This window comes from Arthrobacter sp. UYCu723 (assembly GCF_054059215.1).
The window spans coordinates 2,718,331-2,772,973 of sequence record NZ_JBSSBW010000001.1 but is presented as its reverse complement, the minus strand read 5'-3'; the positions used below and the strand labels follow the sequence as shown (position 1 = coordinate 2,772,973).

Sequence of the window (54,643 nt, the reverse complement as noted above, 5' to 3'; positions counted from 1 at the left end):
GGATCCCTTCCGGGCTTTCGGTCCCTTCGCGGCCGGCTTCTTGGCCGAGGTGCCTTTCGATGCGGAGTCCTTCGGGGCTGTCGATTTCTTAGCCGGGGCGCCCTCCAACGCGGATTCCGCTGCGGGTTCCTTCGCGGAACCTTCCTTCGCTGGCGGGGCCTCGACGGGACCTCCGCTTGCGGGAACAGTCTCTGCGGGAACCTCGTCCTCCGAAGCCTCGGCCCTGGCGGCCAGGGACGCGGCTGCGGAGTAGTCCACCTCCACCTCGGGGCCCGAGTGGGCGCGAAGAACCACCAGGGACTTGGCCGCCAGCTTCAGCACGGATCCGGCCTTGAGCGGTTCATCGGTGTCGGCCTGGTCCGAGGTGTCCACCAGGACGTCCCAGAACCGCGAGTACTCGTCGGCCGGGAGCAGGAAGTCCACGTTGTCGTCGTGGGCGTTGAAGGTCAACAGGAAGCTGTCGTCCGTGATCCGGCGGCCGCGGGAGTCCTGTTCCTGGATGCCGTGGCCGTTGTAGAAGACTCCGATGGTCCGGCCAAAGCCGCCGTCCCAGTCCTCGGGGAGCATTTCCTTGCCGTCGGTGTTCAGCCAGACGATGTCCGGAAGTTTCTCGCCCTCGCCACGGCGGACCGGCCGGCCGTCAAAGAAGCGGCTGCGACGGAACGTGGGGTGGTCGTGGCGGATCTTATTGACCACAGCAGTGAACTCCACCAGGGGCTGGTCCACGGCGTCCCAGTGCACCCAGCTCAGTTCTGAGTCCTGGCAGTAGGTGTTGTTGTTGCCCTGCTGGGTGCGGCCCAGCTCGTCGCCGTGCAGGAGCATCGGGACGCCCTGCGAGAGCAGCAGCGTGGCGATGAAGTTGCGCTGCTGCCGGGCACGGAGGGTTAGCACCTTGTCGTCTTCGGTGTCGCCTTCAGCGCCGCAGTTCCAGGACCGGTTGTGTGACTCGCCGTCGTTGTTGCCTTCGCCATTGGCGTCGTTGTGCTTCTCGTTATAGGACACGAGGTCGCGCATGGTGAAGCCGTCGTGGGCGGTCACGAAGTTGATGGAGGCCACCGGGCGGCGGGCGGAGCTCTCGTACAGGTCCGCGGAGCCGGTGAGGCGGGAGGCGAACTCGCCCAGGGTCGAGGGTTCGCCGCGCCAGAAGTCGCGGACCGTGTCGCGGTATTTGCCGTTCCACTCGGTCCACTGCGGCGGGAAGTTGCCCACCTGGTAGCCGCCGGGGCCGACGTCCCAGGGCTCGGCGATGAGTTTGACCTGGGACACGATCGGGTCCTGCTGAATGAGTTCGAAGAAGGTGGACAGCTTGTCCACGTCGTAGAACTCGCGGGCCAGCGTGGACGCGAGGTCGAAGCGGAAACCATCGACGTGCATTTCCGTCACCCAGTAGCGCAGGGAGTCCATGAGCAGCTGCAGGGAGTGCGGGTGCCGGACGTTGAGCGAGTTTCCCGTCCCGGTGTAGTCCATGTAGTGCTTCAGGTCGTCGTCGACCAGCCGGTAATAGGCCGCGTTGTCGATGCCTTTGAAGGACAAGGTGGGGCCCAGGTGGTTTCCCTCGGCGGTGTGGTTGTAGACCACGTCCAGGATCACCTCGATGCCGGCCTTGTGCAGATCGCGGACCATGGCCTTGAATTCCTGGACCTGGTGCCCGACGTCGCCGGTGGAGCTGTAGGTGTTCTGCGGCGCGAAGAAGCCGATGGTGTTGTAGCCCCAGTAGTTGTTGAGGCCCTTCTCCACCAGGGTGCCGTCGTTGATGAACTGGTGGACGGGCATGAGCTCGATCGCGGTGATCCCGAGCTTCTTGAGGTGCTCGATCACGGCGGGGTGCGACACGCCGGCGTACGTGCCGCGCTGGTCTTCCGGGATCTCCGGGTGCAGCTCGGTGAGGCCCTTGACGTGGGCCTCATAAATGACCGACTCGTGGTACGGGATGCGCAACTGGCGGTCACCGTCCCAGTCGAAGAACGGGTTGATGACCACACCGTGCATGGCGTGCGGGGCAGAGTCGCTGTCATTGCGCGACGCGGGATCTCCGAAGTTGTAGGAGTAGAGCGCCGGGTCCCAGTCGATCTGTCCCTGGATTGCCTTGGCGTAGGGGTCCAGCAGCAGCTTGGTGGGGTTGAAGCGGTTGCCGTTCTCCGGCTCGTACGGGCCGTGGACGCGGTAGCCGTACTTCTGGCCGGGCTGGATCTGCGGCAGGTAGCAGTGCCAGACGTAGCCGTCGACCTCGGTCAGCTCGATCCGGGTCTCGCTCAGGTCGTCAGCCAGGAGACAGAGCTCCACCTTTTCAGCGCGTTCGCTGAACAGGGCAAAGTTCGTGCCTGTGCCGTCAAAAGTGGCTCCCAGCGGATAAGCCGTTCCGGGCCATACTTCCATGTGTTCTCCTCGTGCGGTGCGGACAATCTCTAGACAACACTACTGGTAAGTAGGGTTACCATCCCCGTCGGGGCGCTTGTCGGGGCGCTTCATGTGCCCCTGATTACCACTCCCGCAGCACCCCCGGGAGGGCCTGGGCGATGGCACTGGCGGTCACGGGTCCCCCGCAGGAGGCCCGGACTCCGGCGCGGCCGTGGAGGCTGGCGGCCATTGCGGCGATCGCCGCCCATCTTGCGTCGGGATCGATGCCACGTTCTCCGAAGTGCCCGACGTCGGCACCCAGTTGGGCAAGCAGCGCACCGATAACTCCTGCCATTACGTCGCCGCTGCCTGCCGTGGCGATCCAGGGCGTGCCCTCGGCCTGGCTGTAGAAGTCCTGGAAGGGGGAAGCAACGAGGGTGGTGGCTCCCTTGAGCAGCACCGTGGCTTCGGTCAGACCCGCAGCCCGCCGCACCGCGCTTAGCGTGGATGCTTCTACCGCCGAGCGGTCCAGGGCAACCCCGAGGCGCTGGAGCAGGGACGCCAGTTCGCCAGCGTGCGGTGTCAGGATCACTTGCGGGGCCAGCACATCAGGCAGGGCCGGCAATGCTCCGGCGTCGGCAATCGTCGGCAGGCCCGAGTCTGCGGCGTCGCGGGCGCGCTGAAACTGCTGCTCATCGGAGTCATCCAGCCCGGAGCCCACAAGCCAGGCCTGGACGTGCGTATCGGCCACGGTTCCGGCGCTGCACACAACCTCAGGGCACGCCTGGCGGACGAGATCTGCGACGTCCGGCGGCCCAAGGTAACGCACCATGCCGACGCCGGCTGCCAGGGCGCCCTTGCAGGCCAGCACAGCGGCGCCGGGATAAGCACCGGAGCCTGCGACCACCCCAAGCACTCCCCTGGAGTACTTGTGCGCCCGCCGTTCCGGGCGTGGCAGCAGGGCGGAAAGATCCTCGGCCTCAAGCCGTCGCAGGGCCGGCCACGGTAGCCCTGCTTCGATGCCGATGGGAATGACCTGTACGCGGCCGGCGAAGTCCGCTCCGGGGTCTGCCAGCAGACCGGCCTTGGCGGCGCCAAAGGTCACCGTGACATCGGCGGTGAGGACCGGGGCGTGCGCCTCTCCGGTGTCGGCGTCGACGCCGCTGGGAATGTCGCAGGCCACCACCAGCCCGGGACGGAACCGCTCCAGCTCTTCGATGAGGGCAGCCGCGGGTCCCGTGAGCCCGCCTTGGGCGCCCGTTCCGAGGACCGCGTCAATCACGACGCCGGTACGCGCGGCCGCCGCTGCAACTTCCGCGACGTTCGCGGGTGCCAGGCGAAGCACCCGCCCGCCGGCTCTTTCGAAGGCCGCGAGGCCTTCCGCGTGGGCGTCGCCCGCGGTGAGCACCGCCGTCGTCCGCATTCCACGGCCGGCCAGCAGCGCGGCGGCGAACAGTCCGTCGCCTCCGTTGTTGCCCTTGCCCGCGAGCACCGTCACGCCGGCGCCGTAAAGGCGCTCCCCGCGATGCCGCAGCTCACGGACCACGGCGTTGGCCAGCCCGTAGGCCGCCCGCTGCATCAGAACAGCGCCCGCACCTTTATCCAGGAAAGGCTGTTCAGCCTCGCGTATCTGGGTTCCGGTGTAGGCGCTGATCATGATTTCAATCCATTCACTGTCGCTGGGAAGTGCCTGGTTCTTCAGCCGGTTCTATGTCAACCTTCGGCGAGAACCGTCGCGGTGGCGATCCCGCCGTCGTGGCTCATCGAGAGGTGCCAGCGCTTGACGCCCTTCGACTCGGCCACGGCCAGCACGGTGCCCTTGACCTGGACCGTGGGGCCGTTCTGGTCCAGCCCGATCCAGCAGTCCTGCCAGTTCATGCCGGCAGGAGCCCCCAGGACCTTGGCCACGGCTTCCTTGGCGGCGAACCGGGCGGCCAGGGACCGCGTGTTCAGTTCGCGCTCGGCCGGCACGAACAGCCTGTCGCGCAGCCCGGGGGTGCGCTCCAGCTGCCGGCCGAACCGTTCAATGTCTACGACGTCTACGCCAATGCCAACAATCATGCGGCTATTCTACGGTCACGCTCTTGGCCAGGTTGCGCGGCTGGTCCACGTCGTAGCCCTTGGCGGAGGCGAGAGCGAGCGCGAAGATCTGCAGCGGGACGGTGCTGAGCAGCGGCGCCAGCAGCGTCGGCGTCTCCGGAATGTAGAAGACGTGCTCGGCGTAGGCCTTGACCGCCTCGTCGCCCTCTTCCGCGATCACGATGGTCTTGGCGCCGCGTGCCCGGACCTCCTGGATGTTGGAGACCACCTTCGCGTGCAGAGAATCCCGGCCACGCGGTGACGGGACCACCACAAAGACCGGCTGGCCCTCTTCGATCAGAGCGATGGGACCGTGCTTGAGTTCGCCGGCGGCGAAGCCTTCGGCGTGGATGTAGGCGAGCTCCTTGAGCTTGAGTGCACCTTCCATCGCGACGGGGAAGCCGACGTGGCGGCCCAGGAACAGTACGGACTTGGCGTCGGCCATGGAGCGGCCGAGTTCCTTGATCTGGCCCTCGTTGTCCAGGATCTGCTGGATCTTGGCCGGGATCTTCCGGAGGTCGGCCAGGATGTCCTTGATCTCGCCCTGGAACTTGTTGCCGCGCAACTGTGCCAGATACAGGCCCAGCAGGTAGGCGGCGGTGATCTGTGCAAGGAACGACTTGGTGGAGGCGACGGCGATTTCCGGTCCGGCGTGCGTGTAGAGGACGGCATCCGATTCACGCGGGATGGTGGACCCGTTGGTGTTGCAGATGGAGACCGTCTTGGCGCCTTGTTCCTTGGCGTAGCGGACGGCCATGAGCGTGTCCATGGTCTCGCCGGACTGGGAGATGGAGACGATCAGGGTGTTCTCGTCGACGATCGGATCCCGGTAACGGAATTCGTGCGAGAGCTCCACCTCGGTGGGGATCCGGCACCAGTGCTCGATCGCGTACTTCGCGACCTGCCCGGCGTAGGCGGAAGTGCCGCAGGCCAGGACGATGATCTTGTCTACGCTCTTGAGCAGCTGCGGGTCGATCCGGACTTCGTCCAGCGTCAGCTTGCCGTGGAGGTCGGAGCGGCCCAGCAGGGTCTGCAGCACGGCGTCCGGCTGGTCGTGGATTTCCTTTTCCATAAAGGACGGGAAGCCGCCCTTTTCCGCCGAGGCCGGGTCCCAGTCGACCTTGTATTCCTTGCCTTCGGCCGGTGCACCGTAGAAGTCGGTGATCTCCACGGAGTCGGCGGTGATGGTGACGATCTGGTCCTGGCCCAGCTCGACGGCGCGGCGCGTGTAGTCAATGAAACCGGAGACGTCGGAGCCCAGGAAGTTCTCCCCCTCGCCGAGGCCCACCACGAGCGGTGAGTTGCGGCGTGCCGCCACGACGACGTCGGGCTGGTCGGCGTGAACGGCGAGCAGGGTGAAGGCGCCGTCGAGGCGCTGGCAGGCAAGCTGCATGGCCTTGGTCAGGCCGCCCTTGGAGAGGTCGCCGTTCAGCTGGTTCCGGTAGATGTCGGCCAGCAGGGCGGCGGCAACCTCGGTGTCCGTCTCGGAGAGGAACTTCGCTCCCTTGCCCACGAGCTCCAGCTTGAGTTCGGCGAAGTTTTCGATGATGCCGTTGTGGATCAGCGCCAGCTTCCCGCCGTCGGCCAGGTGCGGGTGCGCGTTCTGGTCCGTCGGTCCGCCGTGGGTGGCCCAGCGGGTGTGACCGATGCCGGTCAAGGATTCAGGCAGCGGGTTGGCCTCGAGCTCTGCGATCAGGTTGCTCAGTTTGCCCGACTTCTTGCGCGAGGAAATGGTCCCGTCCGCCACGACGGCGATGCCCGCCGAGTCGTAGCCCCGGTACTCAAGGCGCCGCAAGCCCTCGAGGACAACGTCCAGGGCATTGTGTCCAGTATTTGTCCGGCCAGCGGAGTGGCCCACATATCCAACGATTCCACACATGGACTCAAGCCTAGCCGGTTTCCCGGACCGCCGACGTAGGATGAACCGGTTTGACAGCCATCCCGCTTCGGTCCGGCCGGGTGGTACGGACCCGTCCATTTCGCTCTCAGGCCGGTGAAGGGCAGAATCTCTAGGGTGACTTTGCAACGCAATGAAGCGAACGGCGACGGCGTCTCCCCGTTCGTGGAGCTGGACCGGCAGACCTGGTCCCGGCTCGCCGCCCAGATGGAGCAGCCCCTCAATGAAGAGGATGTGCTGCGCCTGCGGGGCCTCGGCGATCCGCTCGACATGAAGGAAGTCCGCGAGGTCTACCTCCCCCTGTCCCGGCTCCTGCACCTGTATGTGGAGGCGGCCGGCCAGCTGCACTCGGCAACCACCACCTTCCTTGGCGAGCAGACCCAGCGCACGCCGTTCGTGATCGGCGTCGCCGGCTCGGTTGCTGTGGGCAAGTCCACCATCGCCCGGGTGCTCCGGGAAATGCTCCGGCGCTGGCCCGGCACGCCCAACGTGGAACTCATCACCACGGACGGTTTCCTCTACCCGCTGGCCGAACTGAAGCGCCGCCAGCTGCTGGAACGCAAGGGCTTTCCTGAGTCCTATGACCGCCGGGCGCTGCTCCGCTTTGTGAGCGAAATCAAAGGCGGCGCCGAGGAAGTCCGGGCGCCGTGGTACTCCCACGTGACGTATGACATTGTGCCGGGCAGGGAAGTCGTGGTCCGGCGCCCCGACGTGCTGATCGTGGAGGGACTCAATGTCCTGGCACCGGCCCGGCCCAGGCACGATGGCCGGCAGGGCCTGGCGCTGAGTGACTTCTTCGACTTTTCCATCTATGTTGATGCCAAAACGAGCTACATCGAGGAGTGGTACGTGGACCGTTTCCGCAAGTTGCGCACCACGGCCTTCGCGCAGCCGGAATCCTACTTCCACCGCTACGCCACGCTCTCGGACGCCGAGGCCGAGCAGACTGCCCGGGATATCTGGAAGCGCATCAATGAGCCGAACCTGGAGGAGAACGTCCTCCCCACCCGGGGTCGGGCACAGCTGGTCCTCACCAAGGACGCCGACCATTCCATCCGCCGCATGCTTCTGAGGAAGGTGTAGCACAGGTGTGCCACGACGGCGCCGTCGTCCCGGCAGCCGTGCCGGACTCCGGCCAGGCAATCCCCAGCCGGCGAGCCTTCAGCCGCTTGTTCCTGGCCGGTTCCGGCCTGACGGCCCTCGCCGCGTGCGCCCCCGGAGCGCCCCAGCCGCCGTCGTCCGCCCCGGCCTCCGGCCTGGTGTCCAGCACGGCAGGCACGACGGCGACGCCGGCCCCCGGTGCCAGCGTGCCCCCGCCCGCCTCGGCCTCCGCAGCGGCCACCGCCGGCGAGCCGGTCCCGGGCAGTACGCCGACCACGGAGACGGCCCCGGCGGTCCGGGTGCCCACCGCACCGGTGGCCGCGGCAGCGCCGCAGCACTCGCTCAGTGATCCGGCGAGTCCGTGGGTGGTCGTCAACAAGCACCGCCCGCTGTCACCCTCCACCTACAAGCCGGCAGACCTCGTCCGGCCCGCCGTTCGCCTCGCGGTCTCCGGCGAAGCCGCACAGCTGAACAGCACGACGGCGGCAGCTGCGGAGAAGATGTTTGCGGCTGCGGCCGGGGCCGGCGTCACCATGACGCTCGCCAGCGGATACCGTTCCTATGCCACGCAAGCGGCCACCTACAACGGCTATGTGAAATCGCAGGGACAGGCCGCGGCGGACACCGCCTCCGCCCGTCCGGGCCATTCCGAGCATCAGACAGGCTGGTCTTTCGATATCGGCGACGGCAGCGGGGCGTGCAGTTTCCAGCCGTGCTTCGCCGATCAGCCGGCAGCAGCCTGGGCCAAGGCCAATGCCCACCTGTTCGGATTCGTGGTGCGCTACCCCTGGATGCTCCAAGGCATCACCGGCTACTACTACGAGCCCTGGCATCTGCGTTATATCGGATCCGCGGAAGCCACCGAGATGAAGAACCGGGGCATCGAAACGCTGGAGGAGTACTTCGGCCTCGAGGCTGCGCCAGCCTACCTGTAGCGCCCCGCTCAGTCTGAAACGAGCGTCAGGGCCAGTTCGGTGCGGACCACCTGCGCCAGACGTTCAGCCACGGCCTGGGCGGTCTCCTGGTTCGCGGCCTCCACCATCACGCGCACCACCGGTTCGGTTCCGGAGGGACGCAACAGGACCCGCCCGGTGTCACCGAGTTCGGCTTCTGCGAGGGCCACAGCCTCAGCGACGGCTGCGTCGCCTTTCACCCGGGTGCGGTCGACGCCGTTGACGTTGATGAGGACCTGCGGGAGCTTGGTCATCACCGTGGCCAGCTCCTTCAGGGGACGTCCGGTGAGGGCCACCTGGGCGGCAAGCTGCAGACCTGTGAGGACACCGTCGCCCGTCGTCGCGTAGTCGGCAAAGATGACATGACCGGACTGTTCGCCGCCGAGGTTGAACCCGCCTGCGCGCATTTCCTCGAGTACGTAGCGGTCACCCACGCCGGTTTCGCGCAGGCTGATGCCGGCCTCGCGGAGCGCGATCTTGAGTCCGAGGTTGCTCATGACGGTGGCCACCAGGACATCGTCCGTGAGCTTCCCGGAAGCCTTCAGAGCGACGGCAAGGATGGCCATGATCTCGTCGCCATCAACCTCGTTGCCTTCGTGGTCCACGGCGAGGCAGCGGTCCGCGTCGCCGTCGTGCGCGATGCCCAGGTCTGCCCCGTATTCCAGGACGGCGCGCTTCAGCGGTCCCAAATGGGTTGAGCCGACGCCCTCATTGATATTGAGGCCGTCCGGTTCGGCGCCGATCACAATCACATCAGCGCCTGCGTACTTGAAGACGTGCGGGGAACAGCCGCTGGCTGCTCCGTGGGCGCAATCCAGGACGACCTTGAGCCCATCCAGGCGGTGCGGCAGGGTGCCCAACAGGTGCACGATATACCGGTCCTCGGCGTCCGAGAAGCGCTGGATGCGGCCCACTTCGCCGCCGACGGGCCGGATGGGCTCCCTGCCCAACTGCTCCTCGATGGCGTTCTCGACGTCGTCGGGAAGCTTCTGGCCACCGCGGGCGAAGAACTTAATGCCGTTGTCGGGGGCGGGGTTGTGGGAGGCGGAGATCATCACGCCGAAGTCTGCGTCCAGGTCGGCCACCAGGTAGGCCGCTGCCGGAGTGGGAAGCACGCCCGCGTCATAAACGTCGATCCCGGAGCTGGAAAGCCCCGCTTCCACGGCAGCCGCGAGGAACTCACCGCTCGCGCGGGGGTCACGGGCCACCACGGCGCGGGGGCGTGTTCCGGTGGTATTGCGGTCATGGCCCAGCACGACGGCGGCCGCCTGAGCCAGCTGCAACGCCAGCTCGGCGGTCAGCAGGCCGTTCGCCAAGCCTCGGACACCATCTGTTCCAAATAATCTAGACATCGGGTCAAGTTTAGACGATGGGACGGAAATTCCGGCCCCGGGGTCCGTCCGGGGGACCAAGTGGGCGGCTTAAAAGGCGAAAGCCCGCCCCGCCACAAGGGGCGGAACGGGCTTCCGTGCAAGCGGTCGCGTCAGCGGCCACCTGCTGGGCAGGCGTTTTTTAGCGCTTGGAGTACTGCTGGGCCTTGCGGGCCTTCTTGAGACCAGCCTTCTTACGCTCGATGACGCGTGCGTCGCGGCGGAGGTAGCCGGCCTTCTTCAGGGTGGCGCGGTTGTTCTCGGTGTCGATCTCGTTCAGTGAACGGGCGATGCCGAGGCGCAGGGCACCGGCCTGGCCGGAAATGCCGCCACCGTGGATGCGGGCCATGACGTCGTAGGCGCCATCAAGATCGAGGATCTTGAAGGGTTCGTTGACATCCTGCTGGTGCAGCTTGTTCGGGAAGTAGTTGGCCAGTTCGCGGCCGTTGATGATCCACTTGCCGGTGCCGGGCACGATGCGGACGCGTGCGACGGCTTCCTTGCGACGGCCAACTGCCGCGCCGGCGACGGTCAGTGCCGGGCGTTCCTTCTTGGGCGCTTCTGCTTCCGCAGGACCGCTTTCCGAGGTGTAGCTGGTCAGGTTTTCCTCAGCCACGACGGCCTCGGTGGTCTCTTCGTTCTGAGCCACGATTCTCCTTGATTAAAAGTTGGTTGGTGGCCAGGACTACTGGGCGACCTGGGTGATTTCGAAAGTCTTGGGCTGCTGAGCGGCGTGCGGGTGCTCTGCACCGCGGTAGACCTTCAGCTTGCCCAGCTGCTGTGCAGCGAGGGAGTTCTTGGGGAGCATGCCCTTGATGGCCTTCTCCACAGCGCGGACCGGATTGGATTCCAGCAGCTCTGCGTAGTTGACTGAGGTCAGGCCGCCCGGGTAGCCGGAGTGGCGGTATGCGCGCTTCTGCTCCAGCTTGGCGCCGGTGAGGGCAACCTTTTCAGCGTTGATGATGATGACGAAGTCGCCCATGTCCATGTGGGACGCAAAGGTGGCCTTGTGCTTGCCGCGCAGCAGGATTGCGGTCTGGCTCGCGAGACGACCAAGGACAACGTCTGTGGCGTCAATGACGTGCCACTGGCGGTTGATATCGCCGGGCTTCGGGGTGTACGTACGCACGGTGTTTGCCTCGTTCTTGTTCTGGCGTTCTTGTTTTAGGCGTCACGCGGAGGTGAACCTACTATCTATGCGCTACCGGAACAGAGGTGAGGGCTCTATGTAACCAGTCATCCTGAGGTCTCGAATGTGTACGTTGAGTAGCTATCCTGCAACCGGATTCTCAAGCGGACACGCATCATCGAGAAAGGACACGCACAACGACTACCAAGAATAGCGGAAGTCGGGCGGCTGGGTCAAAATGGGGTGTCCGGATGCATCCCGCCCGCCGCCGGCCCGCCGCATCCCTGGAGGTACTGTGTCCGATCCCGTAGTAACAGGTTCCGCGACCACGCTGCTCCTGATAGCAGTCGGAGCCGCCGGACTGTGCTTGGGGCTGCTGGCCGAACTCCTCATCCGCCGCATCCTGCCCCAGCTGGCGGGCACACCGTCCACCCCGCTGAGAATCACGACGGCGGCCGTCACCTTTGTACTGTCCGCATTGCTCGCGTGGCGTTTTGGCGCCTCTCCGGAGCTGGCGGCTTATCTGGTCCTGGTAGTCACCGGCGTGCAGTTGTCCCGGATCGATGTTGTCCACCATCTGCTGCCCGACCGGCTCGTCCTGCCGCTGCTGGGGGCGGGATTGGTCCTGCTGACGGTCTCCGCCGGTGCACACGGAGCTTCGGAAAACCTGCTGCGGGGCGTGGCCGGCGCCGTAATATTGTTCGCTTTGTACCTCTTCATGGCCCTGACCAGCCGAAACGGTCTCGGAATGGGCGATGTGAAGCTCGCAGCACCCCTCGGGCTGTACTTAGGCTACCTAGGCTGGTCACAGCTGTTCTACGGAGCGGCCCTGGGCTTCGTGGCGGGCGGCATCGCCGCGCTGGTGCTCGTGCTGAAAAACCGCGGAAACAAGCCACAGGAAGTCGCCTACGGCCCGTCCATGCTGGCGGCCGGCCTCGCCGCGATTCTGCTGCTTCCATAGCTCGGGCTGCGCCCTGCGCGGCGGCACCAATTGCAAGCTGGCCGGCCCTGGAGGCACTCCGGCCGTAGTTGATTCGGCGTGCGACGACGGATCATCCGCCGGCCGTTCCCGTGGGCCTGAAGGCGTCGAGTGCCGGGAGGCCATGGCCCCGCCAGTCGAACAGGGTGAGGTTGCTGTGGGCGTTGCCGGTCCGGGCATCCGCGCCTACACCGGGCAGCCAGCCCGGCTCCCAGATGAAGTACCCCGCGCCGTGCCCGTTCGGCACTCCGCGAAGGACGCTGTTGAGCGCCGCGAAGAACTTCGCTTGTCCCTGCGGGGTCGGCGGGTAGGCCGTGGCGTCAGGCAGCGCCTCGTTTGTCGAGACAACGCTTGGGACGTTCCCGCTGCTGGAGAGCGTCCATGGGTATGCCGTCTCCGCCAGGATGATGTCTTTGCCGTATCGATAGGCGAGAGCGCGGAGGTTGCGGTCCAGGTCAGCGAGGGAACCGTTCCAGAACGGATAGTACGTCAGGCCGATCAGATCGAAGCTGACGCCGTGCTGCTGGAGCTGGTCGTAGAAGTGGACGGAGGCGTCTTGGTCGCCCCCGGTGTCGCTGTGGATCATGATCAGGGGCGTCTGGGCAGGATTTCCGTCCCTGGCACCCTTGGCCCCGGCGTTTATCAACTGGCTGGCCCCCGCCCAGTTTTCACCGGCCGGCGAGTAGATCTGACCGTATGGCCAGAGCAACCCGCGGGTGATCTCGTTGCCGATCTGGACGATGTCGGCAGGGGTGCCTTGCCGGGCGAAGTCACCCACCGCCCCGCGCGTGTAGCGCTCCACGGTGGAGGCCAGCTCTTCCTGGCTGAGTCCCTGCCATGCTGCGGGGGGTTGTTGGGTGGTCCGGTCCGCCCAGGAATCCGAATAGTGAAAATCCAGGAGTAACTTGAGCCCGGCGGCATGCGCCCGGCGGGCGAGTGCCAGGGCGGATTTCAAGTCGCTCGTACCGGGCGCAGGGTTCACCCACAGCCTGAGCCGGACGAAGTTCGATCCGTGGCTCGCCAGGATCTGCTCCATGGGAGCTTCCCGGCCGTTGTCGCTGACAAACTGCCGGATAGCTTCTTCCTGCAGCGTGAAGGAGATGTCTGCGCCGCGGATCCTGAGCGTTGGCGAAGGGATGGGGTGGTTTATGGCCGCCCCGACCAGCGCCACCGCAAGCACTCCGGAGAGGGCCAGGAGCAGCTTTACTCGCCAGCGCGAAGAGCGGAACGAGGATGCGCGCCCGCGGATAGTCAACTCTGTACCTGTCATGAGCCCCCGGCTAGGTTCCGTTCATGCGCTGGTCACAGCCTGCCAGATAGGGCCGGCTGCCGCGATAGCCGTGACGAGGAACAGCAGAATGAGCGAGCCGGATGCGGCCAGGGGCGCGACCCGTGCCCGGACCGTGCGGCTCCAGGCGACGCCCGCGTTGCTCAGGGTGCGGAGGTCCTGGGCCACGACGACGACGATGAGGAGGCAGAACAGCAGGGCACCCTGTAGGGCGAAGAACATCATGCCTTGGTTCGGGCTGTGCCCCACCCGGGCGATGAAGAACCAGCAGGCTGCAAGCGAGGCAAGGACCAGGAGGAAGTACGGTGCCAGCTGGGCAAACCGGAAACGGGGAATCCCGGCCTCGGTCATGCCCTTGACCGTGATCATGTAAGGCTTCTTGACGCGCAGGATGACCTGAATGAACGCGTTGAGGACTGTAACCCACCGCGATACGTGTAGCACCACCCCCCGCCAGCTGAGCCAGAGACCTCTGGGGTGTTGCCAGCGGAGGCTCCACAGCCAGATGCCTGTTGCGGTGCTGGCAACCGGCACGCTGTGGAGGAAGAAATCGATGAATCCCACCCGTGAGATGGGGGCGTCCACGGCCAGCGAGATCAGCGGAGCGAAGAACAGCAGGAGCGTCGTCAGCGACCATGCGGCGTACCAGGTCTGGACGAACAGGAACTGCAGCGCCTGGCGTGGCGAATACTTCCGGATGAGCCGCGGAGTGAAGGTGAAGAGGACCTGGATCATTGAATAGGCCCAGGCGAACTGCTGGGCGCAGTACGAGCTGAAGTTCTCCGGCCCGTCCCCGACGGCGATGACCTCCGGCAGGAAGACCCCTTCGTAGCCTTTGGAAGCGAGGACGACCGTGTCGAGGTGGTCTTCGGCCCTCGTCGGCTGGAATCCGCCGATGCCCCGGATGGCCTGCATGTCGTACGTGCAGTGGCTGCCGATGATGAAGGGGGTCCGGCAGAACCCGAAGAATCCCATCTGGAGCGGTCCCTGGAGCACCAGTTCCTGTTCCGCGGAGCCCCTCGCCGTCCAGTGCTCGTGGTTCCCGTAGACGCTGGGGGCCTGGACCCAGGCCACACGCCTGTTTCGGAAGTAGCCAAGGACCCGGTCCAGATAGTTGGGGGCGGGAACGTGGTCGATGTCCAGCTGCGTGAAGTGCGTGTAGCCGGCGCCGTATCTGTCGAGCCACGCGTTCACGTTGCCGGCCTTGGTTTTGGTCTGGAAGGGCGGCGCGGCCTGGTTCCAGGCTTCAACGCCGTCCGCACCCCAGGCCCGCTCGTCATGCCGGGAAAAGTAGGAGACACCGAGCTCGCGGGCCATCTTTTCGATGGCCGGCGAGGGTTCCTTGTCCACCAGGATCCAGCTGTCGTGCGGATAGGTGATGCCGCGCATCGCCAGCATCTGCCTGCGGACGATGCTGAGGGATTCAGATCCTGGCACCGTCAGGGTCACCACCGCCACCTTGCCAATCTGACCGGCGGGAACCTCATCGACGCCGACCGGGACGGGCTTGCGCATGTACCCCAGATAGAAGAGGTAGATCGAGGGGAGCAGTGTCAGCCCGTAGAAGAGCGCCCCGGAGACGAGCGTGAAGAGCAGCGGGTTTCCAAAGTGCCCCGGGTGCAGCCACCAGAGCCAGAAGTAGCCACTCAGGAGGACCCAGGCAACCACCAGTCCCGCGTACTGGAGCTGCTGTCCGGGCGTGAATACCTTCGCCGTTTCTGTGGAGGTCAGGAACCGTTGCGTGGTCCGGTCACGGCTGCCAATCAGATTGCTGGTCATCGCGAGCTCCCCATGGTGGTTATCAGGCCCTCGTAGCCGAGGGGATGCATTTGCTGGAACCGCCAGGCGTCCTGGCACACATCGGTGAGATTCCGGCGAGCGGTCCAACCGAGTTCGGCGTGGGCGAGGTCCGGCGAGGCGATCAGCGCGGGGACGTCGCCCGGCCTCCGATCGGCCAGCCGGTAGGGAATCGGACGCCCGATGACAGCGGCGAATTCCCGGACAAGTTCCAGCACGGACGTGCCCACGCCCGTGCCCAGGTTGTAGCGGCGGAACCCGGGGACCGTGCCGGTTTCGAGCGCCAGTCGGTGCCCTTCGACGACGTCCATCACGTGGATGTAGTCCCGGACAGCTGTTCCGTCCGGCGTGGGGTAGTCGGAACCAAAAATCTTGAGTTCTTCATGCCGTCCGGCTGCGAGCTGGGTGAGGTAGGGGACGACGTTGCCCGGCATCCCGCTGGGATCCTCGCCGATCTCCCCGCTCTCATGGGCGCCCGCAGGGTTGAAGTAGCGCAGCGCTGTCACGGACCAGTCCGGGTAGCGGGCGCAGATATCGGCCAAGATTTGCTCCGACATCCATTTGCTCTGGGCATAGGGATTGGTCGGACGCGGGGGCGAACCTTCCGTGATGGGACGTTCGGTGGCGTCCCCATAGATGGAACAGGAGGAGGAGAAGATCAGGTGCTTTACCTCCGCATTCCGCATGGCGTTCAGCAGGCTCAGCAAGCCCGTGAGGTTGTTGCCGTAGTACTCCAGTGGCCGGTTCATGGAATCGCCGACCGCTTTGTACGCGGCGAAATGGACCACCACGTCGACGTCGTGATTCTCGAAGACAGTGCCTAGGGCGGCTTGGTCGGCAATGTCGATTTCGTAGAAGGCCACGTCGCTGCCGCTTATCCGCTCAACACGGTCGACGGCGGCTGCAGAGCTGTTGACGAGGTTGTCGACCACAACGACGTCGTAGCCGTTGAGGAGAAGGTCCAGGCAGCAGTGACTTCCGATGAATCCGGCACCGCCGGTCACCAAAGCAATGGGTTTTGTCATGATGGTTCGCCTCCTCCGTGGGCGTCATTCACCGCGTGGGCCGGCCCATGGCGCGGACGGTCCAGCCGGCAGCACGCCAGTGGTCGATGTCCAGTGTGTTCCGGGCATCGAGGATGCAGGGACTCGTTACCAGGGCGGACAGGTGCGCGAGGTCAAGCTGACGGTACTCCTGCCATTCCGTGAGATGCACGGTGAGTTGGGCCCCTTCGAAGGCCTTGTCCACTTCGGTGGTGTAGTTCAGGCCCGGATAGCTGGCACGTGCGTTCTCTACGGCCTCGGGGTCGTGGACCCGGACGTTTGCCCCCTGGCTCTGCAGCGCATTTGCCACGCACAGCGCCGGTGAGTCCCGCACGTCGTCGCTGTTTGGTTTGAAGGCTGCGCCCAGCACGGCAATTCTCTTGTTCTCCAAAGAGCCGCCGAGCATGTCCCGGGCAAGGTTGACGGCGCTTTGGCGGCGGTTGACGTTGATGGAGTCTACATTCCTGAGGAAGGTGAGCGACTCCTCGATGCCGAGTTCTTCCGCCCGGGCAAGGAAGGCCCGGATGTCCTTGGGCAGGCATCCGCCGCCGAAGCCCAGGCCGGGTGACAGAAAGCGGTTTCCGATCCGGGCATCATGGCCGAGCGCGGCGGCCAGCGGCATGATGTCAGCCCCGACGGCCTCGCAGATTTCGGAGATGGCGTTGATGAACGAGATCTTCGTGGCGAGGAAGGCGTTGGCAGAGACCTTGACAAGCTCGGCGGTGGCCACATCCGTGGATATGTAGGGCGTCCCGGCCTCGAGAATGGTCCTGTACACCTCACGAAGCGTGTCATCGGCCTCGGCAGAAGTGACTCCGACCACCAGCCGGTCCGGATGCAGGGTGTCATTAACGGCGAAGCCTTCGCGGAGGAATTCGGGGTTCCAGGCGACCTCGACCTTGGCACCAACCGGCGCAAGTCCGGCAACCATGGTGGAAAGCCGTGCCGCCGTCCCCACCGGAACGGTTGATTTGCCGACGATCAGGGACGCGCGGTTGAGGTTGGGCACCAAACCCTCGATGACGGCGTCGACGTATTTCATGTCTGCTGCGGTCGATCCGGGACGTTGCGGCGTGCCGACGCAGATGAAGTGGACGTCGCCGAATTCAGCGGCCTCCTTCAAAGAGGTGGAGAACTTCAACCGGCCGGCCGCAATGTTGTTGCGGAGAAGCTCGGGGAATCCTGGTTCGAAAAACGGGGCGTGGCCGCGGGACAGACTTTCGATCTTGTCGGCGTCGACGTCCACTCCGAGGACGTCGTGTCCCAGCTCAGCCATGCCTGCGGCGTGGACTGCCCCGAGATACCCTGTTCCAATAACGGTGATGCGCATGCTGGCCTCCTTCAGATGGCGACTGCTGGCCTGATGGTCCAGGCAGCCTGGAGAACTGTGGGTGTGGTCAGGCCAACCGGGCCATGGCCGGGGTGTTCTGCCGCGATACGTTCGAGCGGTTGCCCTCGAACTGGGCGCCGGCGATGCTGCCGGCGGCTGCCGAGACTTCCCCCTGATGGGACCGGAAGTAGTCGACGGTGCGATGCAGTCCCTCTTCGGTTGAGACCCGGGGGCGCCATCCCAGCAGGTCCTGGGCAAGGCTGATATCCGGCCGCCGCCGGGCCGGATCATCCGCGGGCAACTGATGGAACTCGATCTTGGACCGCGAGCCGGTGAACTCCAGGACGAGCTCCGCCAGTTCGAGCATGGTGCGTTCCACCGGATTGCCCAGATTGATCGGTCCGGTTTCGCGGCTGTCGATCATCGCCACGATTCCGCGCACGAGGTCGTCGACGAAGCAGAAGCTTCGTGTCTGCAGGCCGTCGCCGTAGATCGTCAGCGGATCATCGTTCAGCGCCTGGGCTACGAAGCTCGAGACCACCCGGCCGTCCTCGGCGCGCATCCGGGGGCCGAAGGTATTGAAAATCCGGACAATCCCGACATTTACGCCAAGGCTGCGGGCATAGGCCATGGAAATGGCCTCGGCAAAACGTTTGGCTTCGTCATAGACGCTGCGCGGGCCCACTGAACTGACGTTGCCCCAGTAGCTCTCCGTCTGGGGATGGACAATCGGATCGCCGTACACCTCGCTGGTGGAAGCAAGGACAAAGCGTGCGCCCTTTAATGCGGCAAGTTTCAGGGCATTCTCGGTGCCCCTGCTGCCCACGGCGAGGGTCTCAAGCGGCAGGCGATGGTAGTCAGGCGGCGAAGCGGGGCTGGCCAGGTGGGCAACCACATCCACCGGTCCCCGCACCCGCAGCGACGTACTGACGTCGGTGCGCATAAACGTGAACCGCGGATGATTCGAAAAGGCGGCGATATTGTTGCGGCGACCGGTCGACAGGTTGTCGGCGCAAACTACCGAATCCCCGCGTTCCAATAACGCTTCGCATAAATGGGAGCCAAGAAACCCGGCTCCGCCCGTTACTAAAGCACGCATGGTACCCCTTACAACAGTCTGGAATAAGTCATTTAGACGTGTTGCAGCATCCGGCGTAGACAATACGCAGGACGTCCCGGAAATGAATCGAGACCGAATTGTAGGAGGGAAGCTGCAGGTCTTTGTACTGCCCCAACGACTTTGGCCGGCTGCCTACCGTCAAGCTACGTTGCAGTGGCAGAGGGGCACACGGGTGGTGAATACCTGCTTTTTGGCACCGCGCGCGGGAAACTACTCGGACGTTTCTCGTCCGGTGGACGCTTCCCGAACCTTGCGAGGCCGAAATGAGAGCAGCAAAAAAGGCCATTCCGGCCGAATCGTACGGCGGTAATTTGGGGTACGGGATAACTCCCTGAGGGTCGTCATGCCGCCCAAGTGACTCGCAATTGTTGCCGGTTTGGGTGCCCGAACCGCCCGCGCCAAACGTCAACTATTGTCAGCTGGTTGGGGGCTTAGTGGGCGCTTCGGATGCGCTGCGGTCAGTGCGCTTCCAAGCGGGTGGCTCGCAGCACGGCATCAGCGTCGAGTGCAGGAACTGGGCGGTGACCAGCTCGTACAGCCGTTCCGGCACCCACGTGGCAAGATCCTGCTACACCCACTCGATCTTTCCGGCCTGACCCGTCCCCCGGGCATGGGCCGCGGCCCGGCGGCAGCTCGGACGCCTCGACCAGCAGTTGCGGATCCGGCCGTCCGCTCCACACCTTCGCGCGGCTGCTGTACCTCTCATCCCACAGCTGCGCCGCTGTGCTTTCGTCCCTGCCTCCGTCGTAATGGTGCTCCGTCATGGTTCTCCTCCAGGTCGCTTGACACATCATGGCAGTCCGGCCCGGGCTGGCGACACAAGGAAATCACCGCGCGGAAATGCCGCCGAAATGTTCCGGATGCAGGCTGGAGGCGGATAACGGAACAGCTGGAACGCGGGGAAGGAGCAGCCATGGCTGCAGAGGAGGCCCGGCAGGTCCATTCGAGCTCGGAGCTGTCAGTCGGGGACGAGATCGAGGCATGGCACAACGGCAAGCTCTTCCACCGGGGACGAGTCTCCCAGACGGTGGCGTCCATCGATTTGTTCTGGATCGTGGACTCGAGGACCGGCGCCCGAAGGCTGATCGACGTCGAGGCGCTGGTCATCCTGCGCGCGGCGGCGCCGGCAGACACGTGTTCGCGCGGAACCCCTACGGCGGAACCGCTTCGGCGAAGGCCGGCTCCAGGGCTCCTGACAAGGTGAGGTAATCCGTGTGGGGTGTCACGTGAGGTATTTGATTTCGTAGCGCAGGATGAGTCCGATGCCGGGGTAGCGGGTTTCATTCATCCCGGCCACGGACGGTATCGTCACGATCGAGGAATGCAGTCGAACTACAGCTCCCCCAGGACCATGTCGTGCGGCTCGAGACCCGCCGCAGAACATCGAGGGCAAGGGCGAGGTCTCCATCAGGGACCTCGTGCGGAACTCGCTGCGAATGCGATCGGACAGGATCGTGGTGGGCGAAGTCCGCGGCGGCGAGTGCCTGGACATGCTGCAGGCCATGATTACCCGCCACGACCGCTCCATCTCTACGGTGCACGCCAACTCGCGCCGGGACGCCATCGCCCGGCCCGATACCCTCGGAGTCGACGCGAGCGGGCGGTTCCTCGGGAAACCGGTGCCTAGTGGCGTCCGGCCGCGCTTCACGGATCGCTTTGCCGAACTCGGTATCCCGATTTCGGCAACTGTATTCGGCGCACAACCCGCCAGGGGGCGGTCGCCGTGCTTCCGGAGTCTTCGCTAATAAATGGCCTTGGCAGTCGCCGTGCAAAAGGGTGATGCGCAGGATCCACGCAGGGAACGCACAGGAAATGTGCAGTTTGGAAAGCCTTAGCACAAGATGCGTCAAAGTCGAATCGTCGGCGTGTCGGTGATTGCTAAGTTCCATTCAGTGCTGGTGCAGGGCCAGCCGCCGAACTCGCTCAGGAGTCCCAATGCGTTCGTTTTTCTCCAGTCTCGCAGCCCGTCTTCGCCGTGACCAGCGCGGTGCCACCGCCGTCGAATACGGCATCATGGTTTCGCTCATCGCCGTCGTAATCATCATCGCAGTCACCGCACTTGGCGGGGGTTTGAACGAGACCTTCGTCAAAGCACAGTGCTCGGTCACGGGCAAAACCTTTGCTGCAGGCACGGCCGCGGGAGTCACTCCCGTCCTCCAGCCGAGGTGCACGTAGCAGGCCAGCCCACGTTCATCTCACCGTTGTCGTAGAGCAGCTGCCCACCACACTCAGGAGTCCCCATGCGTTCCTTTTTCAGCCGCCTTTCAGTCCGTCTTCGCCGCGACCAGCGCGGCGCCACCGCCGTCGAATACGGAATCATGGTCTCCCTCATCGCCGTCGTGATCATCATCGCCGTGACGGCACTCGGTGGAGGACTGAACGAGACATTCAAGAACGTGTCCTGCAGCGTAAAGGGCGGCGTGTACACGGCAGGCGCGAGCCCTGCAGACGGCAGCTGCTCGCAGTAACACCATCCGAGATCTATAGGACTGGGTTGGGGAAGGCTTCGACCTTTCCCAACCCAGACTTTTCAGGCGCCGTCGAAGAGCTAACCAGGAAGGCGGTACCCTATGTCCTCGACCTCTGAACGGGGCGCCGTCGCGGTGGAGTTCGCTCTCCTCGCGCCCGTCCTGGTGATGCTGCTGCTGGGCATCACGGAATTCGGCCGGGCATACAACGTGCAGATCTCCCTTTCCAGCGCCGCCCGCGAAGGCGTCCGTGTCATGGCGATCGGGAACAACCCAACCGCCGCCCGAACTGCGGCCAAGAACGCAGCCGTTTCGCTGCAACCCGCGCTAAGCGACGCCAACATCACGTTCAGCCCCTCAACATGCGCCCCCGGCGCCCAGATGACACTCAAGATCGCCTACAACCTGTCCACCCTGACAGGCATCGCAGGTCCGTTTGCCATGGAAGGCAAGGGGGTGATGCTGTGCAACGGTTGAAAAGGTCGCCCCGGGAGGGGCCCGGCGAGCGCGGAGCCATCAGTGTCCTGGTGGCGATCCTGATGGTGACCCTACTGGGTTTCACGGCACTGGCCGTCGACGTCGGCATGCTGTACGCCGAGCGGACCCAGCTCCGCAATGGGGCTGACTCAGCAGCCTTCGCCATCGCCCAGAAGTGTGCGCGCAACCTCAACGACGCGGACTGCTCCACAACGTCGGCGCTAGCCCGCGACCTGGCCAGTAGCAATGCCGGCGACGGGAAAAGCAATATCTCCTCGCTGGTCCTGGACAAGGCTGCCGGCACCGTCACGGTCACGGCCGGCGCCCAGGAGGCAGGCAAGGAACCCAACAGGGTCTCGCTGTTTTTCGCGCGAGTGTTTGGCCTCAATGATGCGGAGGTCACAGCCGGCGCCAGCGTGCACTGGGGCCGGCCGGTGGCGGGCCCATTGCCGTTTCCCCTCGCCTTCTCCATTTGCCAGGTCAAGTACCACGTCGACGGCGACCTGCAGCAGCTGCAGAGCCACGGCGACGACGCAAATCCCGATTGTATGTATGGACCCTCTGGGGCCGCCGTTCCAGGCGGATTCGGCTGGCTCGCGAGCAATCCAGGTGTATGCGGAGGCCTGATCAACATCAACGCCGGGGACGCCAGCAATGCCCCTGGCAACAGCTACCCCGGAGTATGCGACAGTACCCTGCTCAAGTGGGCGGCCGACATCACGGCCGGCAAGGATGTTACTGCCCTGTTGCCGGTCTTCAACAAGGTGACCGGAACCGGGGCCGGCGCCAGCTACAAGCTCGTGTCCTTCGCCGCGTTCAAAGTCAAGGGCTGGAAATTCAGTGGCAACGACGAACTTCCGACATCGTTCCAGAACACGAATGCCTTTGTGCCGAGTTCCGTTGCTTGCACCAACAACTGCCGTGGGATCATCGGCAGCTTCATCGAGTACGTGTCGCTGGCAGATGGCTACACCTTCGGAGTGACCACCGAGGACTTCGGCACCGACATAGTGCGCCTCGTCCAATAGTTTTCAGCATGTCGTTCACTCATACGTTCAGGAGCAGTCTTTGAAGTCACGCTTATTGGCAGGGATAGCCGCCCTCGTATTGGCTATCCTCGGGGCGGTCCTGGTAGTCAGCTACGCGCAAGGAGCCGACACCCGGGCGGTGCAGAGCCTCGACCCGGTGGACGTCCTGGTGGTGGCCAAGGCCGTGCCTGCTGGAACCTCCGTGGAGAGCCTCCAGCCGTTCCTCGCCACCGAGAAGCTCCCCGGCACCGCGGCCGCAAAGTCCGCGGTCAAAAGCCTCGACGGCCTGGCCGGCAAAGTCACCGCCGTCGAACTGCTGCCGGGCGAACAGCTGCTGACGGAACGGCTGATCGCGCCGGAGGAACTCAAGGCGAGCGGATCCGTGGAGCTGCCCAAGGGGCTGCAGGAAATCTCCTTCCAGCTGGAGCCCCAGCGCGTTGTTGGTGGCCGGCTGGTAGCAGGTGACCACATCGGCATCTTCATTTCCTTGAAGGGCGGCGGGCTCGAAGCCAAGCCGGAGAAGGAAACGACGCAGCTGACCATCCACAAGGTCTTGGTGACCGCGGTGCAGCGCGCCCCCGTGGCTACCCCGGCTTCCCAGCCCTCAACGGACGGCACCACTGCACCCGCCGAAGACACCTCGCTTCCCACCGGATCCTTGCTGCTAACGGTCGCAGTGAACGATGTTGACGCCACAAAAATTGTCTACGCGTCGGAATACGCCAGCATCTGGCTGAGCAAGGAGCCGCTCGACGCGACGGACGCCGGGCGCCCTGGAATCATGACGAAACCGGAGGTCTACAAGTGAGCCGCTTCGTACTCATCACCCCCAACACCGACTTCGATTCCCGGGTCCGCCAAGCCCTGGCCGGCGGGCTCCCGGGCGGTCTGCAGACTTTCGCGTTCGTCAATCCCGCCGATCCCGGCGAGCTGTTCACAAACCTGAACCAGGAACGTCCCGAGGTGCTGATCCTGGGCCCTGACATTCCGATGGAGGACGCCCTGCGGCTCGCCACAGTCTTCGACGTGCAACTGCCCGAGCTGAGCGTCATCCTCGTCGGCGAGGCGGATCCGGCCTTCGTCCTGCTCGCCATGCGTGCCGGCATCCGGGACATCCTCAGCCCGGCCGCTGACCCGGCGCAGATCCGGGTGCTCCTGGAACGCGCCTGCCAGTCCTTTGCCAGCCGCAACCGCAACACCAACACCAGCAGCGCGGACAAGAACCCGGAGGGCCGCAATGGCCTGGTCATCGGCGTCTTCTCCCCCAAGGGCGGCGTCGGTAAGACCACGATTGCCACCAACATCGCCATCGGACTGGGCAAAGTGGCGCCGATGAGTGTGGTCATTGTGGATCTGGACCTCCAGTTCGGGGACGTGGCGTCCGGGCTCTACCTCGACCCGGAGCACACCGTGACGGATGCCGTATCCGCCTCGGCGAGCCAGGACTCCTTGGTCCTCAAGGCGTTCCTGACCGTCCACCCGGGGAGCATCTACGCCCTGTGCGCTCCAAGGACCCCGGAGGAAGCAGATGACATCACTCCGCACCAGGTCAGCCGGCTACTCGAGCAGCTAGCGGAACAGTTCCAGTACGTCATCGTGGACACCGCACCCGGGCTGCCGGAGATCGGGCTGGCAGCGCTGGAGCAATGCACGGACGTGGTCTGGGTGACCGCCATGGACGTTCCCAGCATCCGGGGGCTCCGGTCCGGGCTCAATATCCTGCGCAGGCTTGATCTGCTGCCGGAGACCCGGCACGTCGTGCTGAACATGGCCGACTCCAAATCCGGGCTGAGCGTCCAGGACGTTGAAGCGACCATCGGCGCGCCGGTGGACATCAGCATCCCCCGGTCCAAAGCCGTGGCGTTCTCGACCAACCGCGGGATCCCGGTGCTCCAGGACGGACGCAGGGACCCCGCCGTCAAAGGACTCCGGCAGCTCGTGGCACGGTTCGACCCTGCCTGGCGTGCCACGGCCCAGAAGAAGCTCCACCGCCGGGTGGTGGTCTAAGTGAAGCTTTCCGAACGTCTCCGGTCCGCCGAAGGAGCTCCCGCCGACGCCCCACCGGCCGTGTCCACGTCCCGTAGCGGCGGGCCGACGGCGGCACCGCCGGCCGCCGCCGTCGTCGTCGAACCGACCGTTCCAGTGCCCCACGCCGGCTTCGCAGACCCCCAGGATGTGCAGCGGTCAAAGACGCAGCAGCCGGTCGATGCCTTCGCCGCCCTGAAGCAACGAGCGGCGACTGCCCTGTTTGAACGCATGGGCGCGCGCTTCAACGATTCAGCCGTCAAGGAAGATGAACTCCGCTCCTCGGCTCGGGAGGAACTCACCCGGATTATCGACGCCGAGCAGGTCCCGCTCTCCGCTGAAGAGCGTTCCCGCCTCGTCCGCGACGTGGCCGACGACGTGCTCGGCTTCGGCCCGCTGCAGCGGCTGCTGGACGATCCTGCGGTCACCGAGATCATGGTCAACCGGATGGACCAGATCTATGTGGAGCGGCAAGGCAAACTGACGCTGACCGGTTCACGTTTCAGCTCCGAAGACCACCTGCGCAAGGTGATCGAGCGCATTGTCTCCAAGGTGGGACGCCGGATCGATGAGTCATCCCCGCTGGTGGACGCGCGGCTCGAGGACGGTTCCCGCGTCAATGCCGTCATTCCCCCGCTCGCCGTCGGGGGTTCCTCCCTGACCATCCGAAAGTTCAGCAAGGTGCCGCTGACGGTCCGGAACCTGATCGAGTTCGGCACGCTGACCCCGGAAATGGCCGAATTGCTGAACGCCTGCGTCCGGGCGAAGTTGAACATCATCGTGTCCGGCGGTACCGGGACCGGAAAGACGACGTTGCTGAACGTGCTCTCGTCCTTCCTGCCGGACACGGAGCGGATCGTGACGATCGAGGACGCCGTGGAACTCCAGATCCAGCAGCAGCACGTTGTCCGGCTGGAAAGCCGTCCCCCGAACACCGAGGGCAAGGGCGAGGTCACCATCCGCGAGCTGCTGCGGAACTCGCTCCGCATGCGGCCGGACCGGATTGTGGTGGGTGAGGTCCGCGGCGGAGAGTCCCTGGACATGCTGCAGGCTATGAATACCGGCCACGACGGCTCGCTGTCGACGGTGCACTCGAACTCGCCCCGCGACGCCGTCGCCCGCCTGGAGACCCTGGTCCTGATGGCGGGTATGGACTTGCCATTGAGGGCCATCAGGGAGCAGATCGCCTCGGCGGTGAACCTGATCATCCAGATCTCCCGGCTCCGCGATGGAACCCGCCGGATCACCCACGTCACGGAAGTCCAGGGCATGGAGGGTGACATCGTCACGCTCCAGGACGCCTTCGTCTTCGACTACTCCGCCGGCGTTGACGCCCATGGACGTTTCCTCGGCAAGCCGGTCCCCACCGGGATCCGCCCCCGGTTCATCGACCGCTTCGAGGACCTCGGAATCCACGTCTCCCCCAGCGTGTTCGCGGCTCCCCTCGCCGAGGCCGGAAAGCCGTGAGCCGGCCGTGACGCTCCTGCAGATTGGAGCAGGCCTGCTTTTCGCCGCGGTGCTGCTGCTCGGGATCGTTCTGATCGTCCCGGGCGGGGCCAGTGTGCCGCTGGACCGGCGGAGGCCCGTCCAGAACCAGCCCGACTCGCAGCTCACCCGGTTCGCCGGTTCTGCCGTGCACCTGGTGGACGGACTCTTTTCGCAACGGAAGGTCCGGCTCTTCAACCGGGAAGCCCTCGAGAATGCAGGGCTGCGTCTGAGCCAGGCCGACTTCTTCGTGCTGGTGGCTGCCGGGGCGTTCGTAGGGGCGCTGGCAGGCCTGGTTGTCGCCGGACCCTTGCTGTCCCTCCTCCTCGTTCTGCTGGCACCGCTTGCCGGCCACCTCGTGCTCGGCTTTCTGTCGGGCAAACGGCGGAGCAAGTTCGATGAGCAGCTCGGCGACACGCTCCAGCTGCTCGCCGGCGGCCTGCGGGCCGGGCACAGCATCCTGCGCGCCATTGACGCGGCCGCCACCGAATCGCAAAGCCCGACGTCGGAAGAGATGCGCCGGGTGGTCACCGAAACCAGCCTTGGCCGTGATCTGCTGGCCTCGCTGACGGACACGGCCGAGCGGATGCGGAATGAGGACTTCACCTGGATCGCGCAGGCCATCCAGATCAATCGGGAGGTGGGCGGCAACCTCGCCGAGGTCCTGGACCAGGTCAACGAGACCATCCGCGAGCGCAGTGAGATCAAGGGGCACATCAAGTCGCTTGCGGCCGAGGGCAAGTTCTCCGCCTACATCCTGATGGCCATGCCGATCGGCATCGTCGCCATGCTCATGCTGGTCAATCCCGGCTACATGAACGTCATGTTCACCCATCCCCTGGGCTGGGGCATGATAGCGGCGTCGGTCGTCCTCATGACGATCGGCGGTCTGTGGATGCGCAAGATCATCGACCTGAAGTTCTGAGGCAGTAATGGATCCTGTGGTGCTTCTTGCCCTCCTGCTGGTGTCCCTGCCGCTGGGCTATCTCGGATGGGCCCTGCTGTCCGTGGACCGGAAATCGCAGCGCGCCATCCGGGGGATGCTCACACTCGGCACGGACACTGCCGGGCTCGGGGAGCGGAAACGCAGCAACATGCTGGAGCGGATCGGCTACCGGCTGACGCCCGCCGGGTATGTCCGCAAACTCGACAAGCTGCTGTCCCTCGCCGGACGCCCCGCGTCGCTGCCGCTCGGACGCGTGCTCGCTGCCAAGCCGCTTCTTGGCCTGAGCGGCGCATTGCTGGGCTTTTACATCAGCGCCAACTCTCCGACGCCGATGCTCAAACTGGTGGGGGTCTTTGTAGTACTGCTGGGCTACTTCATCCCTGACCTGCTGCTCTACAGCAAGGGCCAGGAGCGCCAAAAGATCATGCAACTGGAGCTGGCCAACACCCTGGACCAGATGCTCATCTCGGTGGAGGCCGGCCTGGGCTTCGAAGGCGCGATGGCGAGGGCGGGCGAAAACGGCAAGGGCCCCCTCGCGGAGGAGCTGGTCCGGACCCTGCAGGACATGCAGGTGGGCAGGAGCCGCCGCGAATCGTACCTGGCGCTGTCCGAGCGGACGAGCATCCCGGAGCTGCGCAGCTTCGTCCAGGCGGTGATCCAGGCGGACACCTACGGCATCGCCATCAGCCGGGTCCTCCGGATCCAGGCCAAAGTCATGCGGGTCAAGCGCCGGCAACGGGCCGAGGAAAAGGCGATGAAGCTGCCCGTCACGATCTTGTTCCCGCTGCTCTTCTTCATCTTCCCTGTGCTCTTCATCGCCATCCTTGGCCCTGCCGTTATCAACGCAATCGCCACCTTCAGTGGCCAGTAGGCCGGGCCAGACGGCGGTCGGGCGCGGCGGTCGGCCTACCGGCTCCCCGAGTGAACGGGGACGCCCGGCGGCCGGGCGGCCGGGCGCGGATTGCCACAAGGAAAGCCGAAAGGTTTCCGCAGGAAAGCCCGGGGCGCGAAGCATCGTCCGGGGCAGGCAGTAGCGTGGTCGCATGTCCTTCTTAGGTGCCCCAGACGACGGAGACGCGAGCGCTGCCCTCTCCCCCGAGGCCTCTCCCGGCGGCGCGGGCCTTACTGCTCCGCCGGGTCCCACGACGGTGCCGGGTCCCACGACGGTGCCGGGCCCCGCGACAGCGCCACTGCTCGTGGATCCGTCGGCGCTCCAGGAACTGGGCGTCCAGCTGGACAGCCCAGCCGTCGCCAAGGGCTTCGCTCGGGACTACGCGAAGATGTGGCAGCGGCGCTACGGTTCCCTGTCCTCGGCCCTGGCCCGCGGTGACCAGGCGGCAGCCCTTGACGCGGTGCTGAGCCTGAAGACGTCCTCGGTGATGGTGGGCGGTGTCCGCCTGGCCCAGCTGGCCGGGGAGCTTGAGGAGGCCGTCCGGGGAGACGACATGGACCGGGCACGGTCCCTCCTGGGGGACGTGGCGGAACGCGGCAGCGAGACCGTGGACGAACTGCAGTTCAGCTACGTGCTCTGGGAAAGCTAAACTCGCTCCGGCGCCAGCCGGTAACCCACACCGCGGACAGTCTGCAGCCAACGCGGGTCCAGCGGGTCCTCCCCCAGCTTCCGCCGGAGGTTTCCGATGTGGACCTCCACCGCCCGTTCATCGGATTCGCTGATGTACGCGTCCGCACGGTAGTAGTCACCCCGCACCACCCGGACCAGCTCGGTCTTAGACCGGACGGCACCGGCACCCTTCAACAAGGCGTGCAGAAGGTCGAATTCGCTTCGGGTCAGAGTCGCGGCCGAGCCGTCCACCGTTACCGAACGGGTGTCCGGATTCAACGCCAGCCCGTTGTGCCGGAGCTCTGAATCGTTCACCGCCGCGGCGCTGGCCGCGGCTTCCGGGCCTGCAACGAGCGCGTCGCCGGGCGCAACGCCGGTGGCGTCCTGGCGTGGCCGCCGCATCATCGCCGCCACTCGGGCGCGCAGTTCGCGGGGCCGGAACGGTTTGCTGAGGAAATCATCCGCACCGGTATGCAGCGCGGTCAGGGTATCGAGCTCATCGGTCCGGGCGGTCAGCATGACGACGTAGGCGTCGCTGAACTGCCGGATCTGGCGCAGCACTTCGTAGCCGTCGATGTCGGGCAGACCCACATCCAGCGTCACGACGCTGGCGTCCCGGCTCCGAACGACGTCCACCCCTTCCCGCCCGCCGGCTGCAGAATGGACTTCGAATCCCGCCTGGCTCAGCACGGCTTCGACAAGATTGCGTACGTCTTCGTCGTCCTCTACTACGACGGCGACTCCCAGGTCAGTCATGGCCCCCCTCATGTCTGGTGCTCTTCGCTACCCAATGCCGGTGCACCAACTTCTCGGCCAGCCCGCATCGGTATCGTCAGAATACCCACCCCGGCGCACAAATATGGCTCTGGCGCAGAAACAGGAGCCACATTACTTAGTTTTATGTCAAGTTTGTGTGACACCGGGTGTAAAAATGAAGCAGCGAGGAAGGGGCGCTGCTTCATTGGGTGAACAACAGCTGGTTCAGGGCGCAGGCAACGTGATGGCGGTTTTCCCCGTCGTCTTGATTTCTACCGCGGTTCTGCTGATCGCGCTGACACTGGCAGCGCTGTTCCTGCGGCGGCGGTTGCGCAGCCAGCGGAGACGGAGCCAGGCCCGGGAAGCCGGGCTGGAGTCGCTGCTCGCGGAAAGCCGGGAACGCGAACGTCTGCTCAGCATGATCCTGGACACGATCGACGTCGGAATCGTAGCCCTCGACGCAACCGGCCGCCGCCTCCTGACGAACAGCTGGCAGTCGGAGCTGGAGGCCTCCGCGGCACCCGCAGGCTGTCCTACTCCGGCGCCGGAAGCGGAACTGCTCCTCGCCGGTCACGCTCAGGCGGCACCACTCCCCCTCGACCGGCGCCCCATCCGGCGCGCGGCAGCCGGGGAGTCCTTTGCGGACTACCTCGTGTGCTTTGGCGAGGCGCCCGGGGGGAGGGTGGTCTCCACCGGGGCCCGGCCGCTGACGGACGGCCACGGCGGTCCCGGCGGGGCCGTGGTCCTGTTCAACGAGGTGACGGGGCTGATGGAGGCGCTGGCCGCCAAGGACGATGTCGTCTCCACCGTCTCGCACGAGTTCCGTACCCCGCTGACCTCCATCATCGGCAACCTGGACCTGGCCCTCAGCGACGCGGAGGAGCTGTCCGGGGCTGCCGTCCGCCGCATCGAGGTAGCGCAACGGAACGCTGAACGGCTGCTGGCGCTCGTCTCCGATCTGCTGATGTCCGCCAACACTGCTGTCCACGTCCACCCCCGGCGGACGGATCTGGCCAGCCTCGTGGAAGCCAGCCTCGGCTCGGCCCACGCCCACGCCCAGTCCTCGCAGGTCTCGCTGTCCATGGACGTTCCGGAACCGCTGTGGGCACACGTGGATCCGCTGCGGATCAGCCAGGCGCTGGACAACCTCGTATCCAACGCCATCAAATACTCGCCGGGCGGCGGCTCCGTGAGGGTCTCCGCCAGCACCGAGGGGGGCAGGGTGCGCCTTCAGGTTCAAGATGACGGAATGGGCATGACCGTTACCGACGCCGAGAAAGTGTTCACCCGCTTCTACCGGAGCCCGGCGGTGCGGGAAGGATCCATTCCCGGGGCCGGCCTCGGGCTCTCGATCACCAAGGCAATCGTCGAGCGTCACGGCGGAACCATTTCGTGCAGCACCCGCCCCGGCCGCGGGAGCACGTTCACGCTGGAGCTGCCCGCGCAGGCTGGCCCGCCCGCCTGCTAGCAGGAAACCTACAGGACTCTACTGACGCAATGCCCGGGTCAGCTCGGCCCGTGCCAGCAGCCCGGCGTCGGAGGGGTAGGCCACTTCCTCCAGCACCAGCGGGTGCGGGGCGGCCAGCACGGACTTGGCGTCCCGCTGGCGCGCCAGCAGCCTCTGCAGCAGCCAACCCGGGGCTTCCACACCCTCGCCCACGAACAACGCCGAGCCCACCAGGGAGCGCACCATGTTGTGGCAGAACGCGTCGGCCTGGACGGTGGCAACGATGACCCCGTCGGAACCGCGGGCAAACTCAAAGCGCTGCAACTCCCGGATGGTGGTGGCGCCCTCCCGGGGCTTGCAATAGGATCGGAAATCCTGCAGCCCGAGCAGCTCGGAGGCTCCCTCATTCATCGGCTCGACGTCGAGCCGCTCCTTGTGCCACAGGGTCGAGGTGCGGCCCAGCGGATCCCACAGGGCCGGTCCGTCCGCGATCCGGTAGCTGTAGCGGCGCCAGAGTGCGGAGAACCGGGCGTCGAAGCCTTCCGGAGCCATACTCACGTCGTGGACCTCGATCGCCCCGGTAAGCTCCCCCAGCACCCGGCTGAGGGAGCCGCGCAGGCGGCGCAGCAGCGCAACAGCGGGATCCAGCTCAACGCCACGGTTCAGCCCCATCCACTCGGTTTCGCTGAGCCCCAGATGGACCACCTGGCCGCGTGCGTGGACACCGGCGTCCGTCCGCCCCGCGACCGTGACCCGGATCGGGCGGCGGATCAGCATCGCCAAGGCCTCTTCCAGCGTGCCCTGGACGGTGCGCCGTCCGGGCTGGACGGCCCAGCCGCTGAACGGGCCGCCGTCGTACGCAAGATCAAGCCGGATACGCAAAAACCCGCCGCCCCCTCTAACGGGGGCAGCGGGTTTTCGGTCACTCATAAACACAAGTCTACTGCGACGAAACAGCCAGACCTATTCAGCTTCAACTTCCTGCGCAGCGTCGCCGCCGGCAGGTGCGAAGCCGGCAGCCTGTGCAGACTCAGCAGAGTCGAACCAGACTTCGGCGATCGTCGAGTCGTACCAGCGCGAGCCGGGAACGTGGAACTTCATGGAGTCCTCGTTGCCCTTGACCTCGAAGCCCTCAGGAGCAGCGTTGTCAGCAGTAGCCGGCTTGGAACCGGCGTACTTGGATTCCGCGGCCTCAGCTTCGGCGGGAGCTTCCTCGGCAACCGGGGCAGCCTTTGCGGCAGCCTTCGTGGCCTCGGCTACCACAGCCTGCTTAGCGGAAACCGGCTCAAGAACCAGTTCGATGACAGCCATGGGAGCGTTGTCGCCCTTGCGGTTGCCGATCTTGGTGATGCGGGTGTAGCCGCCGTCGCGGTTCTCCACTGCCTGTGCAATGTCGGTGAACAGCTCGTGGACGATGCCCTTGTTGCTGATCAGGCCGAGTACACGGCGGCGGGAAGCCAGGTCGCCACGCTTGGCGAAAGTCACCAGGCGCTCGGCGTACGGCTTCAGTCGCTTGGCCTTGGTCACCGTGGTGGTGATCCGCTTGTGCTCGAACAGTGCGGCGGACAGGTTCGCGAGCATAAGACGCTCGTGAGCCGCTCCGCCTCCGAGGCGCGGACCCTTAGCGGGGGTAGGCATAATAGTTTCTCCTCATATGGAAGCCAGTGGGCTGCGCACACCGTGGTGCGTCCAGCCAGCCGGCCAAGATCTGTTTGTTAGAGTTCGTCGTCGCTGAACGCGGCGTCGTCCTCTTCAATTGCTGCGGCGCGTGCTGCGAGGTCAAAACCGGGAGGTGAGTCCTTGAGGGACAGGCCCAGTTCAACCAGCTTTGCCTTGACCTCATCAATGGACTTCGCACCGAAGTTACGGATGTCCATGAGGTCAGCCTCGGAGCGAGCCACGAGTTCACCCACGGTGTGGATGCCCTCACGCTTGAGGCAGTTGTAGGAACGGACGGTGAGGTCCAGATCCTCGATCGGCAGGGCCATGTCCGCTGCCAGGGCAGCATCCGTCGGCGACGGGCCAATCTCGATACCTTCAGCTGCGGTGTTCAGCTCGCGGGCCAGACCGAACAGTTCCACCAGGGTGGTCCCTGCCGAAGCAACGGCATCGCGCGGGGCGATGGCCTGCTTGGTCTCGACGTCGACAATGAGCTTGTCGAAGTCAGTGCGCTGCTCAACACGGGTGGCTTCCACGCGGAAGGTGACCTTCAGGACCGGCGAGTAGATCGAGTCGACCGGAATGCGGCCGATCTCGGAATCGCCGGACTTGTTCTGGGCTGCCGAAACGTAGCCGCGGCCGCGCTCGATGGTCAGTTCGAGCTCGAACTTGCCCTTCGAGTTCAGCGTGGCAATGTGCAGATCCGGGTTGTGGAATTCGACGCCGGCCGGCGGAGCGATGTCCGCGGCGGTGACGACTCCCGGGCCCTGCTTGCGCAGGTACGCAACAACCGGCTCATCGTGCTCGGAGGAGACCGACAGGTTCTTGATGTTCAGGATGATCTCAGTGACATCTTCCTTGACACCCGGAACCGTGGTGAACTCGTGCAGCACGCCATCGATCCGGATGCTCGTGACAGAGGCACCGGGGATGGAGGAGAGCAGGGTACGGCGGAGGGAGTTTCCGAGGGTGTAACCAAAGCCCGGCTCCAGCGGTTCAATGATGAAACGGGAGCGGTTATCGGAGACGACCTCTTCGGAGAGGGTGGGGCGCTGTGCAATGAGCACTTAGGTTTCCTTTCGGCGAGCATCCGCTATATGACGCAACACAGGTGGTGGAAAGATCGGTCTGACGACTTAACGCGGCTGGGCCTGCCCGGACCGGTGAGGGTCCGGGCAAGCTCCTGAGCGCTGGAAAGCCTTAGACGCGGCGGCGCTTGGGCGGACGGCAGCCGTTGTGGGCGCTGGGGGTTACATCCTGGATGGATCCAACCTCGAGGCCAGCGGCCTGCAGTGAACGGATGGCGGTTTCGCGTCCGGAACCCGGTCCCTTGACGAATACGTCGACCTTGCGCATACCGTGCTCCTGTGCACGCTTTGCGGCGGCTTCGGCGGCCATCTGGGCAGCAAACGGGGTGGACTTACGCGAGCCCTTGAAGCCAACCTCGCCGGACGAAGCCCAGGAGATGACAGCACCGTTCGGATCCGTGATGGACACGATGGTGTTGTTAAAGGTGCTCTTGATGTGCGCCTGGCCCAGCGCGATATTCTTCTTGTCCTTCTTACGCGGCTTGCGAACCGCGCCACGAGTCTTCGGGGGCATTTTTTCTCCTACAGAAAGTTATCGGGTGAAAGCCTACGCTTGGGCCCACATTTGCCGGGTTCCTTGAAATCGCGCCAGCGATTTTAGGGGGCAAATGGGGATTAACGGGTCTTCTTCTTGCCGGCGACGGTACGCTTCGGGCCCTTGCGGGTACGTGCGTTGGTCTTCGTACGCTGTCCGCGTACGGGCAGGCCCTTGCGGTGGCGCAGGCCTTCGTAGCTGCCGATCTCAACCTTGCGGCGGATGTCGGCGGCTACCTCGCGGCGAAGGTCACCCTCAACCTTGTAGTTGCCTTCAATGTAGTCACGCAGCTGGACCAGCTCGGTGTCGGACAGGTCCTTGACCCGAACGTCGGCGCTGATGCCGGTGGCAGCCAGGGTTTCGTGTGCACGGGTCTTGCCCACGCCGTAGATGTAAGTAAGCGCAATTTCCAACCGCTTTTCGCGGGGAATGTCTACGCCAGCGAGACGAGCCATAGTGGCAGTGCTCCTTGAATAAACCGGAGGTCGTAGGCAGTACACCCGCACATTCCGTGCGGCCCCAGCCTCCGACCGGGGGTTAGCTGTACGGGCCCATATGTCCCAGATCAGCTTGTGCTGCCTTTATTTACTTGCGTGGGTTAGCAACCCAGGGTTTTCCCGAAAGGGAAATTAGCCCTGGCGCTGCTTGTGGCGCGGGTTCTCGCAGATCACCATGACCCGGCCATTACGGCGGATCACTTTGCACTTTTCGCAGATCTGCTTGACGCTCGGCTTGACCTTCATGGCATTCCTTTGCGTGTTGCAGTTGGTCAACTGGACCGGCCTTCGGCTGAATGCTCTGGCCGCCCAGTGTTTACTTGTAGCGGTAGACGATACGACCACGTGTCAGGTCGTACGGGCTCAGCTCCACCACTACCCGGTCCTCAGGGAGAATCCTGATGTAGTGCTGGCGCATCTTTCCAGAGATGTGTGCCAGAACGACGTGCTTGTTGGTGAGCTCAACGCGAAACATCGCGTTAGGCAGCGCCTCAGTCACAACGCCCTCGATCTCAATGACCCCGTCCTTCTTGGCCATACCCTCCGCTAACTGTTGTTTGCCACAGCCCTCCGGTTTGCACCGAAAATGACCGCGGACGTTTTTGATTGATTGGCTGATGCCTCCCGGCCCACAAAAGGGCACAACAGGGCAGACAACCAACAGACAACACTACGCCATTTCGGGACGGATGTTAAATCCAGCAATGTTAGCGCACAACGTCGCCGTATGCACGAAAATCGCCGTCCGGAGTGCTCACAGGCTCGGCGCTGGCGATCCCGTCGAGGATGGCCAGGCGTACGACGTCGGCTGCCGCACTCTGCAGGGTGATGAGACTCACCTGCCGGGCGGCTTCGCTGCTGCGGTCGAGCGCGATCGCGCCGGTGGCGAGGCAGAAGACCGTGTCCCCGTCCGCCAGGGTGTGGCTCGGGTCCAGGGCCCGGGCCAGCCCGGCATGCGCGGCCGACGCCGTCCGCTTGCACTCGGCCTTGTCCAGGACGGCGCTGGTGGCGACGACGACGAGGGTTGTATTGAGGGGCGGCTGCTTCGAAACCCTCTGCGCACCGGTGGCGGCTTCCGCCGCAGCGGCCGAAACCCTCGGCGTGCTCGCTCGTTCCTCGCTTAGACGCACGCTGCCGGGTTCCACCCGTTGCGGCGATGTGCCATACGGGAGTCCCAGCGCGTTCACCACAGCGATCGCCCCCACTACAACCCCGTTCTCGAGGGTGATGGAGGCGGTGCCCACTCCTCCCTTGTACGTCCCCCGGCCGATTGCCGCTCCGGTGCCGGCACCGACGTTGCCGCGTTCGACGTCGTGCCCGTTCTCGCGAGAGGCGGCATCTGCGGTGGCGGCGTAGCCCATGGCGGCATCCGGCCGGGCAGTGAAGTCCCCTCCGCGGCCGAGATCGAAGATCGCGGCCGCCGGCACGATCGGGACCACGCCGCCCTTCACGGGGAAGCCACGGCCGTCCTCCTCGCACCAGCGCTGGGCGCCATGGGCCGCCACCAGTCCGTAAGCACTGCCGCCGGTGAGCACCACGGCATCGACCAGGGACGTCAACGTGGTGGGGTCCAGCGCGTCGGTCTCATGTGTTCCCGGGCCGCCGCCGCGCACATCCACGGAACCGACTGTCCCGGGCGGGGGCAGCACCACGGTCACTCCGCTCTGCCAGCCGCCCCCGGTTTTCGTGGCATGCCCCACCCGTACTCCCGGCACATCGGTAATCGCAGTCATGCTCCATTGTGCTCCCCCATCTGACCGTCGGAGCCCCCAACTGACCCGCAGTTGTTGTCGTTATGGGCGCTCATAACGACAACAAATGCGGGCTACTTAGGCGGATGGCGCGCCGTCAGGGAAGCGGGACCGGCACGACGCCGAGGGGTGCCAGCTGCGCGGCTCCCCCGTCCGGAGCCGAGAGTACCCAGATGCCCTTCTCGTGGACCGCCACGGAGTGCTCCCACTGGCAGGACCGTGTGCCGTCGGTGGTGACCACGGTCCAGTCATCATCCAGGACGGCCGTGTCGATGCTTCCGCGCACCAGCATGGGTTCGATCGCGAGGCACAAGCCGGGCCGGATCTTCGGTCCGCGGTGGCCGGTCCGGTAGTTCGGCACGTCCGGGGCCATGTGCATCTCCGAGCCGATCCCGTGGCCCACATAGTCCTCCAGGATCCCCAGCGGCTTCCCCGGGACGGAGGAGACGTAGTCATCCACGGCACAGCCGATGTCCCCGACAAACTTGCCGGTGGCGAGAGCGGCAATGCCGTGCCACATCGCCGCTTCCGTAACGTCGGAGAGCCGCTGGTCTTCCGGATCGGCGGTCCCGACGATCACGGTCCGGGCCGAGTCGGAGTGCCAGCCGTCCAGGATCGCCCCGCCGTCAATCGAGATGATGTCGCCGTCGTGCAGCACCCGGTCCCCCGGTATGCCGTGCACCACTTCCTCGTTGACCGAAGTGCAGATGGTGGCCGGAAAGCCGTGGTAGCCGAGGAAGTTGGACGTGGCCCCGGCATCCTGGAGGACGGCAGCGAACACGGCGTCGAGGTCCCGGGTGGTCTTTCCGGGCACGGCTGCCGCCACCGCAGCATCGAGGGCGCGGCTGAGCACCAGCCCGGACTCGTGCATGGTGCGCATCTGGGCGTTGGTCTTGTATTCGATGCGGGGCTGGCCGAAGGCCATCTGCTGCTTCCTTTCAGTGGAGCCGCGCTGCTTACCGGCTGGGGCTGCGCGCGGCCAAATGGCTGAGGCCCCTCCCGGTGGTCCGGGAGGGGCCTCAAAGGTCGAATGCCTGGCTCAGGCCGACTGCGCCTCTTTGATGGCCTGCATGACGCGGTCGGTGACCTCGTCCATGCCGCCGATGCCGTCCACACGGGTCAGGATGCCGCGGTCGGCGTACTTGGCGACCACCGCTTCCGTCTGGCCGTGGTACAGGTCAAGGCGGTGGCGGATGACGGCCTCGTTGTCATCGCTGCGGCCGGTTTCCTTGGCACGGCCCAGGAGGCGGGCGACGAGTTCCTCGTCATCGGCCGTGAGCTGCAGGACGACGTCGAGCTTCTCGTCGCCGTCGGCAAGGATGTTGTCGAGGTAGTCCACCTGCGCGGTGGTGCGGGGGTAGCCGTCCAGCAGGAAGCCGTTTTCGACGTCGTCCTCGCAGAGGCGGTCGCGGACCATCTTGTTCGTCACGCTGTCCGGAACGAAGTCGCCCGCGTCCATGTACTTCTTGGCTTCGAGGCCCAACGGCGTCTCACCCTTGACGTTGGCACGGAAGATGTCGCCGGTGGAGATCGCAACGACGCCGAGGCGCTCCGAAATGCGTTCCGCCTGCGTTCCCTTGCCGGATCCGGGAGGTCCGATAATCAACATTCTCGTCATCGCAAAAGCCCTTCGTAGTGACGCTGCTGTAGCTGCGCGTCAATCTGCTTGACGGTCTCCAAACCTACGCCGACCATGATCAGGATCGAGGTGCCACCGAACGGGAAGTTCTGGTTGGCATTGATCAGCACCAGTGCGACCAGCGGGATCAGTGCCACAAAGCCCAGGTACATGGCACCGGGCAGGGTGATCCTGGAAAGCACATACTGCAGGTAGTCCGCGGTCGGCTTACCGGCACGGATACCCGGAATGAAGCCGCCGTACTTCTTCATGTTGTCAGAAACTTCTTCAGGGTTGAAAGTGATCGCAACATAGAAGTAAGTGAAGAACACAATCATGGCGAAGTAGAGCGCCATGTAGATCGGGTGGTCGCCGCGGGTCAGGTTGTTGTTGATCCACTCAACCCAGGGCGCGATCGGCTCGCCGGGCTTCGGCTGGTTGAACTGGGAGATCAGGCCCGGCAGGTACAGCATGGAGGAAGCGAAGATGACGGGCACGACGCCGGCCATGTTCACCTTGATCGGGATGTACGTGCTGGTGCCGCCCACGGTGCGGCGGCCGATCATCCGCTTGGCGTACTGCACCGGGATGCGGCGCTGGGACTGCTCCACGAAGACCACGAGGGCCACGGTAATCAGGCCGATAACAAGGACCATAAAGAAGGTGCCCGGGCCCTGCGAGGTCCAGATCGCGCCGAGCGATCCCGGGAACCCTGCGGCAATGGACGTGAAGATGAGCAGCGACATGCCGTTGCCCACGCCCTTTTCGGTGACGAGTTCGCCCATCCACATGATCAGGCCGGTGCCGGCCGTCAGCGTGATGATGATCAGGATCGTGGTGACGATGCTCGTGTCCGGGATGATCGGCAACTGGCAGTTCGGCAGCAACTGGCCGGAACGGGCCAGGGACACCAGTGTCGTCGCGTTCAGCAGGCCAAGGGCGATCGTGAGGTAGCGCGTGTACTGCGTCAGCTTCGACTGACCGGAGGCGCCTTCCTCATAGAGGATCTGGAACCGGGGAATGACCACCCGGAGCAGCTGCACGATGATGCTCGCCGTGATGTACGGCATGATCCCGAGGGCGAAGATCGAGACCTGCAGCAACGCACCGCCGCTGAACAGGTTGACGAGCTGGTAGATACCGCCTGTGGTCTGACCGTTCTGCAAGCATTGCTGGACATTCTGGTAGTTCACACCAGGCGAGGGGATGAAGGCACCCAAGCGGAAGATTGTGATGATTCCCAGCGTGAACAACAACTTGCGTCGCAGATCAGGCGTGCGAAAGGCCCGGCCAAATGCGCTAAGCAAGCGTCCTCCTGATGAATAAGTAAAGTCGTGTGAGACAGGTCAAATGAAGCCAACAACCGAGTCTAACGGGTGGATGCGCCCTGCGGGCAATCGGCAGGGCCCGAAAATCAAAAAAACTCCCGGCACCGGGGCCTGAGCCCCGGGTACCGGGAGTTTCAACAACGGGCTGTTGCCCCGCCGCCTCGTTAGAGGGCGGTGGTGCTTCCGCCTGCTGCGGCAATCTTTTCTGCGGCGCTGGCCGAGAATGCGTGGACGGTGACGTCAACCTTGACGGTGATGTCGCCGGTGCCCAGCACCTTGACGGGCTGGTTCTTACGAACGGCACCCTTTTCGACCAGGTTCTCCACGGTGACTGCGCCACCTTCCGGGAACAGCTCGTTGAGCTTGTCCAGGTTTACGACCTGGTACTCAACCCGGAACGGGTTCTTGAAGCCGCGCAGCTTCGGCAGGCGCATGTGCAGCGGCAGCTGGCCGCCGGCAAAGCCAGCCTTGATCTGGTAACGGGCCTTCGTACCCTTGGTACCGCGACCGGCGGTCTTACCCTTGGAACCTTCACCACGACCAACACGGGTCTTGGCGGTCTTGGCACCCGGGGCGGGACGCAGGTGGTGAACCTTCAGCGCGTTCTGCTTCTCAGCAGCGGCGCCCTGTGCCTTTTCGGCGGTGTTCTTCTCTGCCATTTACTTCGCCTCCTCTACCTTTACCAGGTGCGGAACCGTGTTGAGCATTCCGACGGTCACGGCGTCGGCGGTGCGGACAACGGTGTGCCCGATCCGCTTCAGGCCGAGGGACCGCAGGGTGTCGCGCTGGTTCTGCTTGCCGCCAATGGCGGACTTGATCTGAGTGATCTCCAACTGTGCGTCGGAGACAAGCACGTTCTTAGCCATAACTCAGACACCTGCCTTCTGGTTCAAAAGCGCTTTCACCATTGCCGGCGGAGCGATCTCGTCGAGCGGGAGGCCGCGGCGTGCTGCCACTGCTGCCGGCTCTTCGAGGCGCTTCAGCGCGTCAACGGTCGCGTGAACGATGTTGATGGCGTTGGAGGAACCGAGCGACTTGGAGAGGATGTCGTGGATGCCCACGCACTCCAGGACTGCACGGACCGGACCGCCGGCAATAACACCGGTACCGGCGGAAGCCGGACGCAGCATGACGACGCCTGCGGCGGCTTCACCCTGAACACGGTGCGGGATGGTGCTGCCGATGCGGGGAACGCGGAAGAAGGACTTCTTGGCCTCTTCGACGCCCTTCGCGATGGCGGCAGGAACTTCCTTGGCCTTGCCGTAGCCGACGCCGACCATACCGTTGCCGTCACCGACGACGACGAGGGCGGTGAAGCTGAAGCGACGACCACCCTTGACGACCTTGGAAACACGGTTGATGGTTACGACGCGCTCTACGAACTGGCTCTTTTCGGCTTCGCGGCCACCATCGCGGCCACCACGGCCACCACGGTCGCCACGGCCCTGGCCGCGGTCGCCACGCTCGCCACGACGAGCAGCGCCACCACGGCGGTCGTCAGTGGTAGCAGGCGCAGCGGTCTCAGTTGCCGGAGCAGCTACAGCTTCAGTCACCTGAATGTCCTTTTCGTTATTTTCGGTCACAGTGACAGCCCACCTTCACGTGCGCCGTCAGCGACGGCGGCGATCCGGCCGTGGTACTTGTTACCACCGCGGTCGAAGACAACTGCTTCGATACCAGCAGCCTTGGCACGCCCGGCAACCAGTTCGCCAACGCGCTTGGCCTTGGCGGTCTTGTCACCGTCGAAGGCACGAAGGTCGGCTTCCAAGGTGGAGGCGCTCGCTACAGTCAGGCCCTTGGTGTCATCGACAACCTGGACGAAGATGTGGCGTGCGGAACGGTTGACGACCAGACGAGGACGTACAGCCGTTCCGGAGATGCGCTTGCGGATACGAAGCTGGCGGCGGCTGCGCTGGGCAGACTTGCTCTTGTTCGTACGCTTCTTGTTAATTGCGATCGCCATGGTTACTTACCAGCCTTTCCGACCTTGCGGCGGATGACTTCGCCTGCGTAGCGGATGCCCTTGCCCTTGTAGGGGTCCGGCTTCCGCAGCTTGCGAATGTTGGCAGCAACCTCGCCGACCTGCTGCTTGGAGATACCTGAAACAGAGAGCTTGGTCGGGGTCTCAACTGCAAAGGTGATGCCGTTCGGTGCCGAGACGTTGACCGGGTGGCTGTAGCCCAGAGCGAACTCCAGGTCAGAACCCTTAGCCTGAACGCGGTAACCGGTACCGACGATTTCAAGCTTCTTCTCGTAGCCTGCGGTGACACCCTGGATCATGTTCGCGATCAGGGTGCGGGTCAGGCCGTGCAACGAACGTGAGGCGCGCTCGTCGTTCGGGCGGGCGACAGTCAGGGTGCCTTCTTCCAGGGATACCTCGATCGGGCTGGGCACAGTGTGGCTCAGCTCGCCTTTGGAACCCTTGACGCTGACGACAGAGCCGTCAACCTTGACCTCAACGCCGGCAGGAACGGTGATGGGGAGACGTCCAATACGTGACATTATTCTCTTCCTTTCCCGTTACCAGACGTAAGCGAGGACTTCGCCGCCCACGCCCTTCTTGCCGGCCTGCTTGTCAGTCAAGAGGCCGGAAGAGGTGGACAGGATTGCGACACCCAGGCCACCGAGCACGTGCGGCAGGTTGGTGGACTTTGCGTAAACGCGCAGTCCCGGCTTGGAAATACGACGAACACCAGCGATTGAACGCTCGCGGTTCGGACCGAACTTGAGCTCGAGAGTCAGCTTCTTGCCGACTTCAGCGTCTTCTTCTTTCCAGGAGGCGATGTAACCTTCAGCCTTCAGGATGTCGGCAACGCGTGCCTTGAGCTTGCTGTACGGCATAGACACGGAATCGTGGTATGCCGAGTTTGCGTTGCGCAGACGCGTAAGCATGTCTGCGACGGGATCTGTCATTGTCATGGTGGGCTCTTGCCCTTCCTCATAACGGTTTCCGCCGTGCTGCTTGTCCCGAAAATAATTCGGGCTCAGCGCGGACGGACCTTTTACGTAGCTAGATTAATCTTCGGTCTTGAACGGGAAGCCAAGCGCCTTGAGCAGCGCGCGGCCTTCGTCGTCGGTCTTGGCAGTGGTCACGACAGTGATGTCCATGCCGCGTACGCGGTCGATGGAATCCTGGTCGATCTCGTGGAACATAACCTGCTCGGTCAGACCGAAGGTGTAGTTGCCGTTGCCGTCGAACTGCTTGCCGCTGAGGCCACGGAAGTCACGGATACGCGGCAGAGCCAGCGTGACCAGACGGTCCAGGAATTCCCACATGCGGTCCCCACGCAGAGTTGCGTGTGCACCGATCGGCATGCCTTCGCGCAGCTTGAACTGTGCGATCGACTTGCGGGCCTTGGTTACCTGCGGCTTCTGGCCGGTGATCAGGGTCAGATCACGGACAGCGCCGTCGATCAGCTTGGAGTCCTTGGCGGCATCTCCAACACCCATGTTCACAACGACCTTCACCAGGCGGGGAACCTGGTTGACGTTCTGGTACTTGAATTCCTCAGTCAGCGTGTTCTTGATTGAATCCGCGTACTTGGTCTTCAGACGAGGAACGATCTTGCTTGCCGGAGTCTCGAGAGTCTCAGTCATTAGATGTCCTTCCCGGAGCTCTTGGCCACGCGGACACGCACTTCACGCTTCACGCCATCGCGCTCAACGGTCTCGGTGCGGAAACCGACGCGGGTGGGCTTCTTGGTGGACGGGTCAACCAGAGCCACGTTGGAGATGTGGATCGTAGCCTCGACGACCTCGATGCCACCGGTCTTGGTGCCGCGCTGCGACTGACCGACCTTGGTGTGCTTGGTTACGCGGTTAATGCCTTCAACCAACACGCGGTTGGTCTCCGGGAATACACGCAGAACCTTGCCCTGCTTGCCCTTGTCGCCGCCGCGCTCAGCCTTGGCGCCAGTGATGACCTGTACCAGGTCACCCTTTTTGATTTTAGCCATGGACTAGAGCACCTCCGGAGCCAGAGAAACGATCTTCATGAACTTCTTGTCACGAAGTTCACGACCAACCGGTCCGAAGATACGGGTACCGCGGGGGTCACCGTCAGCCTTCAGGATCACAGCTGCGTTCTCGTCAAACTTGATATAGGAACCATCCGCACGGCGGCGTTCCTTCTTGGTACGGACGATGACAGCCTTGACGACATCGCCCTTCTTTACGTTGCCGCCCGGAATTGCGTCCTTGACGGTAGCGACGATAACGTCGCCAATGCCTGCGTAGCGACGGCCAGATCCACCGAGAACGCGAATGGTAAGAATTTCCTTAGCACCCGTGTTGTCGGCGATCTTGAGTCGCGACTCCTGCTGAATCACTATTTACTCCTTGCGTCGCGCTGGTTCTCAGACCGAAAATCTTCCTACGGAATGAGCCTTGCGGAACGGTTGATCGGGGTGTCTCTTGACCTGCCTGGATTTTGCCAGACCAGGCCTAAACGCCCGTGCCAAAAACATTTGCTTCCCAGGCCAGTCCCGACAGGTCGGGACGCAAGGGGGCACTATGCCGTGGCACGATTGTTTACGAGGTATATGACGGCGCACGAAGGGCGCCATACAAACTCAATATCCTAGCATGGTTTGGGCGCAGTCCCATATCACAGCCCGGGGCGACTGCGGTGCCGGCCGGCCGGCCGCCGTCGTGCGTCACCCCGCTCCCCCGTCACCCGTCCCCCGCGTACGCCGATGGCGCGAACGGACACTTGGCGCCCGGAAAGTCGCTTTTTTGGGGCCCGAAGTGCCCGCTCGGGCGTGGGCTTGCGGCCAGCCCGCCGGCACATCCCTGGAAGACGCAGAAACCCCCGCTCCCAGAAGGGAACGGGGGTATCTGGACAGCATCCGCCGACAGCGGGGCTGCAGGTGTTACTTGGCCTTCTCGAGGATCTCCACCAGGCGCCACCGCTTGGTAGCGGAAAGCGGGCGGGTCTCGGCGAGGAGAACGAGGTCGCCGATGCCGGCGCTGTTCTCTTCGTCGTGAGCCTTGATCTTCGTGTTGCGGCGAAGGACCTTGCCGTAGAGGGCGTGCTTCACACGGTCCTCGACCTGGACAACGATGGTCTTTTCCATCTTGTCCGAGACCACATAGCCGCGCTTCGTCTTACGGTCACCGCGCTCGGCAGCCGTAGCTGCGCCGGAAACAGTTTCCGTCACGTTCTCGTCCTTTTCACTCACTTGGCGTCCTCCTCGGTCTCAGCCTCGGCCGGCTTTTCAGCCTTCTCAGCCTTGGCTGCGGACTTCTTGGACTTCTTTTCTTCCTTGGCTTCCACAACCGGTGCGGCAACCTCGGCACGAATGCCCAGCTCGCGCTCACGGAGAACGGTGTAGATGCGGGCGATGTCCTTCTTTACCGCGCGCAGCCGACCGTGGTTCTCCAGCTGACCGGTGGCGGACTGGAAACGCAGGTTGAACAGCTCTTCCTTGGCCTTGCGGAGTTCTTCAACGAGTCGCTCGTTGTCGAAACCGTCCAGCTGTGCGGATGCAAGTTCCTTGGATCCTACTGACATTTCTATTCACCACCTTCGCGACGCAGAATGCGTGCCTTCAACGGGAGCTTGTGGATTGCCAGGCGCAGGGCCTCGCGAGCTACCGATTCCTCGACACCGGAGATCTCAAAGAGAACCCGGCCCGGCTTGACGTTGGATACCCACCATTCCGGAGAACCCTTACCGGAACCCATGCGGGTTTCAGCAGGCTTCTTCGTCAGCGGACGGTCCGGGTAGATGTTGATCCAGACCTTGCCGCCACGCTTGATGTGGCGGGTCATCGCAATACGGGCAGATTCGATCTGACGGTTCGTGACGTATGCCGGGCTCAGAGCCTGGATGCCCCACTCACCGAAGGAGACCTTGGTGCCGCCCGTAGCAGCGCCGGAACGACCCGGGTGGTGCTGCTTACGGTGCTTGACTCGACGTGGGATAAGCATTTAAGCCTGTCCTCCTTCTACTGACTGCGCCGTGCCTGCGGCACCGGCTTCGACAGCCGGAGCTTCGGCAGCAACAGGTGCTGCTTCGGCCGGGCGGTCGTTACGACGACGGCGGTCACCACGGTCAGCGCCACCCGGGCGGCCCGGGCGGTCGCTGGCACCACGGCCCCGGGACGGAGCAGCAGCTGCCTGCTGAGCCAGTTCCTTGGCGGTGACGTCACCCTTGTAGATCCAGACCTTCACGCCGATGCGGCCGAAGGTGGTCTTGGCCTCGTAGAAGCCGTAGTCGATGTTCGCGCGGAGGGTGTGCAGGGGCACACGGCCTTCGCGGTAGAACTCCGAGCGGGACATTTCTGCGCCGCCCAGTCGACCCGAGCAAGCGATCCGGATGCCCTTGGCACCGGCACGCTGTGCGGACTGCATGGCCTTCTTCATCGCACGGCGGAAAGCCACGCGGGAAGTCAGCTGCTCAGCAACGCCCTGGGCAACAAGCTGAGCTTCCATCTCGGGGTTCTTGACCTCGAGGATGTTCAGCTGAACCTGCTTGCCGGTGAGCTTTTCGAGCTCGCCGCGGATGCGGTCTGCTTCTGCACCGCGGCGGCCGATGACGATGCCCGGACGTGCCGTGTGGATATCCACCCGGACACGGTCGCGGGTGCGCTCGATTTCAACCTTGGCGATACCGGCGCGCTCCATGCCCGTGGACATGAGCTGGCGGATACGGATGTCTTCGCGGACGAAGTCCTTGTACCGCTGGCCGGGCTTGGTGCTGTCAGCAAACCAGTGCGATACGTGATCGGTGGTGATGCCGAGTCGGAACCCGTGCGGGTTAACTTTCTGTCCCACTTAGCGAGCCTCCTCTTTCTCCGGGGTAGCAACTACCACGGTGATGTGGCTCGTGCGCTTCTTGATCTGAAATGCACGACCCTGGGCTCGCGGCTGGAACCGCTTCATGGTCGGGCCTTCATCAACATACATTTCGCTGATGATGAGGTCACCTTCGTCAAACGCCACACCGTCGCGGTCCGCGAGGACCCGGGCGTTGGAGATTGCTGACTGTACTACCTTGAATACCGGCTCCGAAGCTGCCTGGGGGGCAAACTTCAGAATTGCCAGAGCCTCATTCGCTTGCTTACCACGAACAAGGTTGACGACGCGCCGGGCCTTCATAGGCGTTACGCGGATATGACGCGCAATTGCCTTGGCTTCCATTGCTTTCCTTCTCTCGTCTATGACGTAAGTGCAGGCGCCTAGCGGCGCTTGCCCTTACGGTCGTCCTTGACATGGCCGCGGAATGTCCGCGTTTGAGCGAATTCGCCGAGCTTGTGCCCGACCATCGACTCGGTGACAAACACCGGGATGTGCTTGCGTCCGTCGTGCACGGCGATCGTGTGGCCGAGCATGTCGGGGACGATCATCGAGCGGCGGGACCAGGTCTTGATGACGTTCTTGGTGCCCTTTTCGTTTTCCCTTGCTACCTTCACAAAGAGGTGCTGGTCAACGAAAGGACCTTTTTTCAGGCTGCGTGGCATGTGTCCAGGCTCCTATCGCTTGTTCTTGCCAGTACGACGGCGACGAACAATAAGCTTGTCGCTCTCTTTGTTGGGACGGCGGGTGCGGCCTTCGCGCTTACCGTTCGGGTTGACGGGGTGACGTCCACCGGACGTCTTACCCTCGCCACCACCGTGGGGGTGGTCGACCGGGTTCATCGCGACACCACGGACGGTCGGGCGGACGCCCTTCCAGCGCATGCGGCCGGCCTTACCCCAGTTGATGTTCGACTGCTCGGCGTTGCCGACCTCGCCGACGGTTGCGCGGCAGCGCACGTCAACGTTGCGGATTTCGCCGGAAGGCAGACGCAGCTGGGCGAAACGGCCTTCCTTTGCCACGAGCTGGATCGATGCGCCGGCGGAGCGGCCCATCTTGGCGCCGCCACCCGGACGCAGTTCGACTGCGTGGATTACGGTACCGACCGGGATGTTGCGCAGCGGAAGGTTGTTGCCGGGCTTGATGTCAGCGTCGGCACCTGCCTCTACCGTGTCACCCTGGGCCAGCTTGTTCGGGGCAATGATGTAACGCTTGGTGCCATCAATGTAGTGCAGGAGGGCGATGCGAGCCGTGCGGTTCGGATCGTACTCGATTTCGGCAACGCGGGCGTTGACGCCGTCTTTGTCGTGGCGACGGAAGTCGATCAGACGGTACTGGCGCTTGTGGCCACCACCCTTGTGACGGGTCGTGATCTTGCCGGTGTTGTTACGTCCACCCTTTTTCGGGAGGGGACGAACCAACGACTTTTCCGGCGTCGACCGCGTGATTTCAGTGAAGTCCGCTACGCTCGAGCCGCGACGGCCCGGGGTAGTCGGCTTATATTTACGGATTCCCATAATTTATTTCCTCGTTAAAGTGGTCTCCGCTACGAGAGCGGACCGCCGAAGATGTCGATAGTGCCTTCTTTGAGGCTCACAATTGCACGCTTGGTGTTCTTGCGGGTACCCCATCCGAATTTGGTGCGCTTGCGCTTACCGGCACGGTTGATGGTGTTGATCGAGTCGACCTTGACGGAGAAAATCTTCTCCACAGCCAGCTTGATCTCGGTCTTGTTCGAGCGGGGGTCCACCAGGAAGGTGTACTTGCCCTCATCGATCAGGCCGTAGCTCTTTTCCGAGACGACAGGTGCAAGCACGACGTCGCGCGGGTCTTTGATGGTGGCTGCACTCACTTGGCATCCTCCTCGTTCTTTGCCACTGCCCGGTCAGCAACGAATGCTTCGTAGGCAGCCTTGGTGAAGACGACGTCATCGGAAACGAGTACGTCGTAGGTGTTCAGCTGGTCTGCGTACAGAACGTGAACATCCGTGAGGTTGCGCACGGAGAGTGCAGCAACATCGTTGGCGCGCTCGATGACGACGAGCAGGTTCTTACGCTCGGAGACACCTCGCAGAGTTGCCAGTGCGGCGCTGGAGGACGGCTTGGTGCCGGCCACCAGTTCAGCAATAACGTGGATGCGGCCGTTGCGTGCGCGGTCAGAGAGAGCGCCGCGCAGTGCAGCAGCAATCATCTTCTTGGGGGTGCGCTGGCTGTAGTCACGCGGCGTGGGGCCGTGGACAACGCCACCACCGGTCATGTGAGGAGCACGGATAGAACCCTGACGGGCGCGGCCGGTGCCCTTCTGCTTGAACGGCTTGCGACCTGCACCGGAAACCTCGGCGCGGGTCTTGGTCTTGTGGGTACCCTGGCGAGCAGCAGCGAGCTGGGCAACGACGACCTGGTGCAGCAGCGGCACGTTGGTCTGTACGTCGAAGATCTCTGCAGGCAGGTCAACCTTGACAGTGCTAGTCATTGAACTAGGCTCCCTTCACGGCGGTGCGTACGAGTACGACCTGGCCGCGGGCGCCGGGAACGGCGCCCTTGATCAGGAGCAGCGACTTCTCGACGTCAACCGCGTGGACCGTGAGGTTCAGCGTGGTGTGACGAACGGCGCCCATGCGGCCGGCCATTTTCATGCCCTTGAAGACGCGGCTCGGGGTGGATGCGCCACCGATAGAACCGGGCTTACGGTGGTTCTTGTGGGCACCGTGGGAAGCTCCAACGCCGTGGAAGCCGTGACGCTTCATAACACCGGCGAAGCCCTTACCCTTGGTGGTGCCAACGACGTCGATCTTCTGGCCGGCTTCGAAGAGCTCAACGGAGAGCTCCTGGCCCAGCTCGTAAGAGTCAGCATCTGCAGTGCGCAGTTCTACGACGTGGCGGCGAGGCGTGACGCCTGCCTTTTCAAAGTGACCAGCCAGCGGCTTGGTGACCTTGCGGGGATCGATCTGGCCGTAGCCGATCTGAACGGCGACATAGCCATCAGTCTCTGCATTGCGCAGCTGCGTGATGACGTTCGAGTCAGCCTGGACCACAGTGACGGGGATGAGCTTGTTGTTCTCGTCCCAGACCTGGGTCATGCCGAGCTTCGTGCCCAGCAGGCCCTTTACGTTACGGGTTGCGGTCATAGTCTCTCAGCACCTCCCTACAGCTTGATTTCGATGTTCACGTCGGCCGGCAGGTCGAGACGCATCAGCGAATCAACAGCCTTGGGCGTGGGGTCGATGATGTCGATCAGACGCTTGTGAGTACGCATTTCGAAGTGCTCACGGCTGTCCTTGTACTTGTGCGGAGAGCGGATAACGCAGTAGATGTTCTTCTCCGTCGGCAGCGGCACAGGGCCGACTACCGTGGCGCCTGCGCGCGTGACCGTCTCAACGATCTTCCGTGCTGAAGAGTCAATGACCTCGTGGTCGTATGACTTCAGCCGGATGCGGATTTTTTGTCCCGCCATGTCGCCTGACTCTCTTTCAGTTAGTGCTGCTCCAGTTCGGGCTGCTCTGTTTACTTGCGTGTTGCATGTGGCTGCCGAAGCAATTGAAGTCGTAACTACCACCCGCCGCACAAGCTGAATCCGGAAGAATCCGGGTTCCTCAACCTGCCGGCGTAACCGACCCCCGCGGTCGGGCGTGTCGCGGTTTGCACGCGTACTCGTCCGCAGTTCCATGGGGAGTGGGTTATGTTTGGTCTCCTACCTGGACCCTGACACCCGGCATTATCCGGATCGGGACGCGAAGGAGCGCTTGAACAACTCATCTAGTATGCCGGAATTATCGGACAGAAGCGAATCAGGCAGGGCTAGTCAAAGTCGGCGGCCCCCGGACCGCTGCGGAAATCGCGCGGCGAAAGTGCCCGCTCATTGCCTTCAGCAACTATCGAATGGATGATAGAGGCATGGCTGTGCAGGACTCTGTTGCAGTTCAGGCCCTTGCCGCGCGCCTGAGCCCCGATTTCAAACTTGGAGTGGCCTCCGCCGCCTTCCAGATCGAAGGCGCCCTCTCGGCAGGCGGCCGCGGCCCCTCCGGCTGGGACGCCTTTGCCGAGAAGCCCGGCAGCATCGTGGACGGGCACTCCCCCGCGGTGGCCTGTGACCACTACAACCGGTCGCCGGAAGACGTCAAGCTGATGCGTGACCTCGGCATCGACTCCTACCGCTTCTCCATCTCCTGGCCGCGGATCCAGCCGGATGGTACCGGTCCGTTCAACCAGGAGGGGCTCGATTTCTACGACCGGCTGATTGACCAGCTGCTCGAGGCGGGCATCTCCCCCATGGCTACCCTCTACCATTGGGACACGCCGCTCCCCCTGGAGCACCGCGGCGGCTGGCTGAACCGCACGACGGCGGAACGCTTCGCAGAGTACAGCGCCGCCGCCGGCCAACGCTACGGTGACCGCGTGGCGCAATGGGTTACGCTCAACGAACCTGTCTCCGTGACCCTCAACGGCTATGCCTTGGGGACCCACGCGCCGGGGAAGACCCTGATGTTCGACGCCGTCCCTTCAATCCACCATCAGCTTCTGGCCCACGGTCTGGCCGTACAGGCGCTGCGTGCTGCAGGAGTCAAGGGCGCCGTGGGGGTCACGAATCTGCACTCCCCCGTCCGCCCGGCCAGCAGAAAGCCCCGGGACAGGATCGTGGCAAAGCTTTATGACCTGCTCATGAACAGGATCTACGCGGATCCGGTGTTACTCGGGCGCTATCCCTCCTTGCCCGTAGTGGCCCGTCCGTGGCTCCGTTCACTCGGCAGGATTTCCGACGATGACCTGAGGACCATCCACCAGCCCCTGGACTTCTACGGCCTCAACTACTACTTCCCGGTCAAGGTCGCTTGGGGGCACGGAGCGATAGCCATCCCGGCGAATACCCACAAGGAAGTTGCGCGGTTGCCCTTCCACGAGGTGGGCTACCCTGAAAATGGAACCACCGGATTCGGTTGGCCGGTGGCCCCCGATCACTTGGGGATTCTGCTGCGGGAACTCAAAGACCGGTACCAGGAGGCCCTGCCTCCGGTGTACATCACGGAAAGCGGCGCCAGTTTCCCCGAACCGGACCATGTCACGGGGCCCATCCAGGACAACCAGCGGATCAGCTACATTGCGTCGCACCTCAGCCAGGCCCTCGAAGCGACAAGCCCCGGCGGCATCGCCGAGGACGTTGAACTGCTGGGCTACTACGTCTGGACCCTGATGGACAACTTCGAATGGGCAGCAGGCTACTCGCAGCGCTTCGGCCTGGTCCACGTGGACTTCGACACCCAGGAGCGCACGCCCAAGGATTCCTACTACTGGTATCAGGCGCTCAGCCGCGCCCGGAAGAGCTGAGCGGCAGCGCAGGGCCCTCCCGGGGGCGGGTGCTACTGGTTCTTATTCGCGCGGTTGATGCGCTTGGCACGCTCGATTTCCTGACGGAAATGCTTTCTTGCCCAGAAGACACCTGCGACGACGGCCACCGCCAGCACGAGGAAAATTAGCCATTCCATGCCGGACTCCCTTCTTTCTCTAACACGGCTGATCCTGCAACCGTAACAAGAAAGCCAAGAATGAACCGGCAAGGGCACAACGAAAAAAGAACAGCCCCGCTGCAATGCAGCGGGGCTGTTCCACACTTCACGGCGACCGTCAGGCGGCCAAACCGATCGGAGATCTAAAAACAGATCAGCAAGTTGTTACTTGAGGATCTTGGTAACGCGTCCCGAACCAACGGTGCGGCCGCCTTCGCGGATAGCGAAGCCGAGGCCCTCTTCCATGGCGATGGGCTGGATGAGCGCAACGGTCATCTCAGTGTTGTCGCCAGGCATAACCATTTCCGTGCCTTCCGGCAGGGTGATAACGCCGGTTACGTCCGTGGTGCGGAAGTAGAACTGCGGGCGGTAGTTGGAGTAGAACGGGTTGTGACGCCCGCCTTCGTCCTTGGACAGGATGTAGACGTTGGCCTCGAAGTCGGTGTGCGGGGTAATGGAACCCGGCTTGACGACAACCTGGCCACGCTCTACGTCATCGCGCTTCAGACCGCGGAGCAGGAGGCCACAGTTCTCGCCGGCCCATGCTTCGTCGAGCTGCTTGTGAAACATCTCGATACCGGTAACCGTGGTCTTCTGGACCGGGCGGATGCCGACGATCTCGACCTCGGAGTTGATGGCGAGGGTTCCACGCTCGGCGCGGCCCGTTACAACGGTGCCGCGGCCGGTGATCGTGAAGACATCTTCGATCGGCATCAGGAACGGCTTGTCACGGTCACGCACGGGGTCCGGCACGGAGTTGTCGACAGCTTCCATGAGGTCCTCGACGGACTTGACCCACACCGGGTCGCCTTCGAGAGCCTTCAGACCGGAAACGCGTACAACGGGAGCCTCATCGCCATCGAAGCCCTGAGCCGTAAGCAGCTCGCGAACTTCCATTTCGACGAGGTCGAGGAGCTCTTCGTCATCGACCATGTCCGACTTGTTCAGCGCGACCAGCAGGTAGGGAACGCCAACCTGGCGGGCGAGCAGAACGTGCTCGCGGGTCTGAGCCATCGGGCCGTCAGTGGCGGCAACCACGAGGATTGCACCGTCCATCTGTGCAGCACCGGTGATCATGTTCTTGATGTAGTCAGCGTGACCCGGAGCGTCTACGTGTGCGTAGTGGCGCTTCTCGGTCTGGTACTCAACGTGGGAGATGTTGATGGTGATGCCGCGCTGACGCTCTTCGGGAGCAGAGTCAATAGACGCGAAGTCGCGCTGCTCGTTGAGAGTCGGGTACTTGTCGTACAGCACCTTGGAAATGGCGGCCGTCAACGTCGTCTTACCGTGGTCAACGTGACCAATGGTACCGATGTTAACGTGCGGCTTAGTCCGCTCGAACTTTGCCTTTGCCACAGGTTCCTCCTAGAACGTTTTCAAATGACTTACCCTTCGACCGCGCTTGTCGCGGCAGAAACTCCGGTAAGTCTACTTGGGGGGCTTTGGATTGGTGAAATTGCAGATTCAGGAACTAATACTAGTCCCTCGAGCCTGTCGGTGCAGATGGCCGGCTCCGGTCGGGCCGGGGACCGGCCATCTGCACCAGGTGAATCTCCGGAATCTGAGACGCACCCGAGTTTGTCGCTGCGAGCGTCCTGGGGACTATTCGCCGCGGTTCTTCTGGATGATCTCGTCGGCAACTGCCTTCGGGACCTCGGCGTAGCTGTTGAACGTCATGGAGTACACAGCGCGGCCCTGGGTCTTCGAGCGCAGGTCACCGATGTAGCCGAACATGCCGGACAACGGGACGTGCGCGCGGATGACCTTGACGCCCTGGGCATCCTCCATGGACTGCATCTGGCCACGGCGGGAGTTGAGGTCACCGATAACTTCACCCATGTATTCCTCAGGGGTGCGGACCTCGACATCCATCAGCGGTTCCAGCAGGACAGGGTTCGCCTTGCGTGCGGCTTCCTTGAAAGCCATACGGCCGGCGATCTTGAACGCCATTTCCGAGGAGTCAACATCGTGGTACGCGCCGTCAATCAGCGTGGCCTTGATGCCGACAACCGGGTAACCGGCCAGGACGCCGTCGTTCAGCGCATCCTGGATGCCGGCGTCGACGGACGGGATGTATTCGCGCGGAATGCGGCCACCGGTGACCTTATTCTCGAACTCGTACATCTCGCCTTCGGACGTATCCAACGGCGCGATCGCAATCTGGATCTTTGCGAACTGGCCCGAACCACCGGTCTGCTTCTTGTGCGTGTAGTCGTGACGCTCTACAGCACGCTTGATGGTTTCGCGGTACGCAACCTGGGGCTTGCCCACGTTTGCCTCGACCTTGAATTCGCGGCGCATGCGGTCCACCAGGATGTCCAGGTGGAGCTCGCCCATGCCGGCGATGATGGTCTGACCGGTGTCCACGTTGAGGGAGACCTGGAAGGTCGGGTCCTCAGCGGAGAGCTTCTGGATGGCCGTGGAGAGCTTCTCCTGGTCACCCTTGGTGTTCGGCTCGATCGCAACCGAGATCACGGGCTCCGGGAAGCTCATGGACTCGAGGACGATCTGGTTGCTGGAATCACACAGGGTGTCGCCCGTGGTGGTGTCCTTCAGCCCGATCGCTGCGTAGATGTGGCCGGCGGTAGCGCCTTCGACAGGCATTTCCTTGTTGGCGTGCATCTGGAACAGCTTGCCGATGCGCTCCTTCTTGCCCTTGGTGGAGTTGACCACCTGAGCACCGGCTTCCACGTGACCGGAGTACACGCGGATGAAGGTGAGCTGACCGAAGAACGGGTGGGTCGCAATCTTGAACGCCAGGGCCGAGAACGGCTCCTCGGAGGAAGGCTTGCGCGTCAGTTCCTTCTCTTCGTCGCGGGGATCGTGACCGATCATCGGCGGGACGTCGAGCGGGTTCGGCAGGTAGTCGACAACAGCATCGAGCATCGGCTGGACACCACGGTTCTTGAAGGCGGAGCCACAGAAGACCGGGTAGAGCTCGGAGTTGATCGTCATCTTGCGGATGCCGGCCTTGAGCTCATCTTCGGTGATTTCTTCACCCTCGAGGTACTTCTCCATGAGTTCCTCGGAGGACTCCGCAACGGTCTCAACGAGAGTTGCGCGGTACTCCTCGGCCTTGGCCTGGAGGTCAGCCGGGATCGCCTGGATCTCGTACTTGGCGCCCATGGTGACGTCACCCTTGGAGTCGCCGGGCCAGACCAGTGCGCGCATGTAGAGCAGGTCGACGACGCCGACGAAGTCGTTCTCGGCGCCGATCGGCAGCTGCATGACCAGCGGCTTGGCACCGAGGCGG

The 54,643-nt window shown here is 63.9% G+C and carries 63 protein-coding genes and 1 pseudogene (2 of these 64 running past the window's edge); 17 read left to right on the top strand and 47 right to left on the bottom strand.

The window, feature by feature from the left end:
• The 4 genes from glgX to glmS form a co-directional block, all read right to left on the bottom strand.
• Positions 1-2,376, bottom strand: the 5' portion of a protein-coding gene (gene glgX, locus ACVWZ8_RS13090; RefSeq protein ID WP_456504847.1) for a glycogen debranching protein GlgX. 9 nt of this gene lie to the left of the window's left edge; the window shows 2,376 of its 2,385 coding nt (coding positions 1-2,376); the start codon lies at positions 2,374-2,376; its stop codon lies off the left edge, out of view.
• 103 nt (positions 2,377-2,479) lie between these two features.
• The gene (locus ACVWZ8_RS13085) at positions 2,480-3,994 is read right to left on the bottom strand and encodes an NAD(P)H-hydrate epimerase (protein WP_426978936.1); all 1,515 of its coding nucleotides are present in this window, start codon (positions 3,992-3,994) and stop codon (positions 2,480-2,482) included.
• 56 nt (positions 3,995-4,050) lie between these two features.
• Positions 4,051-4,398: a holo-ACP synthase gene (locus ACVWZ8_RS13080; protein WP_043482943.1), complete on the bottom strand. Its 348-nt coding sequence runs from the start codon at positions 4,396-4,398 to the stop codon at positions 4,051-4,053.
• 4 nt (positions 4,399-4,402) lie between these two features.
• Positions 4,403-6,295, bottom strand: coding sequence for a glutamine--fructose-6-phosphate transaminase (isomerizing) (gene glmS / locus ACVWZ8_RS13075; protein ID WP_426978937.1), 1,893 nt, complete (start codon positions 6,293-6,295; stop codon positions 4,403-4,405).
• Between the two features lie 135 nt (positions 6,296-6,430).
• Between glmS and coaA the strand changes: the two genes are divergently transcribed.
• Positions 6,431-7,396, top strand: a complete 966-nt coding sequence (coaA, locus tag ACVWZ8_RS13070) for a type I pantothenate kinase (protein WP_426978939.1) — start codon at positions 6,431-6,433, stop codon at positions 7,394-7,396.
• A gap of 5 nt (positions 7,397-7,401) precedes the next feature.
• Positions 7,402-8,349, top strand: coding sequence for a M15 family metallopeptidase (locus ACVWZ8_RS13065; protein WP_426978941.1), 948 nt, complete (start codon positions 7,402-7,404; stop codon positions 8,347-8,349).
• An 8-nt stretch (positions 8,350-8,357) separates the two neighbouring features.
• Here ACVWZ8_RS13065 and glmM read toward each other — a convergent pair whose 3' ends face one another.
• The 3 genes from glmM to rplM all read right to left on the bottom strand — a co-directional run bounded on the left by glmM (position 8,358) and on the right by rplM (position 10,866).
• Positions 8,358-9,719, bottom strand: a complete 1,362-nt coding sequence (gene glmM / locus ACVWZ8_RS13060) for a phosphoglucosamine mutase (RefSeq protein ID WP_456504846.1) — start codon at positions 9,717-9,719, stop codon at positions 8,358-8,360.
• Positions 9,720-9,879: 160 nt separating this feature from the next.
• Complete coding sequence (gene rpsI, locus ACVWZ8_RS13055; RefSeq protein WP_456504845.1) at positions 9,880-10,386, bottom strand: 30S ribosomal protein S9; 507 nt, start codon at positions 10,384-10,386, stop codon at positions 9,880-9,882.
• A 36-nt stretch (positions 10,387-10,422) separates the two neighbouring features.
• The gene (rplM, locus tag ACVWZ8_RS13050; protein WP_015937805.1) at positions 10,423-10,866 is read right to left on the bottom strand and encodes a 50S ribosomal protein L13; all 444 of its coding nucleotides are present in this window, start codon (positions 10,864-10,866) and stop codon (positions 10,423-10,425) included.
• A 295-nt stretch (positions 10,867-11,161) separates the two neighbouring features.
• On the opposite strand from rplM, the gene ACVWZ8_RS13045 reads away from it, so the two are divergent.
• Complete coding sequence (locus tag ACVWZ8_RS13045; protein WP_426978944.1) at positions 11,162-11,827, top strand: prepilin peptidase; 666 nt, start codon at positions 11,162-11,164, stop codon at positions 11,825-11,827.
• Between the two features lie 91 nt (positions 11,828-11,918).
• On the opposite strand, the gene ACVWZ8_RS13040 is transcribed toward ACVWZ8_RS13045, so the two are convergent.
• The 5 genes from ACVWZ8_RS13040 to ACVWZ8_RS13020 form a co-directional block, all read right to left on the bottom strand.
• Complete coding sequence (locus tag ACVWZ8_RS13040) at positions 11,919-13,115, bottom strand: glycoside hydrolase family 53 protein (RefSeq protein WP_456504844.1); 1,197 nt, start codon at positions 13,113-13,115, stop codon at positions 11,919-11,921.
• Between the two features lie 21 nt (positions 13,116-13,136).
• Positions 13,137-14,912 carry a glycosyltransferase family 2 protein gene (locus ACVWZ8_RS13035; protein ID WP_456504843.1) on the bottom strand — a complete coding sequence of 592 codons (1,776 nt, stop codon included), beginning with the start codon at positions 14,910-14,912 and terminating at the stop codon, positions 13,137-13,139.
• Positions 14,909-15,955: a UDP-glucose 4-epimerase GalE gene (gene galE / locus ACVWZ8_RS13030; RefSeq protein ID WP_456504842.1), complete on the bottom strand. Its 1,047-nt coding sequence runs from the start codon at positions 15,953-15,955 to the stop codon at positions 14,909-14,911. The genes ACVWZ8_RS13035 and galE overlap by 4 nt, the downstream gene beginning before the upstream one ends.
• A 28-nt stretch (positions 15,956-15,983) precedes the next feature.
• On the bottom strand, positions 15,984-17,303 hold the full coding sequence (locus ACVWZ8_RS13025) for a UDP-glucose dehydrogenase family protein (protein WP_456504841.1): 1,320 nt from the start codon (positions 17,301-17,303) through the stop codon (positions 15,984-15,986).
• A gap of 67 nt (positions 17,304-17,370) precedes the next feature.
• Positions 17,371-18,402, bottom strand: coding sequence for a UDP-glucuronic acid decarboxylase family protein (locus ACVWZ8_RS13020; protein ID WP_456504840.1), 1,032 nt, complete (start codon positions 18,400-18,402; stop codon positions 17,371-17,373).
• Positions 18,403-19,336: 934 nt separating this feature from the next.
• On the opposite strand from ACVWZ8_RS13020, the gene ACVWZ8_RS13015 reads away from it, so the two are divergent.
• From ACVWZ8_RS13015 to ACVWZ8_RS12960, 12 genes and pseudogenes are all read left to right on the top strand, one after another.
• Positions 19,337-19,627 carry a hypothetical protein gene (locus ACVWZ8_RS13015; RefSeq protein ID WP_456504839.1) on the top strand — a complete coding sequence of 97 codons (291 nt, stop codon included), beginning with the start codon at positions 19,337-19,339 and terminating at the stop codon, positions 19,625-19,627.
• A gap of 76 nt (positions 19,628-19,703) precedes the next feature.
• Positions 19,704-20,168, top strand: a pseudogene (locus ACVWZ8_RS13010) (ATPase, T2SS/T4P/T4SS family); the annotation flags it as partial.
• A 190-nt stretch (positions 20,169-20,358) separates the two neighbouring features.
• A complete protein-coding gene (locus ACVWZ8_RS13005; protein ID WP_426978953.1) occupies positions 20,359-20,598 on the top strand; it encodes a Flp family type IVb pilin in 240 nt (79 codons plus the stop codon).
• 65 nt (positions 20,599-20,663) lie between these two features.
• Positions 20,664-20,891 (top strand): Flp family type IVb pilin, encoded by a 228-nt coding sequence (locus tag ACVWZ8_RS13000; RefSeq protein WP_426978955.1) that lies wholly within the window; start codon positions 20,664-20,666, stop codon positions 20,889-20,891.
• A 102-nt stretch (positions 20,892-20,993) separates the two neighbouring features.
• Positions 20,994-21,368 (top strand): TadE/TadG family type IV pilus assembly protein, encoded by a 375-nt coding sequence (locus ACVWZ8_RS12995; RefSeq protein WP_426978956.1) that lies wholly within the window; start codon positions 20,994-20,996, stop codon positions 21,366-21,368.
• Positions 21,356-22,396, top strand: coding sequence for a pilus assembly protein TadG-related protein (locus tag ACVWZ8_RS12990; protein ID WP_426978957.1), 1,041 nt, complete (start codon positions 21,356-21,358; stop codon positions 22,394-22,396). The genes ACVWZ8_RS12995 and ACVWZ8_RS12990 overlap by 13 nt, the downstream gene beginning before the upstream one ends.
• A 40-nt stretch (positions 22,397-22,436) precedes the next feature.
• A complete protein-coding gene (gene cpaB / locus ACVWZ8_RS12985) occupies positions 22,437-23,204 on the top strand; it encodes a Flp pilus assembly protein CpaB (protein ID WP_426978958.1) in 768 nt (255 codons plus the stop codon).
• Positions 23,201-24,403 (top strand): AAA family ATPase, encoded by a 1,203-nt coding sequence (locus tag ACVWZ8_RS12980; RefSeq protein WP_456504838.1) that lies wholly within the window; start codon positions 23,201-23,203, stop codon positions 24,401-24,403. The genes cpaB and ACVWZ8_RS12980 overlap by 4 nt, the downstream gene beginning before the upstream one ends.
• On the top strand, positions 24,404-25,888 hold the full coding sequence (locus ACVWZ8_RS12975; RefSeq protein WP_456504837.1) for a CpaF family protein: 1,485 nt from the start codon (positions 24,404-24,406) through the stop codon (positions 25,886-25,888).
• Positions 25,889-25,895: 7 nt separating this feature from the next.
• Positions 25,896-26,831: a type II secretion system F family protein gene (locus ACVWZ8_RS12970; RefSeq protein WP_456504836.1), complete on the top strand. Its 936-nt coding sequence runs from the start codon at positions 25,896-25,898 to the stop codon at positions 26,829-26,831.
• Between the two features lie 7 nt (positions 26,832-26,838).
• Positions 26,839-27,723, top strand: a complete 885-nt coding sequence (locus tag ACVWZ8_RS12965; RefSeq protein ID WP_456504835.1) for a type II secretion system F family protein — start codon at positions 26,839-26,841, stop codon at positions 27,721-27,723.
• A 172-nt stretch (positions 27,724-27,895) separates the two neighbouring features.
• A complete protein-coding gene (locus ACVWZ8_RS12960) occupies positions 27,896-28,393 on the top strand; it encodes an Hpt domain-containing protein (RefSeq protein WP_456504834.1) in 498 nt (165 codons plus the stop codon).
• On the opposite strand, the gene ACVWZ8_RS12955 is transcribed toward ACVWZ8_RS12960, so the two are convergent.
• The gene (locus tag ACVWZ8_RS12955; RefSeq protein WP_456504833.1) at positions 28,390-29,169 is read right to left on the bottom strand and encodes a response regulator transcription factor; all 780 of its coding nucleotides are present in this window, start codon (positions 29,167-29,169) and stop codon (positions 28,390-28,392) included. The genes ACVWZ8_RS12960 and ACVWZ8_RS12955 overlap by 4 nt on opposite strands.
• Before the next feature lie 205 nt (positions 29,170-29,374).
• Here ACVWZ8_RS12955 and ACVWZ8_RS12950 point away from each other — a divergent pair, with 205 nt between their 5' ends.
• A complete protein-coding gene (locus tag ACVWZ8_RS12950) occupies positions 29,375-30,637 on the top strand; it encodes a sensor histidine kinase (protein WP_456504832.1) in 1,263 nt (420 codons plus the stop codon).
• 18 nt (positions 30,638-30,655) lie between these two features.
• Here ACVWZ8_RS12950 and truA read toward each other — a convergent pair whose 3' ends face one another.
• The 31 genes from truA to rpsJ form a co-directional block, all read right to left on the bottom strand.
• Positions 30,656-31,546, bottom strand: coding sequence for a tRNA pseudouridine(38-40) synthase TruA (gene truA, locus ACVWZ8_RS12945; RefSeq protein WP_456504831.1), 891 nt, complete (start codon positions 31,544-31,546; stop codon positions 30,656-30,658).
• Between the two features lie 33 nt (positions 31,547-31,579).
• Positions 31,580-32,254, bottom strand: a complete 675-nt coding sequence (rplQ, locus tag ACVWZ8_RS12940; RefSeq protein WP_456504830.1) for a 50S ribosomal protein L17, sunset domain variant — start codon at positions 32,252-32,254, stop codon at positions 31,580-31,582.
• Between the two features lie 77 nt (positions 32,255-32,331).
• Entirely contained in the window at positions 32,332-33,342 is a 1,011-nt protein-coding gene (locus tag ACVWZ8_RS12935) for a DNA-directed RNA polymerase subunit alpha (protein WP_024366109.1), read from the bottom strand.
• Positions 33,343-33,475: 133 nt separating this feature from the next.
• A complete protein-coding gene (rpsK, locus tag ACVWZ8_RS12930; RefSeq protein ID WP_018773682.1) occupies positions 33,476-33,877 on the bottom strand; it encodes a 30S ribosomal protein S11 in 402 nt (133 codons plus the stop codon).
• Positions 33,878-33,978: 101 nt separating this feature from the next.
• Positions 33,979-34,353, bottom strand: a complete 375-nt coding sequence (gene rpsM, locus ACVWZ8_RS12925) for a 30S ribosomal protein S13 (RefSeq protein ID WP_426978967.1) — start codon at positions 34,351-34,353, stop codon at positions 33,979-33,981.
• Between the two features lie 174 nt (positions 34,354-34,527).
• Positions 34,528-34,641 carry a 50S ribosomal protein L36 gene (rpmJ, locus tag ACVWZ8_RS12920; protein ID WP_009358722.1) on the bottom strand — a complete coding sequence of 38 codons (114 nt, stop codon included), beginning with the start codon at positions 34,639-34,641 and terminating at the stop codon, positions 34,528-34,530.
• A gap of 70 nt (positions 34,642-34,711) precedes the next feature.
• Positions 34,712-34,933: a translation initiation factor IF-1 gene (gene infA / locus ACVWZ8_RS12915; RefSeq protein WP_011775571.1), complete on the bottom strand. Its 222-nt coding sequence runs from the start codon at positions 34,931-34,933 to the stop codon at positions 34,712-34,714.
• A gap of 169 nt (positions 34,934-35,102) precedes the next feature.
• Positions 35,103-36,128 (bottom strand): P1 family peptidase, encoded by a 1,026-nt coding sequence (locus ACVWZ8_RS12910; protein WP_456504829.1) that lies wholly within the window; start codon positions 36,126-36,128, stop codon positions 35,103-35,105.
• Between the two features lie 115 nt (positions 36,129-36,243).
• Positions 36,244-37,071: a type I methionyl aminopeptidase gene (gene map, locus ACVWZ8_RS12905; RefSeq protein ID WP_456504828.1), complete on the bottom strand. Its 828-nt coding sequence runs from the start codon at positions 37,069-37,071 to the stop codon at positions 36,244-36,246.
• 114 nt (positions 37,072-37,185) lie between these two features.
• Positions 37,186-37,755 (bottom strand): adenylate kinase, encoded by a 570-nt coding sequence (locus ACVWZ8_RS12900; RefSeq protein ID WP_456505947.1) that lies wholly within the window; start codon positions 37,753-37,755, stop codon positions 37,186-37,188.
• Between the two features lie 5 nt (positions 37,756-37,760).
• Positions 37,761-39,071, bottom strand: coding sequence for a preprotein translocase subunit SecY (gene secY, locus ACVWZ8_RS12895; RefSeq protein ID WP_426978970.1), 1,311 nt, complete (start codon positions 39,069-39,071; stop codon positions 37,761-37,763).
• A 185-nt stretch (positions 39,072-39,256) separates the two neighbouring features.
• The gene (gene rplO, locus ACVWZ8_RS12890; RefSeq protein ID WP_011692793.1) at positions 39,257-39,751 is read right to left on the bottom strand and encodes a 50S ribosomal protein L15; all 495 of its coding nucleotides are present in this window, start codon (positions 39,749-39,751) and stop codon (positions 39,257-39,259) included.
• On the bottom strand, positions 39,752-39,958 hold the full coding sequence (rpmD, locus tag ACVWZ8_RS12885; RefSeq protein WP_160664304.1) for a 50S ribosomal protein L30: 207 nt from the start codon (positions 39,956-39,958) through the stop codon (positions 39,752-39,754).
• Positions 39,959-39,961: 3 nt separating this feature from the next.
• Positions 39,962-40,645: a 30S ribosomal protein S5 gene (gene rpsE / locus ACVWZ8_RS12880; protein WP_426978972.1), complete on the bottom strand. Its 684-nt coding sequence runs from the start codon at positions 40,643-40,645 to the stop codon at positions 39,962-39,964.
• 26 nt (positions 40,646-40,671) lie between these two features.
• A complete protein-coding gene (gene rplR / locus ACVWZ8_RS12875; protein ID WP_136321881.1) occupies positions 40,672-41,055 on the bottom strand; it encodes a 50S ribosomal protein L18 in 384 nt (127 codons plus the stop codon).
• Between the two features lie 2 nt (positions 41,056-41,057).
• Entirely contained in the window at positions 41,058-41,594 is a 537-nt protein-coding gene (gene rplF, locus ACVWZ8_RS12870; RefSeq protein WP_120951143.1) for a 50S ribosomal protein L6, read from the bottom strand.
• Between the two features lie 18 nt (positions 41,595-41,612).
• Positions 41,613-42,011 (bottom strand): 30S ribosomal protein S8, encoded by a 399-nt coding sequence (gene rpsH, locus ACVWZ8_RS12865; RefSeq protein WP_056425243.1) that lies wholly within the window; start codon positions 42,009-42,011, stop codon positions 41,613-41,615.
• Positions 42,012-42,107: 96 nt separating this feature from the next.
• Positions 42,108-42,689, bottom strand: a complete 582-nt coding sequence (rplE, locus tag ACVWZ8_RS12860; RefSeq protein WP_018773672.1) for a 50S ribosomal protein L5 — start codon at positions 42,687-42,689, stop codon at positions 42,108-42,110.
• A complete protein-coding gene (gene rplX / locus ACVWZ8_RS12855; protein ID WP_056425237.1) occupies positions 42,689-43,048 on the bottom strand; it encodes a 50S ribosomal protein L24 in 360 nt (119 codons plus the stop codon). Before rplX ends, rplE begins: the two co-directional genes overlap by 1 nt.
• A 3-nt stretch (positions 43,049-43,051) precedes the next feature.
• Positions 43,052-43,420 carry a 50S ribosomal protein L14 gene (gene rplN / locus ACVWZ8_RS12850; RefSeq protein WP_123257074.1) on the bottom strand — a complete coding sequence of 123 codons (369 nt, stop codon included), beginning with the start codon at positions 43,418-43,420 and terminating at the stop codon, positions 43,052-43,054.
• Positions 43,421-43,963: 543 nt separating this feature from the next.
• Positions 43,964-44,272, bottom strand: a complete 309-nt coding sequence (gene rpsQ, locus ACVWZ8_RS12845) for a 30S ribosomal protein S17 (protein ID WP_426978974.1) — start codon at positions 44,270-44,272, stop codon at positions 43,964-43,966.
• Complete coding sequence (rpmC, locus tag ACVWZ8_RS12840) at positions 44,269-44,604, bottom strand: 50S ribosomal protein L29 (RefSeq protein ID WP_024366128.1); 336 nt, start codon at positions 44,602-44,604, stop codon at positions 44,269-44,271. Before rpmC ends, rpsQ begins: the two co-directional genes overlap by 4 nt.
• A gap of 2 nt (positions 44,605-44,606) precedes the next feature.
• Positions 44,607-45,023 (bottom strand): 50S ribosomal protein L16, encoded by a 417-nt coding sequence (gene rplP / locus ACVWZ8_RS12835; RefSeq protein ID WP_123257072.1) that lies wholly within the window; start codon positions 45,021-45,023, stop codon positions 44,607-44,609.
• On the bottom strand, positions 45,024-45,869 hold the full coding sequence (gene rpsC, locus ACVWZ8_RS12830) for a 30S ribosomal protein S3 (RefSeq protein WP_426978976.1): 846 nt from the start codon (positions 45,867-45,869) through the stop codon (positions 45,024-45,026).
• Positions 45,870-46,235 (bottom strand): 50S ribosomal protein L22, encoded by a 366-nt coding sequence (gene rplV, locus ACVWZ8_RS12825; RefSeq protein ID WP_069949298.1) that lies wholly within the window; start codon positions 46,233-46,235, stop codon positions 45,870-45,872.
• A 38-nt stretch (positions 46,236-46,273) separates the two neighbouring features.
• A complete protein-coding gene (gene rpsS, locus ACVWZ8_RS12820; RefSeq protein WP_120951155.1) occupies positions 46,274-46,555 on the bottom strand; it encodes a 30S ribosomal protein S19 in 282 nt (93 codons plus the stop codon).
• A 12-nt stretch (positions 46,556-46,567) separates the two neighbouring features.
• Positions 46,568-47,407, bottom strand: coding sequence for a 50S ribosomal protein L2 (gene rplB / locus ACVWZ8_RS12815; RefSeq protein ID WP_211876677.1), 840 nt, complete (start codon positions 47,405-47,407; stop codon positions 46,568-46,570).
• Between the two features lie 29 nt (positions 47,408-47,436).
• Positions 47,437-47,742 carry a 50S ribosomal protein L23 gene (rplW, locus tag ACVWZ8_RS12810; RefSeq protein ID WP_024366132.1) on the bottom strand — a complete coding sequence of 102 codons (306 nt, stop codon included), beginning with the start codon at positions 47,740-47,742 and terminating at the stop codon, positions 47,437-47,439.
• Positions 47,739-48,362 carry a 50S ribosomal protein L4 gene (rplD, locus tag ACVWZ8_RS12805; RefSeq protein ID WP_354240725.1) on the bottom strand — a complete coding sequence of 208 codons (624 nt, stop codon included), beginning with the start codon at positions 48,360-48,362 and terminating at the stop codon, positions 47,739-47,741. Before rplD ends, rplW begins: the two co-directional genes overlap by 4 nt.
• 4 nt (positions 48,363-48,366) lie before the next feature.
• On the bottom strand, positions 48,367-49,017 hold the full coding sequence (rplC, locus tag ACVWZ8_RS12800; RefSeq protein WP_003803812.1) for a 50S ribosomal protein L3: 651 nt from the start codon (positions 49,015-49,017) through the stop codon (positions 48,367-48,369).
• A gap of 17 nt (positions 49,018-49,034) precedes the next feature.
• Positions 49,035-49,343, bottom strand: a complete 309-nt coding sequence (gene rpsJ, locus ACVWZ8_RS12795) for a 30S ribosomal protein S10 (RefSeq protein WP_024366135.1) — start codon at positions 49,341-49,343, stop codon at positions 49,035-49,037.
• 440 nt (positions 49,344-49,783) lie between these two features.
• Here rpsJ and ACVWZ8_RS12790 point away from each other — a divergent pair, with 440 nt between their 5' ends.
• Positions 49,784-51,211 carry a GH1 family beta-glucosidase gene (locus tag ACVWZ8_RS12790; RefSeq protein ID WP_426978978.1) on the top strand — a complete coding sequence of 476 codons (1,428 nt, stop codon included), beginning with the start codon at positions 49,784-49,786 and terminating at the stop codon, positions 51,209-51,211.
• Between the two features lie 32 nt (positions 51,212-51,243).
• Here the strand turns inward: ACVWZ8_RS12790 and ACVWZ8_RS12785 are convergent, their stop codons facing one another.
• The 3 genes from ACVWZ8_RS12785 to fusA form a co-directional block, all read right to left on the bottom strand.
• Positions 51,244-51,369 carry a hypothetical protein gene (locus tag ACVWZ8_RS12785; protein ID WP_426978980.1) on the bottom strand — a complete coding sequence of 42 codons (126 nt, stop codon included), beginning with the start codon at positions 51,367-51,369 and terminating at the stop codon, positions 51,244-51,246.
• Between the two features lie 186 nt (positions 51,370-51,555).
• Positions 51,556-52,746 (bottom strand): elongation factor Tu, encoded by a 1,191-nt coding sequence (tuf, locus tag ACVWZ8_RS12780; RefSeq protein WP_426978982.1) that lies wholly within the window; start codon positions 52,744-52,746, stop codon positions 51,556-51,558.
• Positions 52,747-52,992: 246 nt separating this feature from the next.
• Positions 52,993-54,643: the 3' portion of an elongation factor G gene (fusA, locus tag ACVWZ8_RS12775; RefSeq protein WP_426978984.1), read on the bottom strand. Its footprint extends 464 nt past the window's final position; the window shows 1,651 of its 2,115 coding nt (coding positions 465-2,115); the start codon falls outside the window, past its right edge — the gene reads right to left on this strand; the stop codon is at positions 52,993-52,995.

Excerpts from the sequence above, each read along its gene's own strand:
- rpsM (WP_426978967.1), bottom strand. The coding sequence starts at position 34,353 with ATGGCTCGTCTCGCTGGCGTAGACATTCCCCGCGAAAAGCGGTTGGAA.
- rplV (WP_069949298.1), bottom strand. The coding sequence starts at position 46,235 with ATGGAAGCCAAGGCAATTGCGCGTCATATCCGCGTAACGCCTATGAAG.
- rplE (WP_018773672.1), bottom strand. The coding sequence starts at position 42,689 with ATGACTGAGACTCTCGAGACTCCGGCAAGCAAGATCGTTCCTCGTCTG.
- ACVWZ8_RS13015 (WP_456504839.1), top strand. The coding sequence starts at position 19,337 with ATGGCTGCAGAGGAGGCCCGGCAGGTCCATTCGAGCTCGGAGCTGTCA.
- ACVWZ8_RS12995 (WP_426978956.1), top strand. The coding sequence starts at position 20,994 with ATGTCCTCGACCTCTGAACGGGGCGCCGTCGCGGTGGAGTTCGCTCTC.
- rpmC (WP_024366128.1), bottom strand. The coding sequence starts at position 44,604 with ATGTCAGTAGGATCCAAGGAACTTGCATCCGCACAGCTGGACGGTTTC.
- galE (WP_456504842.1), bottom strand. The coding sequence starts at position 15,955 with ATGACAAAACCCATTGCTTTGGTGACCGGCGGTGCCGGATTCATCGGA.
- ACVWZ8_RS12955 (WP_456504833.1), bottom strand. The coding sequence starts at position 29,169 with ATGACTGACCTGGGAGTCGCCGTCGTAGTAGAGGACGACGAAGACGTA.
- rplQ (WP_456504830.1), bottom strand. The coding sequence starts at position 32,254 with ATGCCTACCCCCGCTAAGGGTCCGCGCCTCGGAGGCGGAGCGGCTCAC.
- ACVWZ8_RS13080 (WP_043482943.1), bottom strand. The coding sequence starts at position 4,398 with ATGATTGTTGGCATTGGCGTAGACGTCGTAGACATTGAACGGTTCGGC.
- rpmJ (WP_009358722.1), bottom strand. The coding sequence starts at position 34,641 with ATGAAGGTCAAGCCGAGCGTCAAGCAGATCTGCGAAAAGTGCAAAGTG.
- ACVWZ8_RS13035 (WP_456504843.1), bottom strand. The coding sequence starts at position 14,912 with ATGACCAGCAATCTGATTGGCAGCCGTGACCGGACCACGCAACGGTTC.
- ACVWZ8_RS13020 (WP_456504840.1), bottom strand. The coding sequence starts at position 18,402 with ATGCGTGCTTTAGTAACGGGCGGAGCCGGGTTTCTTGGCTCCCATTTA.
- truA (WP_456504831.1), bottom strand. The coding sequence starts at position 31,546 with ATGAGTGACCGAAAACCCGCTGCCCCCGTTAGAGGGGGCGGCGGGTTT.
- rplD (WP_354240725.1), bottom strand. The coding sequence starts at position 48,362 with ATGACTAGCACTGTCAAGGTTGACCTGCCTGCAGAGATCTTCGACGTA.
- glmS (WP_426978937.1), bottom strand. The coding sequence starts at position 6,295 with ATGTGTGGAATCGTTGGATATGTGGGCCACTCCGCTGGCCGGACAAAT.
- infA (WP_011775571.1), bottom strand. The coding sequence starts at position 34,933 with ATGGCCAAGAAGGACGGGGTCATTGAGATCGAGGGCGTTGTGACTGAG.
- rplF (WP_120951143.1), bottom strand. The coding sequence starts at position 41,594 with ATGTCACGTATTGGACGTCTCCCCATCACCGTTCCTGCCGGCGTTGAG.
- ACVWZ8_RS12785 (WP_426978980.1), bottom strand. The coding sequence starts at position 51,369 with ATGGAATGGCTAATTTTCCTCGTGCTGGCGGTGGCCGTCGTCGCAGGT.
- ACVWZ8_RS12910 (WP_456504829.1), bottom strand. The coding sequence starts at position 36,128 with ATGACTGCGATTACCGATGTGCCGGGAGTACGGGTGGGGCATGCCACG.
- rpsJ (WP_024366135.1), bottom strand. The coding sequence starts at position 49,343 with ATGGCGGGACAAAAAATCCGCATCCGGCTGAAGTCATACGACCACGAG.
- rpsS (WP_120951155.1), bottom strand. The coding sequence starts at position 46,555 with ATGCCACGCAGCCTGAAAAAAGGTCCTTTCGTTGACCAGCACCTCTTT.
- map (WP_456504828.1), bottom strand. The coding sequence starts at position 37,071 with ATGGCCTTCGGCCAGCCCCGCATCGAATACAAGACCAACGCCCAGATG.
- glmM (WP_456504846.1), bottom strand. The coding sequence starts at position 9,719 with ATGTCTAGATTATTTGGAACAGATGGTGTCCGAGGCTTGGCGAACGGC.
- rplO (WP_011692793.1), bottom strand. The coding sequence starts at position 39,751 with ATGGCAGAGAAGAACACCGCCGAAAAGGCACAGGGCGCCGCTGCTGAG.
- rpmD (WP_160664304.1), bottom strand. The coding sequence starts at position 39,958 with ATGGCTAAGAACGTGCTTGTCTCCGACGCACAGTTGGAGATCACTCAG.
- ACVWZ8_RS13085 (WP_426978936.1), bottom strand. The coding sequence starts at position 3,994 with ATGATCAGCGCCTACACCGGAACCCAGATACGCGAGGCTGAACAGCCT.
- rplC (WP_003803812.1), bottom strand. The coding sequence starts at position 49,017 with ATGACCGCAACCCGTAACGTAAAGGGCCTGCTGGGCACGAAGCTCGGC.
- rpsH (WP_056425243.1), bottom strand. The coding sequence starts at position 42,011 with ATGACAATGACAGATCCCGTCGCAGACATGCTTACGCGTCTGCGCAAC.
- ACVWZ8_RS13005 (WP_426978953.1), top strand. The coding sequence starts at position 20,359 with ATGCGTTCGTTTTTCTCCAGTCTCGCAGCCCGTCTTCGCCGTGACCAG.
- ACVWZ8_RS13025 (WP_456504841.1), bottom strand. The coding sequence starts at position 17,303 with ATGCGCATCACCGTTATTGGAACAGGGTATCTCGGGGCAGTCCACGCC.
- ACVWZ8_RS12900 (WP_456505947.1), bottom strand. The coding sequence starts at position 37,755 with ATGTTGATTATCGGACCTCCCGGATCCGGCAAGGGAACGCAGGCGGAA.
- ACVWZ8_RS13040 (WP_456504844.1), bottom strand. The coding sequence starts at position 13,115 with ATGACAGGTACAGAGTTGACTATCCGCGGGCGCGCATCCTCGTTCCGC.
- ACVWZ8_RS12960 (WP_456504834.1), top strand. The coding sequence starts at position 27,896 with ATGTCCTTCTTAGGTGCCCCAGACGACGGAGACGCGAGCGCTGCCCTC.
- rplX (WP_056425237.1), bottom strand. The coding sequence starts at position 43,048 with ATGGCTAAAATCAAAAAGGGTGACCTGGTACAGGTCATCACTGGCGCC.
- rpsK (WP_018773682.1), bottom strand. The coding sequence starts at position 33,877 with ATGCCCCCGAAGACTCGTGGCGCGGTTCGCAAGCCGCGTAAGAAGGAC.
- ACVWZ8_RS12790 (WP_426978978.1), top strand. The coding sequence starts at position 49,784 with ATGGCTGTGCAGGACTCTGTTGCAGTTCAGGCCCTTGCCGCGCGCCTG.
- ACVWZ8_RS13000 (WP_426978955.1), top strand. The coding sequence starts at position 20,664 with ATGCGTTCCTTTTTCAGCCGCCTTTCAGTCCGTCTTCGCCGCGACCAG.
- ACVWZ8_RS12965 (WP_456504835.1), top strand. The coding sequence starts at position 26,839 with ATGGATCCTGTGGTGCTTCTTGCCCTCCTGCTGGTGTCCCTGCCGCTG.
- rplP (WP_123257072.1), bottom strand. The coding sequence starts at position 45,023 with ATGCTTATCCCACGTCGAGTCAAGCACCGTAAGCAGCACCACCCGGGT.
- rplB (WP_211876677.1), bottom strand. The coding sequence starts at position 47,407 with ATGGGAATCCGTAAATATAAGCCGACTACCCCGGGCCGTCGCGGCTCG.
- rplR (WP_136321881.1), bottom strand. The coding sequence starts at position 41,055 with ATGGCGATCGCAATTAACAAGAAGCGTACGAACAAGAGCAAGTCTGCC.